This window comes from Stenotrophomonas sp. STEN046, from assembly GCF_056759755.1.
On record NZ_JBRRDR010000042.1, the window covers coordinates 1 to 40,597 of the forward strand.

Genomic DNA, 40,597 nt, shown 5'->3' on the forward strand with positions numbered 1-40,597 from the left:
TGTGGAGGTCTTGCAGGCCTCTTTGGCGACCTGCAATTTGAAACAAACCTCATATCTATTCATGTAACCCTCGGGGTTGGATCAGGTGTCCAACTCCTGGGGGTCACTTCACCATGGGGGCTTGGTCGCGGCATCCATGCCGCTCACACCCCCTCAACCGGACCCACCCCGCCTTCGACAGTTTCCCGCGATCTGTCGGACCGGCGTCCGCTCTGGTAGGTGTCGACCTTGGTCGACACGGACGAATTCATTCGATATCTCACAGAAAAATCGTGTCGACCAAGGTCGACACCTACCAACAGCCGTGCCGACCAACGGTCGGCACCCACCAAGAGCACACGGAATCTGTCAGACGCGGGACGGTGTGGGTAGGCAGGACCGTTGGCGCCATGGATGGCGCCATCGAGCCCCCATGGAAGGGTTTACGGCGTGTCCTGCCTACCTACACCGTCCCGCCTACCTACGGAATGCCCGCTTTTGACGTTGACATTGCTTCGGCTTCTGCAGGTGCAGGGCGCCGCCCTGCCGAACCAACCGCTACCGCAGCTGGCTGTCCTTGCTGCCGCGCCGGTTGTAGCCGCTGCCGGCCTGCTCTTCCTCGTCGTGCGCCTGCTGGCAGGCCACGCACAGGCGTACACCGGGCACGGCCTGACGGCGCGCCAGCGGAATCGGAGCGTCGCATTCCTCACAGTGTTCCAGACCCGGGCCCTGCCGCAGCTGGCGCCGCGCGCGGGCAATTGCGTCGTCGACGGTGGCGTCGATCTGGTCCTGGACCGCGCCATCTCCCGCCCAACCAGTGGCCATGAGCGTCCTCCACAGGGGTGTGGCCTGATATGGGGACGATACACCCGCGCACAAACGGCAGCGCCGGGCCGTACCCGGCGGCCGTAGCCGCCGGTTCAGCCGCGTCTTACCAGACCAGGTCGTCGGGCACCTGGAACTGCGCGTAGTAGGCGTCATCCTCGGCATTGCCGGTGGATATCTCCGCGCTGGCGCCGGGCGTGCCATGGTCGACGATGATGGCTTCGGGGGCACGCTCGCGCACCTTTTCGGCAGCCGCGCGCGGCAGCACTGCATAGCCCTCGCCGTGGGCGACGATCACCAGCACGCCCACCGCCAGCGCCTTGCGCAGCTTGGTATCGATCAACAGGGTGCGGATGACTGCGCCGTCGCTGAAGCGGTACTCATCTTCCCCTTTGTGGGGAACCGCATGGGCACTGATGATCTGCTTCGCCTGCGCCTTCTGTTCAGCCACTTTGGCCTGGGCATTGCGCTCGGCAGCCAGCGCGCGATCGCGCTCGATCTTTTCCGCCCGCGCGCGTTCAGCTTCGCGCTGGACGTCGGCCGACGTCGATTCAGCCTTGCCCTGCCGGGCCTTGGCCTGTTCACGCGCCGCAGCGCTGGCCTGCGACTTCTTGGCCAGGCCGGCCTTGAGCAATTGTTCCTGCAGCGCGTTGGGCTTTGCCATGGTCGATGCGTACCGCGTGTAATCTGGATGCCCCATTCTACCGACGCACCGACGCCCCTGCATGGCTGTCCTGAAGTACCTCACCGGCTATCCCGAACCCCTGGTCGCCCAGGTCAGCGACCTGCTGGCACAGGGCAGGCTTGGCCCTTGGCTGCAGCAGCGCTACCCGGACCCGCATGAGGTCCGCAGCGACCGCCAGCTGTACGACTACACCCAGGAGATGAAGGACCGCTACCTGCGCAAATCGGTGCCGCTCAACAAGGTCTGCTATGACAACACGCTGGAGGTCATCAAGCATGCGCTGGGCACCCACACCGCCATTTCCCGCGTGCACGGCGGCCGCCTCAAGGCCAGCCGCGAGATCCGTATCGCCACCGTGTTCCGGCAGGCGCCGGCCGCGTTCCTGCGCATGATCGTGGTGCACGAGCTGGCGCACCTGAAGGAGGCCGACCACAACAAGGCCTTCTACCAGTTGTGCCAGCACATGGAGCCGGACTACCTGCAGCTGGAGTTCGATACCCGCCTGTACCTGACCGAGCTGGCCAACCGTGGCCAGCGCTGAACCGGCGTTGCGGCTACACTGCGCGCCCCCTGCCTGACCTTTCCGCCATGGAACCGACCCGTCTCGACAAGCGCCTGTCCACCCTGCTCGGCATCCCGCGCGGTGAAGCGCGGCGCTACATCGAAGGCGGCTGGGTCAGCGTCGACGGTGAAGTGGTGGAACAGCCGCAGCGCCCGGTGGATGAGAGCGCCAGCATCGTGGTTGACCAGCAGGCCAACGACAACAAGGCCGAGCGCGCCAGCATGCTGCTGCACAAGCCGGCAGGTGTGCCTGCCGATGCGTTGTGCGCGCTGATCCGCACCGAAACCCGCAGTGAACTGGACGCCAGCACCATCCGCCCCCTGCAGCGTCATTTCCACGGCCTGCAACTGGCATCATCGCTGCCGGCCGACGACAGTGGGCTGGTGGTGGTCAGCCAGGACCCGGCCGCACTGGCCCACCTGCAGCGCAACCTGGGCCGCACCGAACAGGAATACTTGGTTGAAGTAGCCGAGGGCGGCCCCGAGCGTGGCCCGTGGCTGATGGCCCGGCTGCAGCACGAAGCCGGCGGCCCCAAGGTCAGCTGGCAGAGCGAGCAGCGCCTGCGCTTTGCGGGCAAGGGCCTGACCGCCAAGGGGCTGAGGAACGCGGTGACCGCCGCGGGCCTGCAGGTCGTGGGCGTGCGTCGCCTGCGCATCGGCCAGGTGGCCCTGGGTCCGCTGCCCGTGGGCCAGTGGCGCTACCTGGGCAGCGACGAGCGGTTCTGAGTCACGGCACTTCGTCCACGCATGGCGTGGATCTACGGGGGTGACGCCCCTGCGCTTTCCTTTACCATCGGCGGCATGAGTCTGCGCAAACCCCTGTGGCGACGCCTGCTGCGCATCGTGGCGATCATCATCACCGCCCTGCTTCTGCTGGTGCTGTCCGGCCTGCTGCTGGCCGACCACCTGACGCCCCAGGCACGCGGCAGCGCCTCGCATGTGCTGCCACTGCAGCCGGCACAGACGCCCATCGACCGGGAGCTGGTGCCACTGCAGGCCGCCCACCCGCAGCAGTCGGGGGTGGCCTTTCTCAGCGATGGCATGGATGCGTTCGCCGCCCGCGCGATGATCACCGAACATGCCGGCCGCAGCCTGGACCTGCAGTACTACATCTGGCATGACGACCTGATCGGCCACCTGATGGCCAAGGCGCTGTACGACGCCGCCGAGCGCGGGGTAAGGGTGCGCATCCTGCTTGACGACATGAACGCCAAGGACAAGGACGCGCTGATGATGGCGCTTGATGCGCATCCCAACATCGAGCTTCGCCTGTACAACCCGTTCCGCAACCGCAGCGGCATCGCCCGCACGCTGGAACTGGTGCAACGCGCCTTCAGCGTGAACCATCGCATGCACAACAAGAGCTGGATCGCCGATGGCCGCATCGCCATCGTCGGCGGCCGCAACATCGGCGAGGAGTATTTCAGCGCGCGCAGCGATGTGAATTTCCAGGATCTGGACCTGGTGGTAGCCGGCCCGGCGGTGCAGCAGGCCAACCAGATCTTCGACGATTACTGGAACAGCGACGCCGCCGTTCCGATCGGCGCTCTGGCAACCTACACCGATGCGCAGCTGCGCCAGCTGGTGCGCCAGTCCGACCGCGACGCCCTGCAAACCAAGGCCCAGCCCTATCTGCAGCGCGTGGCCGATTCACGCCAGCGCCAGCGGCCGAGCCCGGAGCCGCTGCACTGGAGCGCGCAGGTGCGCATCGTCTCCGACCCACCCATGAAGCACCGCGACGATGCGCGCGACACCTGGCTGGTCACCGAGCTGGTCCGGCAGCTGCAGTCGACCCGCTCCAAGGCGCTGTTGATCTCGCCCTACTTCGTGCCCGGTGCCGAAGGGCTGGAAGGGCTTTCGGCGATGGCCGGGCGCGGCGCCCAGGTCGGCGTGGTGACCAACTCGCTGGCGGCCAACGACGTGGCCGCCGTACACGGTGGCTACATGGGCTACCGCGTGCCGCTGCTGAAGGCCGGCGTGCAGCTGTACGAACTGAAGGCGCATGGCCAGCCCGGCGACAGCAGCCTGTTCGGCAGCAGCGGCGCCAGCCTGCATACCAAGGCATTGCTGGTCGACGACCGCCGCGGCTTCGTCGGCTCGTTCAATCTCGACCCGCGCTCGGCCTATCTGAACACCGAGATGGGGGTGCTGTTCGACGATGCGGTTCTGGGTGTGCAGCTGCGCGCGGAATACCTGCGCCTGGCCAGCCCGGCGCACAGCTGGTGGCTGGCGCTGGGCGCCGATGACGAACTGCGCTGGCTTGAACGCGAGCCGCCGCCGCACTGGGTCGAGGCCGAACCCGGCAGCCGCCTGGGCAAGCGCTGGACCGCACGGGTGATCAGCTGGCTGCCGCTGGAATCGCAGCTGTAGCGATCAGGGCGTTGGCACTTCGCCATCGCCGTGCATCGCCTCGTCCAGGGTTTCCACATTGCGCCCATGCAGGCGCCGCCAGATCCAGCGCAGTGCATGCGGGGGCGCCGCCGGCAACTGCTCCAGCAACGCGAGCATGCGGCTCTGGCTGGCGTGACCGTGGCGGCACAGCAGGCTGGCGGCGGCAGCGGCGCTGGCCAGGCGCAGGCTGTCGGCCAGAGGGCCGTCGGCATCCGGTGCCAGCGCCTGGTGCACCGGTTCGGGCAGTTCCCAGGCGGCCGCCACCCGTTGCGCCAGCGGCTGCGACCACTGCTGCAGCAACTGCAGCGCCAGTGCCGGCTCCACTGCTTCACCCCGTGCCTGCGCTTCCTGCAGCAGTTGCCGCATCACCAGTGCTGCCCCCAGCCCCTGTACCAGACCCAGCCACTGTGCAGCGAAGGCATCGCCCAGGGTGACCGTGCGCGCATGGTCGGCGGCCGCGCGCGAAGCCAGCAGGGCGTGTTCCCACACGATCGAGCTGAACTGCGGGAAGACATCGCACTGCACCTGCATGACCGGCTGCACCAGAACCGCGCTGATGATCTGCCGCACACCTTCGGTGCCTACCAGGGTCACCGCCCGCTGCAGGCTCTCCACCGGCCGCTCGTGCACCTTGTACGCGGGGCTGTTGGCGATCCGCAGCAGGTTGCCGGTCAGGACCGGGTCCTGGCCGATGATCGCGGCCATCACCCGGGCCGACGCAACGTCGTCATTCACGGTCTGGATCAGCTGCGGAAGCAGCTGGGGACGTCTGGGCAGCTGCCGGGTGGCCCAGTCGCGGTCCTGCAGCGCACGGTTCACGGCCTCGGCCAGGCCGCTGGTGTCCAGCGCGGTCGGCTCACCGGCCAGGCGCGGATACAGTGCCAGCGCGTGCAGGCCACGCTGCAGGTGCGCGGCGATCTCCTCGGCCGGCAAGGCATCGCCCTGCAGGCTGGCCGCTGCTGCCGCCACGGCCTGCCGGGGGGCTGCGGCCAGGCGTGCCGGGGCCTGCCCGGTCAGCCGGGACAGCCAGCGCAGCAGGGATCGCCACCACGCGGCGGTCACCGCCGCCCATCCTGTCGTTGTCGTCCTGCTGCCACTGCCTGCCCTGCGCCTTCATCACATCGGCCACCTGCCGTCGTCGCAGCATCGGCCGCACTTTCATCTTCTTTAATCCGGATGCACCCGGCGTCGACGGCAGACCCCGGGGGAATGGACTAGAATGGCGCCGCGCGACCCGTCCCCCTGCCATGACGACGTCGCTTTTTTTGTTTTCGGACCCTACCGTTCATTGGCACGTTCACCGCAGTTGCCTGCCGTTCGCGCCATCGGAGACCCCATGCTATTCGAAACCCTCGCAACCACCGGCCACGAACAGGTGGTGTTCTGCCACAACCAGGATGCCGGCCTGCGGGCGATCATCGCCATCCACAACACGACCCTGGGCCCGGCCTTGGGCGGGGTGCGCATGCGCCCCTACGCCAGCACCGATGATGCGCTGGCCGATGTGCTGCGGCTGAGCCGCACGATGACCTACAAGAATGCGCTGGCCGGCCTCAATGTCGGGGGTGGCAAGGCCGTGATCATCGGCGACCCCAAGGTCGACAAGACCGAGGTGCTGTTCCGCGCGTTCGGCCGCTATGTCGATTCGCTGGGCGGTCGTTACATCACCGCCGAGGACGTCGGTACCGACGTCAACGACATGGAGAACATCTACCTGGAGAGCCAGTTCGTCACCGGTGTGCACCAGGTGCATGGTGGCTCCGGCGATCCGGCTCCGTTCACTGCCTACGGCGCGCTGCAGGCGCTGATGGCCTCGATGCGGGTCAAGTTCGGGCACGAGGAAGTGGGCAAGACCAGCATCGCCGTGCAGGGCCTGGGCCACATCGGCATGGAACTGGTGAAGCTGCTGCGCGACCGCGGTGCCAAGCTGTACGTGACCGACCTGGACACGGCCCTGGTCGACCGTGCGGTCAGCGACTTCGGCGCCGAGGCGGTCAAGCCTGACGAAATCCACGAAGTGAACGCCGACGTGTTCGCGCCCTGCGCGCTGGAAGGTGCGATCAACGCCGACACGCTGCCGCGCATCAAGGCCAAGATCATCTGCGGTACCGCCAACAACCAGCTGTCCAGCCTGGAAATCGGCGACGAGCTGCATGCGCGCGGCATCCTGTATGCGCCGGATTACGCGGTCAACGCCGGTGGCGTGATGAACGTGTCACTGGAAATCGACGGTTACAACCGCGAGCGTGCGATGCGCCTGATCCGCAGCATCTATCACAACCTGACGCGCATCTTCGAACTGTCCCAGCGCGAGAACATCGCGCCGCAGCGCGCCGCCGACCGCATCGCCGAAGCCCGCATCCTGTCGATCGGCAAGCTGAAGATGCCGCTGGGCCGCAGCACCCCGCGCCTGGGCAACCTGCGCGGCGGCTGATCGGCCTGCACCCGGCTGGCGCCCGACACAGGCCGGGCGCCGCCGGATCTTCCAGCAATCAGAACGCGGCGCTGTACCGCAGCGCCACCTGGCGCAGCTCGCCACGCGGGCCGAAACGCTGGTCATAGCCGAACGCCAGGCGCGAATTCCGGCTCAACCACGATTCCACGGAGAGCCCGAACAGGCCGCCCGAACGGGTGGGCTGCAGGCCTGCCATCGGCGCCCAGGCGTCCACGCCCACGAAGCTGGCGTCCACATCGAGCCCCTGGCTGGACAGCAGCTGCTGCCATTCGGCATAGCCACGCAGCGACCAGCTGCCCCACTGCCGTTCGGCGCGAACGCCGGCCAATGCCTGGCTGCGGCTGCTGATGCTGCCCTGCGCGCGCAGACCAAAGCCCAGCCCGCCCTGCTCGCTGAAGCGGTCGTTGTCCACCCGGGCATAGTCGGCGCCGACATACGGCGTGAGCGCGGCACGCGCTGAACCGAAGCGGTAGCCGCTTTCCAGGCTGGCGGTGCTGAAGCTGCCACCGTAACGGGCGTTGACCCCGTACTGGCCGGCACCGAGCAGCAGCTGGCGATCGATCTCGCGGGTGAACTGGCCTGCCCCCACCTGGCCCAGCGCGTAGGCGCCGCCGGCGCTCCAGCCCGCATACAGCTGGGCCTGCGATTGGCGGTCGCGGCCGCGGTCGCGGCCCCAGCTGCCATTGCTGTGGCTGCGCAGTTCACCGAAGGCGAAACCGACCACGCCGTTGCTTCCCATCGGCATGTCCTGGCCCATCATCCAGCCGTGGGTATCAGTGCCACTGGCCGAGAAGCTGCCCTGCCCCGCATCACCCAGCGTGTTCTGCCAGGCCCCACCCAGCTTCGGTGCGCCCTGCACCTGGCCGAAGCGGGACGACAGCGCGCGCCGGCTCAGGTCGATGCTGTCGAAGGTGGCCGCGGCCGCCAGCGCATGCGCTTTGCCCGACAGGCTTTCCAGGCTCTGCTGCAGCGCCTGGCTGCCCTGCACGCCCTGCAGCGCACCGGCGCCATCGGCGAAGGCGGTGGTGCCGGCACCGGCATCAAGCTGCTCGAATGCGGTTTCCACGCGCAACGCCGAGGCCAGCGCCGTGCCGTTCAGTCGCGCCTGGCTGGCGGCCAGGGTCACGTTGACGCGGTCGGTGGTCAGGGTGACATCGTTGCTGCCGTGGTTCAGCGTGGTCTCCAGCAGCGTGCCCGGGGTCAGGTTGTCGGTGACTCCATCGAAGCGGCCGCTGATGCCCTGGTTGGCATGCAGCACGGTCTGGGTACGGCCATCGGCGGCCACGTAACCGCTGACGATGCTGTCGACATGCACCACGCCGCCCTGCAGTGTGGCGGTGCCGGTGACGTTCAGCGGGTTGGCACCCAGCGAGATCATCAGCCGCGAACCGGCGCGCTGGATGTAGTTGCCGTCGATGGTGGCATTGACGTTGGCCTCGCGCACGATGACCGTGGCGCCGTTGTCGACGTTGCCCTTGACCCGGCTGGTGCCGGGCATGAACTGCAGCGCGGCTGAGCCGGCAACGCCCAGCGGCGGCAGGATGGTCACGTTGGAGGTGATGGAGCCGCCATCACGCAGTGCCAGCGTGCCCTGCTCGATGCGGGTGTCGCCGGTGTAGGTATTGGTGCCGGACAGCCCAAGCGCGCCTGCACCCTGCTTGATGAGGCCGCCGCTGCCGCTGATGTTGTTGCTCCAGACCGAATTGAGGCCCATCTGGGATACGTTGACCGTGGTGTTGCCCCAGTCGAACCGGCCCGGCCCCTTGATCGCGCTGCCGATGTCGAGCATGCCGTAGCCGAAGACCGCATCGACACCTGGCGCACCGATGTCGGTGGCCGTGCCCAGCAGTGTCTGCCGGACCAGATCGTTGGTGAAGTAGGGGTAGCGCTCCCAGACCAGTGCCGCCGCGCCGGAGATCAACGGTGCGGCGAACGAGGTGCCGTAATTCCAGAGGTATTTGTCGGTGCCCGGCTCCGGGAACACCGCACTGCCCGGTGCGGTCAGGCAGTAGCGCATCGCATCGCCGCAGGCATTGGCCCAGTCGACCCGCTGGCCTGGCTTGTTCGGATCGATGGCGGTAGCCACCAGCCAGCCGCGTTCCAGATCGGCCGCCGGCAACGAGCCACCGACGCCGCGCTGGCTGGGCAGCGCCGCGACGCTGCTCGGCTGGTCGCGGCCGTCATTGCCGGCGGCGAACACCACCAGGCCGCCGTTGTCGATGATGAAGGGGCGGTACTCGGCAGCCACCTGCGCGGTGGTGCCCGGATCGGTCCAGTACAGGCCGCCCCAGGAATTGTTCATGACCTTCACGCCATAGCGGATCAGGTCCTGGTGCATCCCGGCAACGCCCAGCGGGCCGCTGAAGGAGTTTCCACGGCCACTGCCGTCATCCACCGGCGCCTTGTCGGCGATGATCCGCGCCGAGACGATCTCTGCGCCAGGGGCGATGCCACCGGGCCACACACCCACCGCGGTGCCGGCCGCCAGGCTGGCCACGGCCGTGCCATGTCCGACCACGTCGTCGACATTGAGATTGTTGCGGCTGCCATCGATGTAATTGAGGTTGGCCACCACCCGGCCATTCAACGCCGCGGCATTGCGGATGACGCCCGAATCGACGATGCCGATGCGGATGCCGCGCCCGCTGGCACCGGTGGCCTGTGCCGCACGCGCGTTGGTCTGTGCCAGATGCGCATCCACTGCCGGTTCCAGCGGCTTGGAGGCGGGCGGCGGCGTGACCGGTGGCGTGACAGGCGGTGTGGTCGGCGGCGGATCGATCCGCACGTTGCTTCCCCCACCGCCGCCACCACATGCAGACAGCGCAACTGCCAGCGCCGATGCCAGGACCGACCTTCCCATCGTCTTGCGTTCCATCGATTCCTTCCCATGAACGTTGGCCTGCCGCACTCCCGGCAGGCATCCGGTGCTGCCCAGCGGCAGCCGCCGTCGACCCTCTATACTGGGCCGACCCCCACGCAGTCTGCCGGGAAACCGCGTTGCTTCCAACGCCCGCGGTCTCCTTTCCGAACATTGCTCACGCATCAACGAGATTGCCATGTCCAACATCGTCATCGCCGCCGCCAAGCGCACCGCCATCGGCTCCTTCCTCGGCCAGTTCAACGGCGTCCCGACCCCGACGCTCGGCGCGGCTGCCATCGCCGCTGCCCTGGAACAGTCCGGCGTTCCCGCCAGCGACGTCTCCGAAGTCCTGATGGGCTGCGTGCTGCCGGCCAACCTCGGCCAGGCCCCCGCCCGCCAGGCCGCGATCGCCGCCGGGATCCCGGTGTCGGTCGGCGCGACCACGCTCAACAAGGTCTGCGGCTCGGGCATGAAAGCGATCATGCTCGGCCATGACCTGATCAAGGCCGGCTCGGCCAAGGTGGTGGTTGCCGGTGGCATGGAATCGATGTCCAACGCCCCGCACCTGCTGCCCAATTCACGCACCGGCAACCGTTTCGGCAACTTCCAGGCAGTGGACCACATGGCCCACGACGGCCTGGTCAACGCTTACGACGGCAAGGCCATGGGCGAATTCGCCGAATGCGCGGTGGACAAGTACCAGTTCACCCGCGAGGAGCAGGACGCCTATTCGATCGAATCGGTCAAGCGCGCGCAGGCCGCCCAGGCCAACGGAGCCTTCGCCGACGAGATCGTTGCGGTGAAGGTTGCCACCCGCAAGGGTGAGGTCGAGGTCGCCAGCGACGAACAGCCGAGCCGTTCGGACATCGCCAAGATCCCGACCCTGCGCCCGGCCTTCAAGAAGGACGGCAGCGTGACCGCCGCCAGTTCCTCCAGCATTTCCGACGGCGCTGCCGCGGTGGTCCTGCTGACCGAGGAAGACGCCGCCGCACGCGGCCTGCAGCCGCTGGCGCGGATCGTTGCCCATGCCACCCATTCGCAGGAACCGGAGTGGTTCACCACCGCCCCGATCGGCGCCATTCACACCCTGCTGCAGAAGACCGGCTGGTCGCTGGAGCAGATCGATCTGTTCGAGGTCAACGAAGCCTTTGCCGTGGTGGCGATGGCACCGATGCGCGAGCTCGGCATTCCGCACGACAAGCTCAACGTGAATGGCGGCGCCTGCGCACTGGGCCATCCGATCGGCGCCTCCGGTGCACGCCTGGTGGTGACCTTGGTCAACGCATTGCGCACGCGCGGCGGCAAGCGCGGCATTGCCACCCTGTGCATCGGCGGCGGCGAAGCGACGGCTATCGCCATCGAATTGATCTGAAAGGGTTTAACGTCTATTTCGCAAAAATGAATGCGGGATCGCTTGACACCCAATCTTGGCTTGTCATCATGTTGTCGGCGCGCAGCATGCGCGTTGCCTAATTCTAACGACGAGGATTTACACAATGAGCATCAACAAGCTGCTGGTCGCGATGTCCCTGGCCCTGGCCCTGGCCGCCTGCTCGAAGCAGGAAGCTGCCCAGGACGCCGCTGCTTCGGCCAACCAGGCCGCCACCGAAGCCCAGGCTGCTGCCGACCAGGCCGCCGCTGCTGGCGCCCAGACCGCCGACGCTGCCCAGCAGGCTGCTGACACCGCCGCCACCGCTGCTGACGCTTCGGTTGACGCCGCTGCCCAGACCGCCGCTGCTGCCACCGACGCCGCTGCTGGCGAAGCCAAGGACGCCGCCAAGGCTGCCGAAGCTACCGCTGAGCAGGCCAAGGACGCTGCTGAAGAAGCCAAGAAGTAATAACTTCTTTCTTCAAGCTGTTCTGAAAAAGCCGCTGGTTCGCCAGCGGCTTTTTCTTTGCCTGCGTGTCACCACCACGTCTTCACAACGGCATGAATAGGCTGGCGTCCCCATCCATTGCAGTACCGGAGACCGCCATGAAGATTCGTCCGCTGACCACCACCCTGTTGGCCGCCTCCCTGCTGCTGGCACTGGCCGCCTGCAAGGGCCCCGAGGCCGAACAGGCCAAGCAGGATGCCGCCCAGGCCGCCGACAGCGCCGGTGCCGCCGCGCGCGATGCCGTGGACCAGGCTGCTGCAGCAACCCGCGATGCCGCCGACAAGACCGCTGCCGCATCCGAGCAGGCTGCTGCCGACACCCAGCAGGCGCTGGACAGCGCCGCAGCCGCGACCGCCACCGCCGCCGACAAGGCCAAGGTCGCAGCCACCGATGCCGCCGCCCACGCCAGCGACGCCACGGCCGATGCTGCGCAGAAGGTTGCCGACAAGGCCCGCGATGTTGCTGACGACGCCAAGGCCACTGCCGCCAAGGAAGAAGCCAAGCACTAAGGCATCCGCTGGCGCCGAGCATGGCTCTACAGGAAAAGCCGCGGCATTGCCGCGGCTTTTCTGCTTCTGCTCTCCGCTTCGGCGTAACGCCATGGATGGCGCGCCCGAGCCTACAGGGACGTATTTACGGTGTCGCCTGCGCGGCCCACCCGCACGACCCTGCCCACCTTCCTGCAGTGCCCACCACGAGGGGCTTGGCCGTTGGCCGCCAGCTACGGCAGCGCCCGCGCCAGCATCGCCGTCAGGTCCACCCCGGTCGGCAGCGTACCGAACGCCAATCCATGTTCCCCGCGCAGCCGGCTGCGGATGAAGGCCTCGGCCATCGGACTGCGCGCACGCAGCAGCAACGCAGCCTGCAGCAGCAATGCCGTGCGCTCGCAGAACAGCCGCGCCTGTGACTCCTCCGGTGCCGGCGCATCGCGCCACTGCTGCAGTGCAGCCGCGTAGCGGCTGTCATGGTCGGCCACCGCTTCCAGCTCACCCTGCAACGCCGCGAGTGCTTCAGGCTCTCGCCCCAGCGCGCGCAGCACGTCCAGGCACTGGATGTTGCCGCTGCCCTCCCAGATCGAATTCAACGGTGCCTGCCGGTACAGGCGCGGCAGCATCGATTCCTCCACATAACCGGCGCCGCCCAGGCACTCCTGCGCCTCATTGACGAATGCCGGCGCACGCTTGCACAACCAGTACTTGCCCAATGCGGTGCCCAGCCGTGCGAGTGCGGCTTCGGCCGGATCGTCGCCGGCACGATCCACCGCGCGCGCGATGCGCATCGCCAGCACCGTGGCGGCTTCCGATTCCAGCGCCAGATCGGCCAGCACGTTGGCCATCAGCGGGTGATCCACCAGCGGCTTGCCGAAGGTGCGCCGGTGCCGCGTGTGGTGCAGCGCCTGTGCCAGCGCCATGCGCATCTCCGCGGCTGCGCCCAGCATGCAATCCAGGCGCGTCATCATCACCATGCCGATGATGGTGGCCACGCCCCGCCCCTCCTCGCCCACCCGCCAGGCCTGCGCGCCGCAGAACTCCACCTCGCTGGACGCGTTGGCCCAGTCGCCCAGCTTGTCCTTCAGGCGCATCAGGCGGAACGCGTTGCGATCGCCATCGGCAAGCCGTCGCGGCATCAGCAGGCAGGTCAACCCGGCCGGTGCCTGTGCAAGCACCAGGAAGCCGTCGCACATCGGTGCGGAGAAGAACCATTTGTGCCCTACCAGGCGGTAGCGCTCGCCATCGATCGGCTCGGCGCGGGTACTGTTGGCACGCACATCCGAGCCCCCCTGCTTCTCGGTCATGCCCATGCCCAGGGTGATCCCGGACTTGTCGGCCACCGGCACATCACGCGGGTCGTACACCGGTGCGGCCGCCTTGCGCGACCATTCGCCCAGGTGCGGTTGCCCCCGCAGCACGGCTACCGCCGCGTGAGTCATGGTCAGCGGGCAACTGGTGCCGGCCTCGGCCTGGTGGTGCAGATAGCTCAGCGCGGCGCGCGCCACATGCGCCCCGGCCTGCGGTTCATGCCAGGACAATCCTGCAACGCCGTGCTCCTTCGCCGTTCGCATCAACTGGTGGTAAGCCGGATGGAACTCCACCGTATCGATGCGATGGCCCTGCGCATCATGGGTGCGCAGGCGCGGACGGTCACGGTTGGCATCAAAGCCGAGCCGATACAGTTCATCGCCGGCCAGGCCCGCATAGACCGACAGGCGCGGCGCGAAACTGCCGGCACCCTCGCGCTGCACCGCGTCCATCAACGCGACATCGTCGGTCCACAACTGGCGGCCAGCGAACGGCGGTGGCTGGTTGAGCACCACATGGGTTTCATACGGTGCACTGCTGTCGAAGCTCGGTCCGCTCATCCGTTCCATCCCGCCGGCAAAGGGTGTGCGCCCCGATTGTGCCGCATTGCCCGGCAACTCCGCGTTCAGGCCGATTCTCGCGGCCTGCACGACCGTCGCGCCACAGTGTCGGCATGGCAGGCAACGACGATCTGGTGGTACTGCGCCCGGAAGGGCTGTACTGCGCGGCAGGTGATTTCCACATCGATCCGTGGCGGCCGGTACCGCGCGCGGTCATCACCCACGGCCATGGCGACCACGCGCGCCCGGGCATGGGCCATTACCACTGCAGCGAGGGCAGCGTGCCGATCCTGCGCTGGCGGCTGGGCGATGTCGCACTGCATGCGCATGCCGAGGGCGTGCCGTTCCAGCTGGGGCAGGTGCAGGTATCGCTGCATCCGGCCGGCCATGTCCTGGGTTCTTCGCAGGTGCGCATCGACGATGGCAAACAGGTGTGGGTGGCCTCGGGCGACTACAAGCGCCAGCCCGATCCCACCTGTACCCCGTTCGAAGTCGTGCCGTGCGACACCTTCATCACCGAAGCCACCTTCGCACTGCCGATCTACCGTTGGCCCGATACCGGTGCGGTGGCCGCCGATATCGCCGCCTGGCGACGCGAATGCGCTTCGCGCGGCGAGGCCGCGGTGCTGCTGTGCTACGCGTTGGGCAAGGCGCAACGGGTACTGGCCGAACTGCGCGCGGTGGATGACCAGCCAGCCTGGCTGCACGGTGCCATCGCCAATGGCGTGGCGGTCTATCGCCAGGCCGGCATACCGATGCTGGACACCCTCACTGTTGCCGAGCAGGGGCGCCAGCCCGATGCGGCCGGACAACTGATCCTGGCGCCCCCGTCGGCGGCCGGCACGCCGTGGCTGCGCCGCTTCGGCCGCCACCAGCTCGGCTTCGCATCGGGCTGGATGCAGCTGCGCGGCAACCGCCGCCGCCGCAACGTCGATCGCGGCTTCGTGGTTTCCGATCATGCTGATTGGCCGGCACTGCTGCAGACCATCGCGCAGACCAGTGCGCGACGCATCATCGCCACCCATGGCAATACCGATGCGCTGATTCCATACCTGCGCGAACGCGGCGTTGCCGCCGAAGCCTTCCGCACCGATTTCGGGAGCGAGGAATGAAGGCCTTCGCCGCGCTGTACCAGCGCTTGGATCGCAGCACGGCGACCTTGGACAAACGCGCTGCACTGATCGACTACTTCGCCCATGCGCGCGCCCACGACGCAGCGTGGGCGCTGTACCTGCTCAGCGGCGGCAAGGTTGGCGGCGCACGGCGCAAGATCGCCGCCAGCGGCGAACTGCGCGCATGGATCGCCGAAGAATCCGGCCTGCCGGCATGGCTGGTCGAAGACAGCTACGCGCAGGTCGGCGATCTTGCCGAAACGCTCACCCTGCTGCTCGACGACCCCGCTGCCGACGCCGATACCGCCGATCGTCCGCTGGCCGACTGGATCGAGCAGCACCTGCTGGCGGTTGCCAACCAACCCGAGCCGGTCCGGCGTGCTGCGGTGGTGGCCGGTTGGCGACAGCTGGCCTCTGCAGAACGCCTGGTCTTCAACAAGCTGCTGACCGGTGCGCTGCGCGTCGGGGTGTCGCAACGCGTGGTGCAGCAGGCATTGGCTGAGTGGTCCGGGCTGGATATCGCGCGCATCGCCCAGCGCATGCTCGGTGAGTGGGTGCCCTCACCCGGGCTGCTCGCCACCCTGCTGTCTGCCGACGAGCTGCCAACCGATCGTCAACAGCCCTACCCCTTCTTCCTTGCCTCGCCGCTGGAGGGCGACCCCGCCGAGCGGCTCGGCGCGATCGGGCACTGGCTGCTGGAATGGAAGTGGGATGGCATCCGCCTGCAGCTGCTGCGGCGCAGAGGCGAAGTGGCGCTGTGGTCGCGTGGCGAGGAACGCCTGGACGGACGCTTCCCGGAAATCGAACACGCCGCCGCATTGCTGCCCGATGGCTGCGTGCTCGACGGCGAACTGCTGGCATGGGACGGGACAGACAACCTGCCGCGCGCATTCACCGCGCTGCAGACGCGCATACAGCGCCGCAAGCCCGGCGCTGCCACCCTGCGCAATACGCCGGTGCGCGTACTCGCCTACGACCTGCTGGAGCGTAACGGCGATGACCTGCGCGGGCTGCCACTGCAGCTGCGGCGCGCGCAGCTGGCCGAGGTGGTGGCTGCACTGGGCGATCCACGCATCCAGCTGTCGCCGGAAGTACCCTGCAACGATTGGCAGCACGCCGCGCAGCTGCGCGAGGCATCGCGCGAGCGCGGTGTGGAAGGACTGATGCTCAAGCGCCGCGATTCGGTCTACCAGTCCGGTCGCCGTCGCGGCGACTGGTGGAAGTGGAAGGTCGACCCGCTCACGATCGACGCGGTGCTGCTGTACGCGCAGGCGGGCCATGGCCGGCGCAGCACCCTGTACACCGACTACACCTTCGGGGTCTGGGACGGCGAGGTGCTGGTACCGGTGGCCAAAGCCTATTCCGGCCTGGACGACAAGGAAATCCTCGCCCTCGACCGCTGGATCCGCGCGCACACGCGCGAGCGCTTCGGCCCGGTGCGCAGCGTAGCCGCCGAACAGGTGTTCGAACTGGGCTTTGAAGCGGTCAACCGCAGCGCGCGCCACAAGTCAGGCATCGCAGTGCGCTTTCCGCGCATCCTGCGCTGGCGCCACGACAAGCCGGCTGCCGAAGCCGACCATCTGGCACAGCTGCAGGCATTGGCCCGATGAAGCGCAGCGAAGCACTGCAGCGCCTGCAGGACTGGTTCGGCAGCCGCGGGTGGCGACCGCTGCCGTTCCAGCGCGCGATGTGGCGGCACTACCTGGCAGGCGGATCAGGCCTGCTGCACACGCCCACCGGCAGCGGCAAGACCCTGGCCATGTTCGGTGGCCCGTTGCTGCAGGCCCTGCTCGCCCCACCGCCGGTGCCGCGCCGGGCAAGTGCCGTGCGCCCGCTGCAGGTGCTGTGGGTCACCCCGCTGCGTGCGCTTGCCAGTGATACCGCACGCGCGCTGCAGGCGCCGATCGACGGTCTCGGCCTGGGCTGGCGCGTTGGCCTGCGCAGCGGCGATGCCAGCAACCGCGAGCGCCGCCTGGCCCGCGAAGGGCGCATCGATGTGCTGGTGACCACGCCGGAGTCGCTTGCGCTGCTGCTCAGTTATCCCGACACGCTGGAGCGCATGCGCGCGCTGCGCTGCGTGGTGGTGGACGAATGGCATGAACTGCTGGGCAACAAGCGCGGCGTGCTGCTGCAGTTGAACCTGGCGGTGCTGCGCGAGGCAGCGCCGACGATGCAGCTGTGGGGGCTGTCGGCGACGTTGGGCAACCTGGCGCAGGCGCGTGAGGTGCTGCTGCCGCATCTGCCGCAGGCGCCGATCGTGCAGGGTGCGCGGCAACGGCCAGTGACCATCCGCAGCCTGTTACCCGAGCCCGGCGAGCGCTTCCCATGGGCAGGGCATCTTGGCCTGGGGCAGCTGCCGCGCGTCCTCGACGCGTTGTTCCGCGCGCGAAGCAGCCTGCTGTTCACCAATACGCGCGCGCAGGCCGAACTCTGGCACCAGGCCCTTTCGGCGGTATGGCCGGAGGACACCACGACCCTGGCGCTGCATCACGGCTCACTCGATCCCGCGCTGCGCCAGCAGGTGGAAGATGGGCTGCGTGCCGGTGCGTTGCGCTGCGTGGTGGCGACATCCAGCCTCGACCTTGGCGTGGACTTTCCGGAAGTGGACCAGGTGCTGCAGCTGGGCAGCCCGAAAGGCGTGGCCCGCCTGCGCCAGCGTGCCGGACGCGCGCGCCATCGCCCCGGTGCCAGCGGCGAGATCCTGTGCATTCCCAGCCACGCGCTGGAACTTGCCGAATATGCGGCAGCACGGCACGCACTGCATGCCGGTGTGATCGAAGCACGCCGTCTTCCCACCCTGTCACTGGACGTGCTGGCCCAGCACGCCATCAGCCGTGCGCTGGCCGGCGGTTTCGAGTCCGCATCGCTGCTTGCGCAGGTACGGGGCACGCATGCGTTCGCAGCATTGCAGGAAGCACAATGGAATGCCGTGCTCGAGTTCATCGTGCAGGGCGGACGCGCGCTGTCGCAGTATCCGGATTTCCACAAGGTGGTACGCGGTGCCGATGGCATCTACCGCATGCCCGGGCGCAGCCAGGCACTGCGTCACCGCCTGTCGATCGGCACCATCAGCAGCGACGGCAGCGTGCGCGTGCAGTTCCTGCGCGGTGGCAGCCTGGGTGCGGTGGAAGAACAGTTCGCCAGCCGCCTGCGCCGCGGCGACCGCTTCCAGTTCGCCGGGCGCCTGCTGGAACTGGTGCAGCTGCGTGACATGACGGCCTTCGTGCGCGTGGCACGCGGCAGCGGCGATGGCGTGGTGCCGCGCTGGCAGGGCGGCCAGCTGCCACTGTCGATGCCCCTTGGCCGTGCACTGGAAGCGGTCCTGTCCGGCACCGACCGGAGTCCGGAATCGCGCTGGCTGGCACCGCTGCTGGCATTGCAGGCGCGGCTGTCGGCCGCACCGTCGGCGCAGCACCTGCTGGTGGAAGATGTGCGGCGGCGCGAAGGTCAGTTCCTGTTCGTCTATCCCTTTGCCGGCCGCCACGTGCATGAAGCGTTGGCCGCGCTGCTGGCCTTGCGTTGCACGCGCCGTCAGCGCAACAGCATCGGCTACGCGGTGAACGACCACGGCCTGGTGCTCGCTCCGGCCACGCCACTGGAACTGCATGAGCAGGACTGGCGGACGCTGCTGGCCGACGCAGAACTGCTGCAGGACCTGCGCGAAGCGGTGAATCTGGGTGAGCTTGCGCGCCGGCAGTTCCGCGGCATCGCGCGCGTGGCCGGCCTGCTGGTGCCGAGCCTGCCCGGCGGCATGCCGCGTTCGCTGCGCCAGCTGCAGGCCTCGGCCGGATTGCTGCATGACGTGCTGCGCGAACACGATCCCGGACACCTGCTGCTGGCGCTGGCAGAACATGAAGTGCTGTATGACAGCCTGGATCTGCCCGGCCTGCAGCAGGTACTGACAGGCATCGCCACACGGTCGTTGTCGTTGCAACGGCCAACGTCACTTACACCGCTGGCGTTTCCGCTGTGGGCCGAACGCCTGCGCGGGCAGTTCAGCAATGAAGACTGGCGCACGCGCGTGCAGCGCGCCGCCCAGCAACTGGAGCGCCGCCATGGCCGGGCACGGCGCTGATCTGCCACTGCACCTGGGCGGTGAACCAATGCTGCTGCTGGGAGGCCGCGCCCTGCTGTGGCCGGCGCGCGGCGCACTGCTGATCGCCGATCTGCACCTGGGCAAGGCCGATGTGTTCCGGCGGGCGGGAATCGCGCTGCCAGCAGGCGGTACCGGCGATGACCTGCAACGTCTGGGTGAACTGATCGCCGTGCACCAGTGCGCGCAACTGTGGATCCTGGGTGATGTCCTGCATGGCCCAGCGCATCGCGCCGCGTGGCATCAGCAATGGCTGGGGTGGCGCGAGCAGCATGCAGCGCTTGCCGTCCACGTGGTACGCGGCAACCACGACCGTCATCTTCCGCATGCGGCACTGCAGGTGGAGATGCATGACCACGCGCGGCTGGGGCCGTTCCTGCTGCGCCACGAGCCGCTGCCCGACGCCGACGCGCACGTGCTGTCGGGTCATGTACATCCACAGGTTGCGTTGCCGGCGCTGCGCCGGCGATTTCCCGCATTCTGGCTGCGCGAGCGCGTCACCGTCCTGCCAGCATTCTCGGCCTTCACTGCCGGTGTAGTGCCCAGGCTTGCGCCGGGTGAGCGGTTGCTCGCCTGCGTGGAAGGCAGTGTGGTGCCGTTGCCGCCGCGTTGAGTCCCTGCTGTGCGGGCAGGACTAGGCCGGGCGCGCGATGCTCTCCGGCATCAGCCTGAAATCGGGCGAGGCTTTCTCGACATGGCGCGGCAGCGCGCGCGTCACCCGCAGCATCTCCTGCGCACAGGCGCGGATATGACCGTGGTCTTCCGGTGATGCATGACTGATCAAACTGCCGACATGGAACTCGAATACATCTTCCAGTACGTCGGGCTGGTCTTCATGCAGCATGCGCAGCAACCCGCGCAGCTTGCAGATTTCCGATTCCAGCTCCTCGACCGCGAACAACATGGCGTCCTCCTCATCCATCATGCGGCGCATCCGGGCCGCAGCAGGCCGCGACGGCGCTGCCACCCGGGCCACGCGCGATGATTGATCACGGAAAGGAAAACGGGCGACGCGGCTGTCGCGTGCTTATCTCTTGTCGCACAGAACAGGTGAGGCAACTGTTAATTGACGTGACGGAATGCTTCACACCGTCACTGCGGAGGGCATCATCCGGGCCGGCAGCGGCGTCGCAGCGAGCGCCTCGATGAATGCCGGATCGAGCGCCAGCGCGCCCATCCACCCATGCTGCGTTCCGCTGAGCACGCGCAGCATGTGACCGCGTCCGCCGGGCATGCGGCCCATCGGTCCCAACAGCACATCGCGTGCTGTCGCCCACGCATCACGGTCGGACTGGAACAGGGGCGTCAGCCATCGGCTCCAGCGCTGGTAGACCGCCACATGTGCACGTCGTTGCGCCTGATAGGCCTGCAGCGCCGTCTCACCACCGCCGTGGGTACGCAATGCGTCGCGCAGCGCCAACGCATCCAGCAGCGCCATGTTCACGCCCTGCCCCAACTGCGGGCTCATCGCGTGTGCCGCATCGCCGGCCAGCACCAGTCGGCCCTGGTGCCAACGCTTCATCACTGCATCGCGGTACACCGCGCGCGCCAGCTGACCGGCGTCACGCAGATGGGCAAAGCGTGCGCCGGCCTGCGGCCACAGTGCATGCAGCTCATCCAGCCACGGCGCCATGCCATCACGCTGCCAGCGTTCGAAATCCGCGCGCGGCAGGCTCCAGAAGAAACTCAGGCGGGGGATGTCATCACCCGGCCGCGTTCCCACCGGCAGCAGTCCGATCATCTTGCGCGCGGCCACGTAGCGCTGCCGCAGCTGCTGCATGTGCGGCCAGTCCTCGGCCGGCAACAGGCACCACAACGCGCCCCACGGGTACACCCGATCCAGCGCGGTGCCGCCCGCGATACCGTCGCGCAGTGTGGAGGACGCACCATCGGCAGCAACAACAAGGTCGAAGGGGCCGTGCGTGCGGCCGTCGCTGTCGCGCAACCGTCCCTGTTCGTGGTCGACATGGACGATCGTCGTGCCCACGTGCAGCTCGCCTGCACCTTCGCGGGCCTGGTCCAGTACCGAGAACAATGCGCCGCGCTGCATGCCCAGGCCATGCAGGCGTGCGTCCAGCCCGTCATAGCCCATGTCCATCACCGCGCGCTCGCACGGGGTGTCACCGTACAGCCGGTGCACGGGCGTGGCGTGGGCACGTACGGCATCGAGCAGACCCATCTGCCACACCACCTGCAGGCCACTGGGCTGCAGCAGGAACCCGGCACCAACCGGCCCGGGAGTCGGCACCCGTTCGAAGATCTCCACCTCGTGGCCATCACGGGTGAGCAGGATGGCCAATGCCTGGCCAGCGGTGCCGTAGCCGATTACGGCGATGCGCAGTCGTTCCATCATGGCTGCATTGTGCCTCAGCCAAAACCCAAATGAGGCTGGAACCGCTGAGGCAGGCGCGAAGCTTCCGCCGCGCGGCGCGGGCCTGTCTGCAACGTGCGCAAAAAAAAACCCCGCCGAAGCGGGGTTTTCAGTGCACAGCGCGAGAATTACTCGGCCGGCACGATGTTCGACGCCTGGGCACCCTTCGGGCCCTGGGTCACGTCATAAGTGACACGCTGGCCTTCCTGCAGGCTACGGAAGCCCTTGGAGTTGATGGCAGAGAAGTGCGCGAACACGTCGGCGCTGCCATCCTCCGGCGAGATGAAGCCAAATCCCTTGGCGTCGTTGAACCACTTGACGGTACCGTTCGGCATGGTGATGCGAGACCTTTGCAATGAATGGGTGGTGTACGCTGAACCCGCGCACAAGCTGAGTATGCAAAGCTTGTTACGCGATGACAATCACCCCCGCGCCAATTCGCCTACCAGTTCCGGAAGTCCGTTGCTGGCGGCCTGCACGTTGGCCAGCACTTCGGCCATGGTGATCTCCTCACCGTCGCCGCAGCCTGCAGCCCAGTTCGCCACGATCGCCAGGCAGGCGTAATCCAGCCCAAGCTCCCGCGCCAGTGCGGCTTCAGGCATCCCCGTCATGCCGACCAGGTCGCAGCCATCGCGGCGCATGCGCGCGATCTCGGCGATGGTTTCCAGTCGCGGACCCTGGGTGGCGCCATAGCAGCCGCCATCGTGCACCTTCACGCCGGTCACCTTCGCCGCCGCCAGGATCTTGCTGCGCAGCATCGGCGTGTACGGATGGCCGAAATCCACGTGCACCACGTCGGTGCCCTCTTCTTCACAGATCGTGCTGATGCGGCCCCAGGTGTAATCAATCACCTGGTCGGGACAGGCCAGCACACGCGGACCGAAGTCGTCGCCGATGCCGCCCACCGTGTTCAACGCCAGCACCCGCTGCGCGCCGATCTGCTGCAGCGCGGCCAGGTTGGCGCGGTAGTTGATCTTGTGCGGCGGCAGCGAGTGGCCTTCACCATGCCGCGCCAGGAAGGCCACGCGATGGCCCAGCAACGTTCCTACCCGCACCGGGCCGGACGGCTTGCCAAAGCGCGTATCCACCTCGTGGGTCTGCACATCATCAAGCTTGGCCAGGTTGTAGACACCGGTACCGCCGATCACGGCCAGGGCGATCTGTTGCATTGAAAGCACTCCAGGGAAAGACAAACGCCGGCACCCAAGGATGCCGGCGCGGGACAGAACAGGACAGAACAGGACAGGCCGCGGACAGCCCGACCTTACTCCTTCATCGCATAGATGGCCGGCACGCAGCGCAGGGTTTCGTTGACGTCCATGCCAAAACCGAACACGTAGCGGTCCGGCAGTTCGATGCCGGCATAGTCGGCGGTGACATCCGGCAGTGCGCGGTCGTGCATCTTCACCGTCATCGCGGCGATGCGAACGTCGGTCGCGCCCTGCTCCAGGCACCAGGTGCGCACGCCCTGCAGGGTGTAGCCCTCATCGAGGATGTCGTCGACCAGCAGCACGCGACGGCCGAACAGCGCGGTGGCCGGCTTGTGCTTCCAGACCAGGTCACCGCCGGTGGTCTCGCCGCGGTAGCGGGTGGCATGCAGGTAGTCGAACTGCACATCCTGGCCACGCGCGCCCAGTTCCAGCGCAAGCTGGCCGGCGAATGGCAACGCACCGTGCATGATCGACAGGAACAGCGGCACCTCGCCCTGGTAGTCGCGCGCGATGGCGTCGGCGATGCCGGCAATGGCCTTGTCGATGGTGGGGCGGTCGACCAGCAGGTCGGCCTGGGCCAGGGCCTGGGAAATGGTGAGGTTGGGCATCAGACAGTTCTTCCAAGGGTGTGAAGCAGACGGGATTGGGTGTCGCCATGGCGGGCATCGGCCAGCAGGCCATCCCAGCCAAGCGCGCCGCGGCCGAGCAGGCCCAGCAGCGCAGCGGTATTGAGGGCGCGTCCCTGCACGGCGTGCAGGGCTTCATCGACCAGTTCCGGGTGGCAGACCAGCACCACGTCGCAGCCGGCATCCAGGTGCGCGTGCACGCGCGCCGGCACGCCACCGGCACTGTGCGAGGCGGCCATGCCGATGTCATCGGAGAACACCACGCCGCGGAAGCCAAGCTCACCGCGCAGGATGTGCTGGATCCAGCGCGGCGAATAGCCGGCCGGTTCCGGCGCGATCTGCGGATAGATCACGTGGGCCATCATCACCGCATCGGCACCGGCGGCAATGCCGGCCGTGAACGGGACAAGATCCTGCGCGCGCAGCTCGTCCAGCGCACGCGGGTCGATCGCGGTGTCCACATGGGTGTCTTCCAGCACGGTGCCATGGCCCGGGAAATGCTTGAGCGTGGCGGCCATGCCGACTGCGTGCATGCCACGCACATAGGCGGCGGTAAAGGCGGCCACCACCTGCGGGTCTTCACTGAAGGCACGGTTGCCGATGGCGCGGTTGCCGCGGGCCAGGTCGACCACCGGTGCAAAGCTCAGATCGACGCCGCTGGCGCGCACTTCACTGGCCATCAGCCAGGCGTGCTGCTCGGCCAGTGCCAGTGCGGCGGCGGGGTCCTGCGCATACTGGACACCGATGTCCTGCAGCGGCGGCAGCGCGCTGAAGCCCTCACGGAAACGCTGTACGCGCCCCCCTTCCTGGTCCACGCAGATCAACTGCGGACGCGGCGCGGCGGCGCGGATCGCCGCAGACAGTTCGGTCACCTGCTGGCGTGAAGCGAAGTTGCGCTTGAACAGCACCACCCCGGCCACAGCATCGTGCTGCAGCCAGTCGCGTTCCTGGGCGGTCAGTTCAGTGCCGGCAACGCCGATCAGCAGCATGGTCGATCTCCACAACGGGCGCCCGCATGGCGCAGTGCCGCATTGTCGCAGAACCCGCTCGCAGACGCAGGTGGCAAGAGGGGGACGGAGGGGATCAAGGCGCAATCGGCCGATAGGCGCCGGATACGCCCTGATCCCCTCCGTCCGCCTTCTTTTACACCTTGCAGCCGTCCGGACCGCAGGCGGCGTCGTCAGCGGCGGCCGGTGCGGTTGCGCCCTGTTCGGCAGCGATCTGGCGAAGGGCGTTGGCGAAGGCTTCCGGGGGCTGCGCACCGGAAACGGCCCAGCGGCCATCGATGACGAAGGTGGGCACCGAGGAAACACCCAGCGCGTGGGCCTGGGCCAGGCCTGCTTCGACCTCGGCCATGCCACGTTCGCCCGCCAGCATCTGCTGGATCTCCCCGGCAGCCAATCCGCCGGCCGCGCCAGCCTCGACCAGTACCGCAGGATCGGCCAGATTCTGCCCGCGCTCGAAGTGCGCGCGGAACAACGCCTCACCGACGGCCTCCTGCACGCCGTGCTGGCCAGCCAGCCACAGCAGGCGATGTGCCGGCAGCGTGGTGACCCGCACCTGGCCCTGGCTGAAGTCCATCGGAAGCCCTTCGGCGCGCGCGGTGGTCTGGGTCTGGCCGAGAATCTGCTCGGTCCGCTCGATGCCGCCGAACTTGCGCACATAGGCCTCGCGCAGCGGTACCGGCGTTGCATCAGCATCCGGATCCAGCTGGAACGGCTGCCAATGGATCTCAAGTTCAGGCGCGTCGGCGCCCAGCAACTGCACACCCTGCTGGAAACGATGCTTGCCGATCCAGCACCAGGGGCAGACCACGTCGGAATAGATGTCGATTCTCATCCCAACCACATGGGGACCGCCGCGTCTTAAAAAAGGGGACAGCGGGACTTCACCACTGTGAATAGGGGTGACTGGCGAGCGCGACGTTGTAGTAGCGGCTGTCATCGGTCACTTCGGCGCCGACCCAGTCCGGCAGCGCGATCGCCTGGTCGGCGCTGTCAAGTTCGACCTCGGCAACCACCAGGCCAGCGTTGGCACCCAGGAATTCATCCACTTCCCAGGTCAGGCCCGCGTGCTCGACCAGATGCCGGCGCTTGTCGATCAGGCCGCCCACGCACAGCGCCAGCAGGTCGCGGGCATCCTGCACCGGGATCGGATAATCAAACTCCTGTCGGGTGTGGCCGATCGTGCGCGACTTCAGGTTGAGCGCAGCACCATCGCCCTCGATCCGCACCCGCACAGAGGCATTCTGGGTGCCGCGGTCGAGTGCGCCCATATCGTTGATGTAGCCCTGCGCCATCGGGATGACCCGGTGCGCGGCGCTACGCCAGCCATCGCCGGTTACGAGGAATTTGCGTTCGATTTCAATGCCCATCGGCACAGTATGCAGCCCCCGCCAGACACTGCCTACCGGGCCGGCCGCAGGGCCGACTACACTGCGCGCCCCCACCAAGGAATGGCTGCCCATGACGATTTCCCGCCACCTTCAGCGCTGTCTCGCTGTGTCGGCACTGCTGCCGTGCGCACCCGGCATTGCCGCACCTGGCGCGCTGCCTTCGCTGCAGCAGGCACAGGCAGCGATGGACCACATGTTCGATGAGGCCATTGCCGAGCGTCCTGCCAGCGACAGCAGCCGGCTGGTTGCCGAAAGCTTCCGGCCCAGGCTGCAGAGCCTGTCCAGTTGTGCGCCAGCGCAAGCGGCCGACACGGTCGACTGCATCGCCACGGCCAGCGCTGGCATCAACACGCGCCCGCAGCTGCTGCGGCTGGCTCGGGTGGACGGCGCCTGGACCCTGCCGGATCAGCGCAATGTGCCGGTGCCGGCACCGCCGGCAGACCAGGTGCAGGTGCTGCTGCGCGCGCGGATCGCCGCCGAGGCGCAACAGCAGACCGACCCGGCGCTGCGCGTGCGATTCGAACAGGCAGCCAGCACGTTGCAGGTCCAGCAGGTGAAGAACTGCGATGTCGACGGAGAACGGGCCGTCATTGAATGCACCGTGCGCGCAGGCGACGGCAGCGAGCAGGGCGAGCAGCCCATGGCCTTCGTCCGCGTGGACGGCCAGTGGCAGAACGCACCGGCCGAGTAAGCGCCCTGCCCGCCATGCGACGGCAGGGCTGGCGCCGGGCAGCCCCGGCGCCGCAGCGCCTCAGCGCTTTTCGAACACCGCGATGCTTTCCACGTGCGCGGTGTGCGGGAACATGTCCATCGCCCCGGCGCTGACCAGGGTAAAGCCCTGTTCGTTGACCAGATAGCCGGCATCACGGGCCAGCGAGCCCGGATGGCAGCTGACATAGACAATCCGCTTGAACTGCTTCAGCGGCAGCTGCTGCAGCACTTCGATCGCCCCCGAACGCGGCGGGTCCAGCAGCAGCTTGTCGAAGCCCTGGCGCATCCACGGCGTGCTGCGCTGGTCCTGGGTGAGGTCGGCGCTGTAGAACTGCGCGTTGGCCAGGCCATTGCGCTCGGCGTTCTCACGCGCCCGCGCCACCAGGCCGGCATCGCCTTCCACGCCCACCACTTCGCGCACCCTGCGTGCCAGCGGCAGGGTGAAGTTGCCCAGGCCGCAGAAGAGGTCCAGCACGCGCTCGTCGGCACCCGGCTCAAGCAGGTCCAGCGCGTGGGCGATCATTTTTTCGTTCAGCTTGGCGTTGACCTGGATGAAATCCAGCGGGCGGAACGCCAGCTCGACATCCCACGGGGCCAACCGGAACGACAGCGCCACGCCCTGTCCATCCAACGGCTGCACGGTGTCCACGCCGCCGGACTGCAGGTAGATGACAAAGCCCTGCTGCTGGCCGAAGGCCGCCCAGGCGGCGCGGTCAGCCTCGCTCAGCGGCTGCAGGTGCCGAACCGTGAGGACCACCGCCTGGTCGCCGGCGATGAATTCGATCTGCGGGATGTCGCGCTTGCCATCCAGGGTTTCGATGAAGGTCGACAGCACTTCGACCTTCGTACCGATTTCCGGGACCACGGTCAGGCACTGCTGCAGATCGGCGACGAAACGCGGGTCCTGCTCGCGGAAGCCGACCAGGGTCTTGTCCTTCTTTTCCACACGGCGCACCGAGAACCGGCCCTTGCGGCGGTAGCCCCAGCTGTCGCCGACCAGTGGCGGCAGCACCGCGCCCGGCTTCACATGGCCGATGCGCTCCAGGTTGTCCATCAGCACGCGCTGCTTGGCCACGATCTGCTGCGCTTCATCCAGATGCTGCAGCACACAGCCGGCGCAGGTACCGAAGTGCGGACACTTGGGGACCACCCGCTGCGGCGAGGCCTGCAGCACCTCGACCGTGCGCGCTTCGTCGAAGTGGCGGCTGCGGGCGGTCTGTTCGGCCATCACCACTTCGCCCGGCAGGGCGCCGCTGATGAAGGTGACCTTGCCGCCCTCGCCTTCACGGCGGGCGACACCGCGGCCGTCATGGCTGAGGTCGAGGATTTCGGTCTGGAAGGGAGTACGGTCGAGACGGGAGCGGGATCGGGCCACGTGGCAACAGGCTGCGGGCAAAAGTGGGGCCGTATTGTCGCAGATCCTGACCGGCGGGGCCGCTGGCCGCTTGCGCCCGCCGCCGCCGTGCTTGATGATTGACCCCAGCTGACATGGAGGCAGCCCTGATGCAGATGACCCCGCGGGCCAGTCGGCCCCGATTCCTGCTTGTCGAGGACGACATCATCAGCCGTGGCTTTTTCAAAGCGGCGTTGGAAACGTTACCAGCGGATGTGGATACCGCTGACTCGCTGGCCAGTGCACTGGAGCGCGCCGAACCCGGCGCCCATGATCTGTGGCTGATCGACGTCAACCTGCCCGACGGCAATGGCGCCCAGCTGCTGCACCAGTTGCGCCGTTCGCACCCGGACACGCCCGCGCTGGCGCACACCGCCGATGGCGACGTGTCCATCCATGCGCGCCTGCGCGAGGCCGGGTTCAGCGACACCCTGGTCAAGCCGCTGGGCCGCGACCAGCTGCTGAAGGCGGTCCGTCGCGCCCTGGTCAACAGCCCGGCGGGCCCCACCCTGCCACCTGCGGCGGTAGAGCTGGCGGTGGAAGACTGGGATGAAACCGCTGCGCTGGCCGCACTCAATGGCCAGCGCAATCATCTGATCGCCCTGCGCGAACTGTTCCTGGCCGAGCTGCCTGGCGTACGTGATGCCGTGGAACTGGCGGTGGACCAGCACGACGAGCGCCAGCTGCGCAGCCAGCTGCATCGGCTGCAGGCCAGCTGCGGTTTCGTGGGTGCGGCGCGACTGGCGCGCGCGGTGCGGCAGCTGCATCACACTCCGGAGTCCGGGCAGGCACAGGCGGGGTTCCGCGCGGCGGTGGCAGCGCTCCTGCATTGAGAGTGGTTCGGCAGGGCTGCGCCCTGCACCTGCTCAGTGCAACGGCAACAGCCAAAGCCAAAGCGGGCATTCTGTGGGATGGCGGGGCGGTGTGGGTGGTCAGGACACGCCGTAAACCCGTCCATGGGGGCTCGATGGCGCCATCCATGGCGCCAACGGTCCTGCCCACCCACACCACCCCACCTCTGACAGTTGGCCGGCGGCCAGTAGATCCACGCCATGCGTGGATGAAATCTGTCAGATATTGAAATCAATCTGGGGTGGATCCCGCCATCCCACGGAATCCCCGCTGTTGCCGTTGCTACCGAGATTGCCGGCCAGCGGCCGGCACTACCGCGGGTGCAGGGCGCAGTCCTGCCGGACACCCCTCAACGCTTGGGAGCGAGCTGCTCGAGCATTTCCCAGGACTTCAGACCGCGCGGCCCGAGATGGTGGGCCAGCACCCGCCGCATCGGCAGGCGCAGGCTGGCCAGGTCGGCCGCGCCGGGTTCCTCGTCGGCCGCCAACGCCAACAGCGCCGAACCGGTGGCGGCCGCACGACGCTCGCCGCCACGCTCGCTCAGCAGGCGCTGCGCGCCCTCCTGCGCATCCAGTTCATAACGCGCGGCCGGGTCGATCGGTTGCCCGTCACTGGCCGTTTCCAGATCAAAACCGAAACCCAGTGCGGCCAGCAGTTCGCGCTCGAAGCGACGCAGGGTCCACGCCAGCCCGGCCCCCACGCCCAGGCGCGCGCGCGCCTCGCCATAGGCCAGGTACAACTCCGGCAACGGGTCCTGGCGCGGGGCCAGGCGCAGAGTCAGTTCACTCAGGTAGAAGCCGGCCAGCATGGCCTGGCCGACCAGCCGCGGGGCCGCGTCCAGCGCCTCGGCGCCACGCAGCTGGGCCAGCTCGCCACGCTGCAAGGCGCTGAAACGGATCCACTGCAGCGGCTGCAGGGCGGCGCGCAGCACCTGCCCCTTGGCAGTGGAAACGCCGCGCGCGAGCAGGCCGATACGGCCGTGCCCGGCACTCAATACCTCGACCAGCAGGCTGGTCTCGCGGTAGGCCCGTGCATGCAGCACGAAGCCGGTGTCGTCCTCGATCAGCATCGAAGCGACCGTCGCGGCTTATTCGTAGCCGAAGGCCTTCAGTGCGGCCTCGTCGTCGGACCAGCCTTCACGCACGCGCACCCAGGTCTCCAGGAAGACCTTGGCGCCGAACAGGCGTTCCATCTGCAGGCGGGACTTGGCCCCGATCTCCTTCAGGCGGGTACCCCCCTTGCCGATCACGATGGCCTTCTGGCCTTCGCGCTCGACCCAGATCACCGCACCGATGCGCAGCAGGTTGCCGTCTTCGGTGAAGCGCTCGATTTCCACGGTGGTGGCGTACGGCAGCTCCTCACCCAGCTGGCGCATCAGCTGTTCGCGCACCAGTTCGCCGGCCAGGAATCGCTGGCTGCGGTCGGTGATTTCGTCTTCGCCGAACATCGGCGGGGCTTCGGGCAACAACGCCAGCACGTCGCGGACCAGCGCTTCCAGGCCGTTGCGCTTCTGCGCCGAGATCGGGTGCACCGAGGAGAAGTCGCGGCCGGCCGTCACTTCCTGCAGGAACGGCAGCAACGCGCCCTTGTCCTTCATCCGATCGATCTTGTTGACCACCAGCACCACCGGAACGCCGGCGTCGCGCAGCACGTTGAAGGCCAGGCTGTCTTCCTCGTCCCAGCGACCGGCTTCGATCACCAGCAGGCCGGCATCGACGCCTTCCAGCGAACCACGCGCGGCGCGGTTCATGACCCGGTTCATCGCCCGCTTCTGCACCTTGTGCAGCCCCGGGGTATCGACCAGCACCAGCTGGCCTTCCGGGTAGGTGGCAATGCCCAGCAGGCGGTGGCGGGTGGTCTGCGGCCGGTTGGACACGATGCTGACCTTGGCCCCGACCAGTGCATTGGTCAGGGTCGACTTGCCCACGTTGGGGCGGCCGATGACAGCCACGCTGCCGCAATGATGGGTAGTTTGTTCGCTCACTTGGAATCCAGTTGTTCAAGGACGGCCGCGGCCGCTTGTTGTTCGGCAATCCGCCGCGAGGAGCCTTCGCCCTCGGTGCTGGCGGCGGGGTCGGCTACGTTGCAGCGTACCCGGAAGTGTTTGGCGTGGTCGTCACCGGATTCTGACACCAGTTCGTACTGAGGCAACGCCTTCTGTCGGCCCTGCAGCCATTCCTGCAGGCGGGTCTTGGGGTCTTTCTCCGGTCGTCCGGTGGCCGGCAGCGCCTCCATCGAGGCAGCAAACCAGGGCAGGACCACGGTCCGGCAGGTTTCAAAGCCGGCATCGAGGTAGATCGCCGCGACCACCGCTTCAAGCGCATCGGCCAGGATCGAGTCGCGACGATGGCCGCCGGACTTCATTTCACCCGGCCCCAGCGTCAGCCGCTCACCCAATTGCAGGGTGCGCGCGATCACCGCCAGCGCACCCTCGCGCACCAGCTCGGCGCGCGCGCGGGTCATCGCGCCTTCGTCTGCCTTGGGCCAGCGCAGGTACAACGCCTCGGCCACCATCATGTTGACGATGCTGTCACCCAGGAACTCCAGGCGCTCGTTGTGCGGCGCGCCGGCACTGCGGTGGGTCAGCGCCTGCTTGAGCAGGGCTGGATCGCCGAAGTCATGACCGATCAGGTCTTCACGTTGGAAAGATTTATTCGCCACCGCTACGGGTCAGGTCCTGTGAGGAATCGAATTTGCCAACCACATCCAGGTTGCCGACCAGCGGCCGCCGCACTTCGTAGTTGACCTTGAGGGTCCAGCCATTGTCGCGGCGGTCGAACTTGACGTTGGCCGGCTTCACGTTCTCGGAGTAGTTGATGTACAGCCGCTTGAAGAACAGGTCCTGGATGTTTGCCGGCGCCATGCTGCCGATGCCGGGTTCCTTGGCCAGGCTCTTCATCGCCGAGCGCACTGCGTAGTACTCCTGGTACATCGGGAACAGCTTCATGCCGATGTAGAGGAAGAAGCCAACCACGATCAGTACCGTCAGGAACGAGGTCAGGGTCATGCCGCGCTGCGTGTTCATCGTCTTCATTGCGTTCTCCCCAGATACGCGAGTGGATGTGAAGTCAGTTGATGCTCGAGCCGATCCGCGACGGTTCGAAGCCGTCCTTGCAGAACCAGCCCTGGCAGTTCAGCCAGATCAGGAATGCCTTGCCACGCAGGTTTTCTTCCGGCAGCAGGCCCCAGAAGCGGCCATCATCGCTGTTGTCGCGGTTGTCGCCCATCACCAGGTACTTGCCGGCCGGCACGGTCCACTGGCCAGCGCCACGCGGGTAGTCGGTCTCAAGCACGGTGTGGGTACGGCCCGGCAGGTGTTCGACCAGCAGGTTGGCGCCCTCGCCCTGGCCCTTGTGGCCGGCGTAGATGCCCTTGTTGTCGTACTTCAGCGGCTCGCCGTTGAGGATCACGCCATCGCCTTCGAACACGACGGTGTCACCGGGAATGCCGATCACGCGCTTGATGAAGTTCTCGCCCTTGGCCGGATCGTTGTCGCTGTGGCCGGGAAAGTGGAACACCACCACGTCACCACGGGCCGGATCGCTGACCGGCACCAGGCGGGTGTTGGTGATCGGCAGGCGCAGGCCGTAGGAGAACTTGTTGACCAGGATGAAATCGCCGATCAGCAGGTTCGGCATCATCGAACTGGACGGGATCTTGTACGGCTCGGCAATGAAGCTGCGCACGATCAGCACGATCGCCAGCACCGGGAAGAACGCACGCGAGTAGTCCACCAGCACCGGCTCGGTATCCAGCAGGCCGGCGCGCTGGGCACGGCGCTTGGCCAGGTACAGCTTGTCGGCCAGCAGGATCAGGCCGGAGGCCAGGGTCAGCACTACCAGGAGGATCTCAAACAGTTTCATTCTGGGTCCTTTGCAACGTCACCGGACGACCGGCCCGAAGGCCGGTTCGGGGCTTACTTGTTGTCCATCTGCAGCACGGCCAGGAAGGCTTCCTGCGGGATTTCCACGCGACCGACCTGCTTCATGCGCTTCTTGCCTTCCTTCTGCTTTTCCAGAAGCTTCTTCTTGCGCGAAACGTCGCCACCATAGCATTTGGCCAGAACGTTCTTGCGCATGGCCTTGACCGTGGTGCGCGAGATGATCTGCGAGCCGACGGCGGCCTGGATGGCCACGTCGAACTGCTGGCGCGGGATCAGGTCCTTCATCTTCTCGCACAGCTCGCGACCGCGCCGATCGGCGTGGCTGCGGTGCACGATCAGCGACAGTGCGTCGACCTTGTCACCGTTGATCAGCACGTCCACGCGCACGAACGGGCCGGCATCGAAACGCACGAAGTGGTAATCCAGCGAGGCGTAGCCACGGCTGACCGACTTCAGCTTGTCGAAGAAATCCAGCACCACTTCAGCCATCGGCAGCTCGTAGCTGATCTGCACCTGGCTGCCCAGGTAGTTGATGCTGATCTGGCTGCCGCGCTTTTCCTCGCAGAGCTTGATGATGTTGCCGATGTACTCCTCGGGGGTGAGCACGTTGGCGCGGATGATCGGCTCGCGGATTTCCTGCACATGGTTCAACTGCGGCAGCTTGGCCGGGTTGTCCATGTTGATGATGCTGCCGTCGGTCTTGAGTACTTCATAGATCACTGTCGGCGCGGTGCTGATCAGGTCCAGGTTGTACTCGCGCTCCAGGCGTTCCTGCACGATTTCCATGTGCAGCATGCCGAGGAAGCCGCAGCGGAAGCCGAAGCCCATCGCCTCGGAGCTTTCCGGCTCGAAGCGCAGCGCGGCGTCGTTCAGGCGCAGCTTGTCCAGCGCTTCGCGCAGGTCAGGGTAGTCTTCGGCATCGACCGGGAACAGGCCGGCGAACACGCGCGGCTGCATTTCCTGGAAACCAGGCAGCGCATGCGGCGCCGGGTCGGCGGCCAGGGTCAGGGTGTCGCCGACCGGCGCACCGTGCACGTCCTTGATGCTGGCCGTGACCCAGCCCACTTCACCCGCGCGCAGGGTCGGCAGCACTTTCCGCTTCGGCGTGAACACGCCGACGTTGTCGACCTGGTGGGTGCGCCCGGTGGTCATCACCTGCAGCTTGTCGCCGGCTTTGATCTGGCCCTGCATGACGCGCACCAGCGAGACCACGCCCAGGTAGTTGTCGAACCAGGAATCGATGATCAGCGCCTGCAGCTTGTCGGTATCGCGCGGCACCGGCGCCGGGATGCGATGCACGATCGCCTCCAGCACGTCGACCACGTTCAGGCCGGTCTTGGCACTGACCGGGACCGCGTCGGAGGCATCGATGCCGATCACGGCCTCGATCTCGGCCTTGGCGCGCTCGATGTCGGCGGTGGGCAGGTCGATCTTGTTGATCACCGGCACCACTTCCAGGCCCTGCTCGACGGCGGTGTAGCAGTTGGCCACCGACTGCGCTTCCACGCCCTGGGCTGCATCGACCACCAGCAGCGCGCCTTCGCAGGCGGCCAGCGAGCGGCTGACTTCATAGGAGAAGTCGACGTGGCCGGGGGTATCGATGAAGTTCAGGTGGTAGGTCTGGCCGTCCTTCGCTACATACGGCAGCGACACCGACTGCGCCTTGATCGTGATGCCACGCTCGCGCTCGATCGGGTTGGAGTCGAGCACCTGCGCTTCCATCTCGCGGGCCTGGAGGCCGCCACAGAGCTGGATGATGCGGTCGGCCAGCGTGGACTTGCCGTGGTCGACGTGGGCGATGATGGAGAAGTTGCGGATGTTCCGCATCGAATCAGAGGACATAGAGAGGTGGCGGCGGCGCGGGGGGTGGTCTGGGTAAAAGTGTATTTTCGCATGCCCGGGGGGGGGCGGCGGGGTTGGCGGGGCCTAACGGCCCCGTAATGGCCGAAGCCCCGCGGGGGCGGGGCTTCGGCCACAACAAGAGCTCTGTTCTGACGCCAGTGAGCGCATATCTCCGCCTGCTCCACGCCACTGGCGAGACCAAATGCAACAAATCTCATTCTCAACCCTCGGCAAGAAATGCGATCAATGGCCTGCGGCAGACGCCGCTACTCACGAAATCGCAAACAAGGGACCAAATGAATGAAGATCAAGGCAATCGCCCTCTTTGCAGCAACTTGTGCCTGCGCTCTGGCGCCCTCGTCGGCATTCGCACGGATCTACAAAGTCTGTGACATCCACGAATGCTGCTTCATCGATGGTGGCGGCAACGGCTACTGTGTAGACAGGAACCTCCAGGTCTGACCCGGAAGCCGGAGCCCGGACGCAATGAAAATCTGCGTCCGGGCTTATAAATCAATTACTTGGCAGAAAGGGCCACAAAACGACTCGCCCCATTCTGCGGGTTGTAGACCAGCACCACGACGGCATCGCCCGGACGGGCACGGGCCACCAGCCCGTTGAAATGGGACGCGCTCTCGACCGGAGTCCTGCCCACCTGAGTGATGACCAACCCCCTGCCGAGACCGGCATCACGGGCTGCATCTGCAACCTGCGCGATACGCACGCCGCCTGCTTTCAGCCCCATCTGCTTCCTGGTCGCAGGATCCAAGTCTTCGACAGTCAGGCCCAGGCGATCAGCGGCGTTGCCCGGGCGGTCGCCGCCCCCCGCCCCGGCTCCGACCGCCTCGGCAGCGACAGACTCAGCACCCACGATCACCGTTATGCTGCGCGGCTTGCCATCCCGCAGCACTTCCAGCACAACGGACGATCCAGGCGCCATGACGCCGATCATGGGCGGTAGCTGGGACGAATCACGAATGGGGGTTCTGTTGACCGAACGGATGACGTCCAGCGGCAGTAGGCCGGCCTTGGCACTGGGACTCCCCGCAACGACCTCATTTACCAGAGCGCCCTGTGTGTCGGACATACCGAGGCCCTTGGCCATCGTCGCGTCGATGGGCTTCGGGTCCAAAGCAACACCAATCTGGCCACGGGTGACCTTGCCGGTCTTCTTGATCTGCTCGACCGCGCTCATCGCCAGATCGATCGGGATCGCGAAGCTGATGCCCATGTAGCCACCGGAAGCGGAGAAGATCTGCGAATTGATGCCGACCACTTCGCCGCGGGTATTCAGCAGCGGACCGCCGGAATTGCCCTGGTTGATCGCCACATCGGTCTGGATGAACGGCACATAGCGCTGGTCGGGGCCGCCGGTATTGCGGCCGAGCGCGCTGACCACGCCTGCGGTGACCGAATGGTCAAGACCGAACGGTGAGCCGATCGCGACCACCCATTGGCCCGGCTTGAGGGTATTGGAATCGCCCACGCGCACGGTCGGCAGGTTCTTGCCGTCGATCTTCAGCAGGGCCACGTCGTACTGCTGGTCGCTGCCGACCACCTTGGCGGTGAACTCGCGATTGTCGCCGAGCTTTACCTTCACTTCACTGGCATCAGCAATGACATGGTAGTTGGTCAGCACGTAGCCGTCGGGCGAAATGATGAAGCCCGAGCCCATGCCGCGGCCCTTGATGCTGGGGCCGCCGTCCTGACCACCCGGTCCCTGCCCCGGCATCGGGAAATCAGGGCCGAAGAAGCGACGGAAGAACTCGGGCATCTCATCGTCGCCCGGGCCCATGCCGCCCCGCGCCTGGCGGTTGCTGCGGACGATGGTGGTATCGACGTTGACCACGCCGGGGCCGACCTGTTCAACCAGATTGGTGAAGTCAGGCAGGCCGCTGACCAGCGGTTGCGCCGGTGCGCGTGGCGCCGCGGCAGCGGCCTGCGGCTGGGCGGCAGGCGGCGCTGGCTGGGCGCAGGCCACCAGCGGCAGGGTCAGGGCGAACAGGCCAATGGCATGCGTGCGGAGTCGGGGAGTCATCGGACGGCAACCTCCGGGTCGGATGGAGAGAAGGAAAGGGGTGCCCCGCCGAGGGCGGGGCATGACGGTGCCCGGCTCAGTCGCGCGGGCGCTGCGACGCTGGCAGGTCGTCCTGCAGGCGTGGCTCGAAGGGATAGAACGCCGCGCTGCCGGCATGGGCCGGGAAGCTGGCGTTGAGGGCGCCGCCGGCAGCCGGTGCCAGACTGGAGCGCGGCCACGGCCGGGCCTGCAGGCCACTGACCTCGCCAAACGGCAGGTGGCGGGCGCCAGTAGCAGGCACGGTCGGGGTCAACGGTGCCTGGCTGGCCACCGCGCGCAGCGGGGCATCATCACGCTGGGCCACGCGCGCGGCCTGCTGGCTGCGGGTTGCGCTGGCGCGACGGGCCTCCTGGCGACGGCCTGTGGCGGCCACGGCCACGGCAGGAGCGCTGGCGACGGCCAGTGCGGCGGTGCCCACCGAGGCTTCGGTGACCGCCGCCGGCTGTACCGGTGCCGGCGGCAACTGCGCCTGGCTGGCGACCACCTGTGCGGCAGGCGCCTCCACAACCGGCGCCTCCTGCAGCTTTTCACGGCCGAGGAACAGGGCCACGGCGGCGACCGACGCAGCCAGGGCACCACCGCCCCACGCACGCCAGCCACTGCGCCGGATCTGCCGACGCGATTCAGCCAGCGGTACCGGTTCGGCAGCGACGGCCGCAGCCACCGCGGCACTGAAGCCGGCCGGTGCCAGCAGCGAGGCCTGGCCGCGCATCACGTCCCCCAGCAGCTGCCAACGCTCCTGGCAGCCTCCCAGTTCGGGGTCGTGCTCCATGCGTCGCAGCAGGAAACGGGCCTCGTCGGCGCCGAGCTCGCCATCGATCAGGGCCGACAGCTGTTCGCGGTGACGCTGGTCCAGGCGCTGCCCGGCGGGGGATTGATGATTGGGCGAATCGTTGTTCGGAATGCGGGTCATATGCGGCTCTTCTCGCGGGTGGCGCTGCCGATGTCCAGCAGCGGCCGGAGTTCAATGTCGATCGCCTCGCGCGCCCGGAAGATCCGGGATCGCACGGTGCCGATCGGACACCCCATCTTCTGCGCGATTTCCTCGTAGCTCAGGCCTTCCACCTCGCGCAGGGTGATCGCCGACCGGAGTTCTTCCGGCAGCGCATTGACGGCCTTCATCACTGTCTGTTCCAGTTCCTGGCGCATCAACTCGCGCTCGGGCGTGTCGGTGTCGCGCAGGCGGGTACCGCTGTCGAACTGCTCGGCGTCGCCGATGTCGATGTCATCGGTCGGTGGGCGGCGGTTGTGCGAAGCCAGGTAGTTTTTGGCGGTGTTCACGGCGATCCGATGCAACCAGGTTGAGAACTGGGCGTCGCCACGGAAGCTTCCAATCGCACGGTAAGCACGGATGAAAGTGTCCTGGGCCACGTCCTGACATTCACTCCAGTCGGCGATGTAGCGACCGACAAGGGCCACGACCCGATGCTGGTACTTGCGCACCAATACATCGAAGGCGGCACTCTCGCCCTGCTGCACGCGCCGGACCAGCTCCAGATCCAGCTCCTGAGGTGTATCAACATCGGCCATGAGGGGCCGCACTCCTGTCAGCCCAACCGACGTCGGGCAATGAGACTGCCAATCCCGGGAAAAGTTCAGTCGCCGATCATCTGGCGCCGCACCAGCTTTTAACCACCGTTCCGCTAGCGTTCCCTTCCAAGGTTCTGGATCCGGGGCCACCACCCCCTGCTATTGGGATTTGACGCGGGGGAAACAACCTCTGGATCATAGCCGCTTCTCCATACACAACCGGATGGAACGTCCATGCTCCCAAGCTTCGATGGTCTCCGCTTCAGCCACTGGCAACCCGAGATCCGCGACGACGGCGTGGTGGTCCTGTCCCTCGATCGTCAGGACAGCAGTGTCAACGCGATGTCGCAGGACGTGCTGCTGGAGCTGGGCGACCTGATTGAGCGCATCGCCATGGACCCGCCCAAGGGCGTGGTGATCCAGTCGCTGAAGAAGGCCGGCTTCATCGCCGGTGCGGACCTGAAGGAATTCCAGGAGTTCGACCGCCGCGGCATCGTCAACGATGCGATCCGCCGCGGGCAGTCCACCTACCAGAAACTGGCCGAGCTGCCCTGCCCCACCGTGGCAGCCATTCACGGCCACTGCCTGGGCGGCGGCACCGAACTGGCGCTGGCGTGCCGATACCGTGTGGCCTCCAACGATGCCAGCACCCGCATCGGCCTGCCGGAAACCCAGCTGGGCATCTTCCCCGGCTGGGGCGGCAGCGCGCGCCTGCCGCAGCTGGTCGGCGCCCCGGCGGCGATGGACATGATGCTGACCGGCCGCACCCTGTCGGCCTCGGCCGCACGTGGTATCGGCCTGGTCGACAAGGTCGTGGCACCGGCGGTGGTGCTCGATACCGCGGTGGCACTGGCACTGTCGGGCACCACGCGCCCGTTCAAGCAGCGTGCGCTGGCGTGGGCCACCAACACCTGGCCGGCACGCCAGCTGCTGGCGCCGCAGATGGTCAAGCAGGTGGCGCGCAAGGCGAAGAAGGACCAGTACCCGGCCCCCTACGCGTTGATCAGCACCTGGCAGCGCAGCGGCGGCAAGCCGGTACAGGCGCGGCTGGATGCCGAGCGCCGCGCCGTGGTGAAACTGGCCAGCACGCCGACCGCACGCAACCTGATCCGCATTTTCTTCCTTACCGAGCGCCTGAAGGGCCTGGGCGGTGGTGAATCCGGCATCCGCCACGTGCACGTGGTCGGCGCCGGCGTGATGGGCGGCGACATCGCGGCGTGGGCCGCCTTCAAGGGCTTCGAGGTGACGTTGCAGGATCGCGAGCAGCGCTTCATCGACCCGGCGATGGAACGCGCGCAGGCACTGTTCGCCAAGAAGGTGCGCGACGAGAGCAAGCGCCCGGCGGTGGCCGCACGCCTGCGTGCCGATCTGGAAGGGCATGGCGTGGCTGAAGCCGACCTGGTGATCGAAGCCATCATCGAGAACCCCGAAGCCAAGCGTGCGCTGTATCAGACGCTGGAGCCGAAGATGAAGGCCGATGCACTGCTGACCACCAATACCTCGTCGATTCCGCTGGTGGAGCTGCGCGACCACATCCAGCGGCCGGCGCAGTTCGCAGGCCTGCACTACTTCAATCCGGTGGCACAGATGCCGCTGGTGGAAATCATCCATCACGACGGCATGGCAGCTGAGACCGAGCGTCGCCTGGCGGCGTTCTGCAAGGCACTGGGCAAGTTCCCGGTACCGGTGGCCGGCAGCCCCGGCTTCCTGGTCAACCGTGTGCTGTTCCCCTACATGCTGGAAGCGGCGACCGCCTATGCCGAAGGCATCCCGGGGCCGGTGATCGACAAGGCTGCGGTGAAGTTCGGCATGCCGATGGGCCCGATCGAGCTGATCGACACGGTCGGCCTGGACGTGGCCGCCGGCGTCGGCCGCGAACTGGCGCCGTTCCTGGGCCTGCAGATTCCTGCGGCACTGCAGGCGGTGGAACCGGACAAGCGTGGCAAGAAGGATGGCCAGGGCATCTACACCTGGGAGAACGGCCGTGCGAAGAAGCCGGATGTGGCGCGCGACTACCAGGCGCCGGCGGACCTGGAAGACCGCCTGATCCTGCCGCTGTTGAACGAGGCAGTGGCCTGCCTGCACGAGGGCGTGGTGGCCGATGCGGACCTGCTGGATGCGGGCGTGATCTTCGGTACCGGATTCGCACCGTTCCGCGGCGGTCCGATCCAGCACATCCGCGCGGTGGGTGCCGATGCGATCGTGGAGCGGCTGAAGGCACTGCAGCAGCGCCACGGCGATCGTTTCGCCCCGCGCCCGGGCTGGGATAATCCGGCATTGCGCGAACCCGTCGTGTGAGGTTGTCGGCGGGGCCTGCGGCCCGGCACCCGCTGGATCAAAAGCCAAAGCCAAAGCCAAAGCCAGAGCCGGAGCAACAGCCGGCTCTGGCTTTTCTGTTTGTGGGCGGGGGGGGGGGGGGGGGGGGGGGGGGGGCCGCGCCCCCCGCCGCGCCCCAGCCGGGGCGGAGGCGGGCCCCGCCCCCCCCCCCAGCCCCCACCCCCCCCCCCCC

The 40,597-nt window shown here is 67.3% G+C and carries 38 protein-coding genes; 15 read left to right on the forward strand and 23 right to left on the reverse strand.

Features of this window, described 5'->3' with window-relative positions:
* Positions 1 to 537 precede the first annotated feature (537 nt).
* Together ACVOLJ_RS16745 and ACVOLJ_RS16750 are read right to left on the reverse strand one after the other, a co-directional pair.
* Positions 538 to 804, reverse strand: a complete 267-nt coding sequence (locus ACVOLJ_RS16745; RefSeq protein ID WP_475280464.1) for a DksA/TraR family C4-type zinc finger protein — start codon at positions 802 to 804, stop codon at positions 538 to 540.
* 106 nt (positions 805 to 910) lie between these two features.
* The gene (locus ACVOLJ_RS16750) at positions 911 to 1,468 is read right to left on the reverse strand and encodes a DUF2058 domain-containing protein (RefSeq protein WP_475280465.1); all 558 of its coding nucleotides are present in this window, start codon (positions 1,466 to 1,468) and stop codon (positions 911 to 913) included.
* A 61-nt stretch (positions 1,469 to 1,529) separates the two neighbouring features.
* On the opposite strand from ACVOLJ_RS16750, the gene ACVOLJ_RS16755 reads away from it, so the two are divergent.
* From ACVOLJ_RS16755 to ACVOLJ_RS16765, 3 genes are all read left to right on the forward strand, one after another.
* A complete protein-coding gene (locus tag ACVOLJ_RS16755) occupies positions 1,530 to 2,030 on the forward strand; it encodes a M48 metallopeptidase family protein (RefSeq protein WP_475280466.1) in 501 nt (166 codons plus the stop codon).
* A 47-nt stretch (positions 2,031 to 2,077) separates the two neighbouring features.
* The gene (locus tag ACVOLJ_RS16760) at positions 2,078 to 2,776 is read left to right on the forward strand and encodes an RNA pseudouridine synthase (RefSeq protein WP_481564653.1); all 699 of its coding nucleotides are present in this window, start codon (positions 2,078 to 2,080) and stop codon (positions 2,774 to 2,776) included.
* Between the two features lie 75 nt (positions 2,777 to 2,851).
* Positions 2,852 to 4,420: a phospholipase D family protein gene (locus ACVOLJ_RS16765; RefSeq protein WP_475280468.1), complete on the forward strand. Its 1,569-nt coding sequence runs from the start codon at positions 2,852 to 2,854 to the stop codon at positions 4,418 to 4,420.
* 3 nt (positions 4,421 to 4,423) lie between these two features.
* Here ACVOLJ_RS16765 and ACVOLJ_RS16770 read toward each other — a convergent pair whose 3' ends face one another.
* On the reverse strand, positions 4,424 to 5,503 hold the full coding sequence (locus ACVOLJ_RS16770) for an HDOD domain-containing protein (RefSeq protein ID WP_475280469.1): 1,080 nt from the start codon (positions 5,501 to 5,503) through the stop codon (positions 4,424 to 4,426).
* A gap of 274 nt (positions 5,504 to 5,777) precedes the next feature.
* Here ACVOLJ_RS16770 and ACVOLJ_RS16775 point away from each other — a divergent pair, with 274 nt between their 5' ends.
* Positions 5,778 to 6,875, forward strand: a complete 1,098-nt coding sequence (locus tag ACVOLJ_RS16775) for a Glu/Leu/Phe/Val dehydrogenase dimerization domain-containing protein (RefSeq protein ID WP_475280470.1) — start codon at positions 5,778 to 5,780, stop codon at positions 6,873 to 6,875.
* A gap of 58 nt (positions 6,876 to 6,933) precedes the next feature.
* Here ACVOLJ_RS16775 and ACVOLJ_RS16780 read toward each other — a convergent pair whose 3' ends face one another.
* Positions 6,934 to 9,771, reverse strand: a complete 2,838-nt coding sequence (locus tag ACVOLJ_RS16780) for a S8 family serine peptidase (protein WP_481564654.1) — start codon at positions 9,769 to 9,771, stop codon at positions 6,934 to 6,936.
* A gap of 181 nt (positions 9,772 to 9,952) precedes the next feature.
* Between ACVOLJ_RS16780 and ACVOLJ_RS16785 the strand changes: the two genes are divergently transcribed.
* The 3 genes from ACVOLJ_RS16785 (at position 9,953) to ACVOLJ_RS16795 (ending at position 12,142) form a co-directional block, all read left to right on the forward strand.
* Complete coding sequence (locus ACVOLJ_RS16785) at positions 9,953 to 11,128, forward strand: thiolase family protein (protein WP_475280472.1); 1,176 nt, start codon at positions 9,953 to 9,955, stop codon at positions 11,126 to 11,128.
* 124 nt (positions 11,129 to 11,252) lie between these two features.
* Complete coding sequence (locus ACVOLJ_RS16790) at positions 11,253 to 11,594, forward strand: hypothetical protein (protein ID WP_475280473.1); 342 nt, start codon at positions 11,253 to 11,255, stop codon at positions 11,592 to 11,594.
* A 137-nt stretch (positions 11,595 to 11,731) separates the two neighbouring features.
* Positions 11,732 to 12,142 (forward strand): hypothetical protein, encoded by a 411-nt coding sequence (locus ACVOLJ_RS16795; RefSeq protein WP_475280474.1) that lies wholly within the window; start codon positions 11,732 to 11,734, stop codon positions 12,140 to 12,142.
* A 212-nt stretch (positions 12,143 to 12,354) separates the two neighbouring features.
* On the opposite strand, the gene ACVOLJ_RS16800 is transcribed toward ACVOLJ_RS16795, so the two are convergent.
* Positions 12,355 to 13,992, reverse strand: coding sequence for an acyl-CoA dehydrogenase family protein (locus ACVOLJ_RS16800; protein ID WP_481564655.1), 1,638 nt, complete (start codon positions 13,990 to 13,992; stop codon positions 12,355 to 12,357).
* A 113-nt stretch (positions 13,993 to 14,105) separates the two neighbouring features.
* On the opposite strand from ACVOLJ_RS16800, the gene ACVOLJ_RS16805 reads away from it, so the two are divergent.
* Genes ACVOLJ_RS16805 through pdeM form a run of 4 tightly spaced genes read left to right on the forward strand, consistent with a single transcriptional unit; the run spans position 14,106 to position 19,810 of the window.
* Complete coding sequence (locus ACVOLJ_RS16805; protein ID WP_481564656.1) at positions 14,106 to 15,104, forward strand: ligase-associated DNA damage response exonuclease; 999 nt, start codon at positions 14,106 to 14,108, stop codon at positions 15,102 to 15,104.
* Positions 15,101 to 16,714, forward strand: coding sequence for an ATP-dependent DNA ligase (locus ACVOLJ_RS16810; RefSeq protein ID WP_481564657.1), 1,614 nt, complete (start codon positions 15,101 to 15,103; stop codon positions 16,712 to 16,714). Before ACVOLJ_RS16805 ends, ACVOLJ_RS16810 begins: the two co-directional genes overlap by 4 nt.
* On the forward strand, positions 16,711 to 19,179 hold the full coding sequence (locus ACVOLJ_RS16815; protein ID WP_481564658.1) for a ligase-associated DNA damage response DEXH box helicase: 2,469 nt from the start codon (positions 16,711 to 16,713) through the stop codon (positions 19,177 to 19,179). Before ACVOLJ_RS16810 ends, ACVOLJ_RS16815 begins: the two co-directional genes overlap by 4 nt.
* Positions 19,160 to 19,810: a ligase-associated DNA damage response endonuclease PdeM gene (gene pdeM / locus ACVOLJ_RS16820; RefSeq protein ID WP_481564659.1), complete on the forward strand. Its 651-nt coding sequence runs from the start codon at positions 19,160 to 19,162 to the stop codon at positions 19,808 to 19,810. The genes ACVOLJ_RS16815 and pdeM overlap by 20 nt, the downstream gene beginning before the upstream one ends.
* A 21-nt stretch (positions 19,811 to 19,831) precedes the next feature.
* Here pdeM and ACVOLJ_RS16825 read toward each other — a convergent pair whose 3' ends face one another.
* From ACVOLJ_RS16825 to ACVOLJ_RS16860, 8 genes are all read right to left on the reverse strand, one after another.
* On the reverse strand, positions 19,832 to 20,101 hold the full coding sequence (locus tag ACVOLJ_RS16825; protein WP_475279924.1) for a hypothetical protein: 270 nt from the start codon (positions 20,099 to 20,101) through the stop codon (positions 19,832 to 19,834).
* Positions 20,102 to 20,281: 180 nt separating this feature from the next.
* A complete protein-coding gene (locus tag ACVOLJ_RS16830) occupies positions 20,282 to 21,550 on the reverse strand; it encodes an FAD-dependent oxidoreductase (RefSeq protein ID WP_475279925.1) in 1,269 nt (422 codons plus the stop codon).
* Between the two features lie 146 nt (positions 21,551 to 21,696).
* Complete coding sequence (gene cspE / locus ACVOLJ_RS16835; protein WP_128097271.1) at positions 21,697 to 21,903, reverse strand: transcription antiterminator/RNA stability regulator CspE; 207 nt, start codon at positions 21,901 to 21,903, stop codon at positions 21,697 to 21,699.
* A gap of 87 nt (positions 21,904 to 21,990) precedes the next feature.
* Positions 21,991 to 22,737, reverse strand: coding sequence for an S-methyl-5'-thioinosine phosphorylase (locus ACVOLJ_RS16840; RefSeq protein ID WP_025879179.1), 747 nt, complete (start codon positions 22,735 to 22,737; stop codon positions 21,991 to 21,993).
* A gap of 95 nt (positions 22,738 to 22,832) precedes the next feature.
* The gene (locus tag ACVOLJ_RS16845) at positions 22,833 to 23,387 is read right to left on the reverse strand and encodes a hypoxanthine-guanine phosphoribosyltransferase (RefSeq protein ID WP_475279926.1); all 555 of its coding nucleotides are present in this window, start codon (positions 23,385 to 23,387) and stop codon (positions 22,833 to 22,835) included.
* A complete protein-coding gene (gene nagZ, locus ACVOLJ_RS16850) occupies positions 23,387 to 24,394 on the reverse strand; it encodes a beta-N-acetylhexosaminidase (protein WP_481564660.1) in 1,008 nt (335 codons plus the stop codon). The genes ACVOLJ_RS16845 and nagZ overlap by 1 nt, the downstream gene beginning before the upstream one ends.
* Before the next feature lie 154 nt (positions 24,395 to 24,548).
* The gene (locus ACVOLJ_RS16855) at positions 24,549 to 25,244 is read right to left on the reverse strand and encodes a DsbA family oxidoreductase (protein WP_481564661.1); all 696 of its coding nucleotides are present in this window, start codon (positions 25,242 to 25,244) and stop codon (positions 24,549 to 24,551) included.
* Between the two features lie 49 nt (positions 25,245 to 25,293).
* The gene (locus ACVOLJ_RS16860) at positions 25,294 to 25,779 is read right to left on the reverse strand and encodes a CYTH domain-containing protein (RefSeq protein ID WP_475279929.1); all 486 of its coding nucleotides are present in this window, start codon (positions 25,777 to 25,779) and stop codon (positions 25,294 to 25,296) included.
* Positions 25,780 to 25,870: 91 nt separating this feature from the next.
* On the opposite strand from ACVOLJ_RS16860, the gene ACVOLJ_RS16865 reads away from it, so the two are divergent.
* Positions 25,871 to 26,491 (forward strand): hypothetical protein, encoded by a 621-nt coding sequence (locus ACVOLJ_RS16865; protein ID WP_481564662.1) that lies wholly within the window; start codon positions 25,871 to 25,873, stop codon positions 26,489 to 26,491.
* A 60-nt stretch (positions 26,492 to 26,551) separates the two neighbouring features.
* On the opposite strand, the gene rlmD is transcribed toward ACVOLJ_RS16865, so the two are convergent.
* A complete protein-coding gene (gene rlmD, locus ACVOLJ_RS16870) occupies positions 26,552 to 27,886 on the reverse strand; it encodes a 23S rRNA (uracil(1939)-C(5))-methyltransferase RlmD (protein ID WP_475279931.1) in 1,335 nt (444 codons plus the stop codon).
* Between the two features lie 128 nt (positions 27,887 to 28,014).
* On the opposite strand from rlmD, the gene ACVOLJ_RS16875 reads away from it, so the two are divergent.
* Complete coding sequence (locus ACVOLJ_RS16875; RefSeq protein WP_475279932.1) at positions 28,015 to 28,737, forward strand: Hpt domain-containing response regulator; 723 nt, start codon at positions 28,015 to 28,017, stop codon at positions 28,735 to 28,737.
* A 368-nt stretch (positions 28,738 to 29,105) separates the two neighbouring features.
* On the opposite strand, the gene recO is transcribed toward ACVOLJ_RS16875, so the two are convergent.
* From recO to lepA, 6 genes are read right to left on the reverse strand one after another with little or no spacing between them, the layout of a single operon-like run.
* A complete protein-coding gene (recO, locus tag ACVOLJ_RS16880; RefSeq protein WP_475279933.1) occupies positions 29,106 to 29,825 on the reverse strand; it encodes a DNA repair protein RecO in 720 nt (239 codons plus the stop codon).
* Positions 29,826 to 29,843: 18 nt separating this feature from the next.
* On the reverse strand, positions 29,844 to 30,740 hold the full coding sequence (gene era, locus ACVOLJ_RS16885; RefSeq protein ID WP_475279934.1) for a GTPase Era: 897 nt from the start codon (positions 30,738 to 30,740) through the stop codon (positions 29,844 to 29,846).
* Positions 30,737 to 31,417: a ribonuclease III gene (gene rnc, locus ACVOLJ_RS16890; protein ID WP_481564663.1), complete on the reverse strand. Its 681-nt coding sequence runs from the start codon at positions 31,415 to 31,417 to the stop codon at positions 30,737 to 30,739. The genes era and rnc overlap by 4 nt, the downstream gene beginning before the upstream one ends.
* A complete protein-coding gene (locus tag ACVOLJ_RS16895; RefSeq protein ID WP_475279936.1) occupies positions 31,407 to 31,790 on the reverse strand; it encodes a DUF4845 domain-containing protein in 384 nt (127 codons plus the stop codon). The genes rnc and ACVOLJ_RS16895 overlap by 11 nt, the downstream gene beginning before the upstream one ends.
* A 34-nt stretch (positions 31,791 to 31,824) precedes the next feature.
* Positions 31,825 to 32,619, reverse strand: coding sequence for a signal peptidase I (gene lepB / locus ACVOLJ_RS16900; RefSeq protein ID WP_475279937.1), 795 nt, complete (start codon positions 32,617 to 32,619; stop codon positions 31,825 to 31,827).
* Between the two features lie 53 nt (positions 32,620 to 32,672).
* On the reverse strand, positions 32,673 to 34,466 hold the full coding sequence (lepA, locus tag ACVOLJ_RS16905; protein WP_475279938.1) for a translation elongation factor 4: 1,794 nt from the start codon (positions 34,464 to 34,466) through the stop codon (positions 32,673 to 32,675).
* A gap of 315 nt (positions 34,467 to 34,781) precedes the next feature.
* On the opposite strand from lepA, the gene ACVOLJ_RS16910 reads away from it, so the two are divergent.
* Entirely contained in the window at positions 34,782 to 34,943 is a 162-nt protein-coding gene (locus tag ACVOLJ_RS16910; RefSeq protein ID WP_481564664.1) for a hypothetical protein, read from the forward strand.
* 55 nt (positions 34,944 to 34,998) lie between these two features.
* Here the strand turns inward: ACVOLJ_RS16910 and ACVOLJ_RS16915 are convergent, their stop codons facing one another.
* The 3 genes from ACVOLJ_RS16915 to rpoE all read right to left on the reverse strand — a co-directional run bounded on the left by ACVOLJ_RS16915 (position 34,999) and on the right by rpoE (position 38,088).
* Complete coding sequence (locus tag ACVOLJ_RS16915) at positions 34,999 to 36,519, reverse strand: DegQ family serine endoprotease (RefSeq protein ID WP_481564665.1); 1,521 nt, start codon at positions 36,517 to 36,519, stop codon at positions 34,999 to 35,001.
* Positions 36,520 to 36,595: 76 nt separating this feature from the next.
* A complete protein-coding gene (locus ACVOLJ_RS16920) occupies positions 36,596 to 37,471 on the reverse strand; it encodes a sigma-E factor negative regulatory protein (protein WP_481564666.1) in 876 nt (291 codons plus the stop codon).
* The gene (rpoE, locus tag ACVOLJ_RS16925) at positions 37,468 to 38,088 is read right to left on the reverse strand and encodes an RNA polymerase sigma factor RpoE (protein ID WP_475279941.1); all 621 of its coding nucleotides are present in this window, start codon (positions 38,086 to 38,088) and stop codon (positions 37,468 to 37,470) included. Before rpoE ends, ACVOLJ_RS16920 begins: the two co-directional genes overlap by 4 nt.
* A gap of 234 nt (positions 38,089 to 38,322) precedes the next feature.
* Here rpoE and ACVOLJ_RS16930 point away from each other — a divergent pair, with 234 nt between their 5' ends.
* Entirely contained in the window at positions 38,323 to 40,386 is a 2,064-nt protein-coding gene (locus ACVOLJ_RS16930; protein ID WP_481564667.1) for a 3-hydroxyacyl-CoA dehydrogenase NAD-binding domain-containing protein, read from the forward strand.
* Positions 40,387 to 40,597: the final 211 nt, after the last annotated feature.

Excerpts from the sequence above, each read along its gene's own strand:
- ACVOLJ_RS16745 (WP_475280464.1), bottom strand. The coding sequence starts at position 804 with ATGGCCACTGGTTGGGCGGGAGATGGCGCGGTCCAGGACCAGATCGAC.
- ACVOLJ_RS16750 (WP_475280465.1), bottom strand. The coding sequence starts at position 1,468 with ATGGCAAAGCCCAACGCGCTGCAGGAACAATTGCTCAAGGCCGGCCTG.
- ACVOLJ_RS16755 (WP_475280466.1), top strand. The coding sequence starts at position 1,530 with ATGGCTGTCCTGAAGTACCTCACCGGCTATCCCGAACCCCTGGTCGCC.
- ACVOLJ_RS16760 (WP_481564653.1), top strand. The coding sequence starts at position 2,078 with ATGGAACCGACCCGTCTCGACAAGCGCCTGTCCACCCTGCTCGGCATC.
- ACVOLJ_RS16765 (WP_475280468.1), top strand. The coding sequence starts at position 2,852 with ATGAGTCTGCGCAAACCCCTGTGGCGACGCCTGCTGCGCATCGTGGCG.
- ACVOLJ_RS16775 (WP_475280470.1), top strand. The coding sequence starts at position 5,778 with ATGCTATTCGAAACCCTCGCAACCACCGGCCACGAACAGGTGGTGTTC.
- ACVOLJ_RS16780 (WP_481564654.1), bottom strand. The coding sequence starts at position 9,771 with ATGGAACGCAAGACGATGGGAAGGTCGGTCCTGGCATCGGCGCTGGCA.
- ACVOLJ_RS16785 (WP_475280472.1), top strand. The coding sequence starts at position 9,953 with ATGTCCAACATCGTCATCGCCGCCGCCAAGCGCACCGCCATCGGCTCC.
- ACVOLJ_RS16790 (WP_475280473.1), top strand. The coding sequence starts at position 11,253 with ATGAGCATCAACAAGCTGCTGGTCGCGATGTCCCTGGCCCTGGCCCTG.
- ACVOLJ_RS16795 (WP_475280474.1), top strand. The coding sequence starts at position 11,732 with ATGAAGATTCGTCCGCTGACCACCACCCTGTTGGCCGCCTCCCTGCTG.
- ACVOLJ_RS16800 (WP_481564655.1), bottom strand. The coding sequence starts at position 13,992 with ATGAGCGGACCGAGCTTCGACAGCAGTGCACCGTATGAAACCCATGTG.
- ACVOLJ_RS16805 (WP_481564656.1), top strand. The coding sequence starts at position 14,106 with ATGGCAGGCAACGACGATCTGGTGGTACTGCGCCCGGAAGGGCTGTAC.
- ACVOLJ_RS16810 (WP_481564657.1), top strand. The coding sequence starts at position 15,101 with ATGAAGGCCTTCGCCGCGCTGTACCAGCGCTTGGATCGCAGCACGGCG.
- ACVOLJ_RS16815 (WP_481564658.1), top strand. The coding sequence starts at position 16,711 with ATGAAGCGCAGCGAAGCACTGCAGCGCCTGCAGGACTGGTTCGGCAGC.
- pdeM (WP_481564659.1), top strand. The coding sequence starts at position 19,160 with ATGGCCGGGCACGGCGCTGATCTGCCACTGCACCTGGGCGGTGAACCA.
- ACVOLJ_RS16825 (WP_475279924.1), bottom strand. The coding sequence starts at position 20,101 with ATGTTGTTCGCGGTCGAGGAGCTGGAATCGGAAATCTGCAAGCTGCGC.
- ACVOLJ_RS16830 (WP_475279925.1), bottom strand. The coding sequence starts at position 21,550 with ATGATGGAACGACTGCGCATCGCCGTAATCGGCTACGGCACCGCTGGC.
- cspE (WP_128097271.1), bottom strand. The coding sequence starts at position 21,903 with ATGCCGAACGGTACCGTCAAGTGGTTCAACGACGCCAAGGGATTTGGC.
- ACVOLJ_RS16840 (WP_025879179.1), bottom strand. The coding sequence starts at position 22,737 with ATGCAACAGATCGCCCTGGCCGTGATCGGCGGTACCGGTGTCTACAAC.
- ACVOLJ_RS16845 (WP_475279926.1), bottom strand. The coding sequence starts at position 23,387 with ATGCCCAACCTCACCATTTCCCAGGCCCTGGCCCAGGCCGACCTGCTG.
- nagZ (WP_481564660.1), bottom strand. The coding sequence starts at position 24,394 with ATGCTGCTGATCGGCGTTGCCGGCACTGAACTGACCGCCCAGGAACGC.
- ACVOLJ_RS16855 (WP_481564661.1), bottom strand. The coding sequence starts at position 25,244 with ATGAGAATCGACATCTATTCCGACGTGGTCTGCCCCTGGTGCTGGATC.
- ACVOLJ_RS16860 (WP_475279929.1), bottom strand. The coding sequence starts at position 25,779 with ATGGGCATTGAAATCGAACGCAAATTCCTCGTAACCGGCGATGGCTGG.
- ACVOLJ_RS16865 (WP_481564662.1), top strand. The coding sequence starts at position 25,871 with ATGACGATTTCCCGCCACCTTCAGCGCTGTCTCGCTGTGTCGGCACTG.
- ACVOLJ_RS16875 (WP_475279932.1), top strand. The coding sequence starts at position 28,015 with ATGCAGATGACCCCGCGGGCCAGTCGGCCCCGATTCCTGCTTGTCGAG.
- recO (WP_475279933.1), bottom strand. The coding sequence starts at position 29,825 with ATGCTGATCGAGGACGACACCGGCTTCGTGCTGCATGCACGGGCCTAC.
- ACVOLJ_RS16895 (WP_475279936.1), bottom strand. The coding sequence starts at position 31,790 with ATGAAGACGATGAACACGCAGCGCGGCATGACCCTGACCTCGTTCCTG.
- lepB (WP_475279937.1), bottom strand. The coding sequence starts at position 32,619 with ATGAAACTGTTTGAGATCCTCCTGGTAGTGCTGACCCTGGCCTCCGGC.
- lepA (WP_475279938.1), bottom strand. The coding sequence starts at position 34,466 with ATGCGGAACATCCGCAACTTCTCCATCATCGCCCACGTCGACCACGGC.
- ACVOLJ_RS16910 (WP_481564664.1), top strand. The coding sequence starts at position 34,782 with ATGAAGATCAAGGCAATCGCCCTCTTTGCAGCAACTTGTGCCTGCGCT.
- ACVOLJ_RS16915 (WP_481564665.1), bottom strand. The coding sequence starts at position 36,519 with ATGACTCCCCGACTCCGCACGCATGCCATTGGCCTGTTCGCCCTGACC.
- ACVOLJ_RS16920 (WP_481564666.1), bottom strand. The coding sequence starts at position 37,471 with ATGACCCGCATTCCGAACAACGATTCGCCCAATCATCAATCCCCCGCC.
- rpoE (WP_475279941.1), bottom strand. The coding sequence starts at position 38,088 with ATGGCCGATGTTGATACACCTCAGGAGCTGGATCTGGAGCTGGTCCGG.
- ACVOLJ_RS16930 (WP_481564667.1), top strand. The coding sequence starts at position 38,323 with ATGCTCCCAAGCTTCGATGGTCTCCGCTTCAGCCACTGGCAACCCGAG.